We start from the raw sequence: 41,040 nt of genomic DNA, 5'->3' as shown, positions 1-41,040 counted from the left end.
GAGCAGCGGATTCCAAATCCGCGTGTTGGGAGTTCGAATCTCTCCACCCCTGCCATATACGAAGCCTCAGCAGAAATGCTGGGGCTTTTTTACGTCTGTTGCTTCTGCAAAGCAATGTTGGGAGCTGTAGCGCCAGCCCGGTCGAATCTCCGGAGTGCCGGCTCACCCCTGCTATATTTAAGGCTCTAGTCGAAAGACTAGAGCCTTTTTGCTTTCTTAAGTTGAAATACTTCATAACCCCCTTTCAGCTTCTTCTATCTCAAATTTCTCTCTGCTCCCAAAAAGTTGCCAATAATCGTAAACTGTTCTCAAATGCCGACTAGTATAAATAATATGCATCACTTACATGGAACGGTTATGAGGTTATCTTTTGTTTTAGTTGCCCTGTTTTATTCATTTTCTTCTTTAGCAACCCCTTGGGAGAAAGAGAAAAGCCCGACGACAAACTCGACCTCATCGATCGGCAGTTACGCTAACGGCTGCTTGGACGGTGCAAAGGTTTTACCGATTAATGGTGTTGGCTATCAGATTATTCGTCCCCAAAGGGAGCGTTACTATGGTCACACAGAGGCTATTCAGTTTGTTGAAAGGCTCGGCGTGACAACAAGTGAGCAATTGAACACGAATCTATTGATTGGTGATATCTCACTTCCTCGTGGTGGACGCTTTTCATCTGGGCACTCAAGCCATCAAACTGGATTAGATATAGACATATGGCTGAGGTTAACGGACAAAAGGCTCTCTGAGAACGAACTCGCCGTTCCTAAGCCAGTCAGTGTCGTCGATCTTACTAACTACAAGCTTCGCCAGTCTAATTGGACTAACGACCATTTCCAAGTGATTCGCCATGCCGCTAAAGATGAAAAAGTGGTGCGCATTTTTGTTCATCCAGTGATTAAGCAGGCTCTTTGCGAGCAGGAAGTTTCTGATGTTAAACAAAGAGGGTGGTTAGGCAAGATCAGACCGTGGTGGGGACATCACTCTCACTTTCATGTTCGCTTAAAGTGCCCTGAAGGTAGTGCCAATTGTATCCCTCAAGCTAAACCTCCTAAAGGTGATGGTTGTGGCGAAGAGCTCGCGAGTTGGGCGCCAAAGACAATCCCTGTTCCTCCTCCTAAAAAGGTAGCCACCAATAAGAAAAAAAAGAAAATTCAAGTCATACCTAGTCAATGTTTAGCCTTGATTTCGAATAAGTAATCGAATTATCAATGGCTTATTAAGGTGGTAATGCCACTCGTTTTGTCGACTCTAAAAACTGGAGAAATGTCACACTTTTGTCTAGAGTTTATAAATGCGACATTAAGAATATCGTTTGATATTGAAAGCATTAATTTGAATAAAACAGCGACAATTTGACTGGGCTAGGTCAGGAGTAAGTGTTTGGGGTGAAAGATGCGGCTTATGTGTAGTATGTGAAATCAGAGTCTGATACCCGTAGATAGATAATTCAAGGATAAGACTATGACTATGATTTGTGCAAAGGAATTTTCAGAATGGTTAAGACATAGGTTCAGCACTGAGAATGCGGGTATTTCTATTTCAAGAGATGATATCAACCAATTAACAGGCAGACAGCGACTAGACCCTAGCTTTGTCAACGATGTACATTATGAATTGATGCAGTATGGAATGGCATTTGTGACAGATACCGGGCGGGAAAACTTTTATCTCGTTCCTGTATCACAGTCGATAAATTGGCGAGAGCGACTCGAATATCAATTTGAAAAAGAGTTATTCTGCAACATTTATCCCATCGAAAAATCCGGATAAGAAAAAGGTTCAACTTAATGATTAAGTTGAACCTTTTCTCTTTTAGGTCAAGCCTTGAATGATAACAAACTTCTCTAGTAGCTCGTCTTCAGTTTCAATATGGTTTGGGTCGGTGATGATGCACTTGGTAATTGGGCATACAGACTGACACGTTGGCTTCTCATAGTGACCTTTACATTCAGTACATAAATCTGGGTCGATTTCGAAGATGCTGTCACCCATAGTGATTGCGCCATTTGGGCATTCAGGGTCACACATATCGCAGTTTATGCACTTGTCAGTGATTAACAGAGCCATAGCTTACTTCTCGGTTTTCTAAGTAAAGTTACTTACCAGATGCGTTGCGTGTATCTTGGCCTTCGCTCAAGTTACGCATCAACAAGCCGTACTCTAAGTCTAGATCAGCTGGTACAGGGATGAATACAAAGTGACCGTTGCCTTTTGCGTCTTCAACGGCTTCAGACTTACGGTTTTCCATCATCTCTAGTGTGAAAACAACGTTACCTTTTGGTGTCATCATTTCCAAGCTGTCGCCTACTAGGAACTTGTTTTTCACTTCTACTTCCGCTAGATCGCCACGGCGTTTACCTGTGAATTCGCCAACAAATTGTTGAGTATCAGAGATAGAGTAACCGTACTCGTAGTTTTGGTAAGTGTCGTGAGTGTGGCGACGTAGGAAGCCTTCAGTGTAGCCGCGGTGCGCTAGGCTCTCTAGAGTACCCATTAGGCTTTCATCAAATGGCTTGCCTGCTACGGCGTCATCGATAGCTTTACGGTAAACTTGTGCAGTACGAGCACAGTAGTAGAAAGACTTAGTACGGCCTTCGATTTTCAGTGAGTGAACACCCATCTTCGTTAGACGCTCAACGTGCTGGATTGCACGAAGGTCTTTTGAGTTCATGATGTAAGTACCATGCTCATCTTCAAACGCAGCCATTTTCTCTTCAGGCTTGTGTGACTCTGAAAGTAGAACCACTTCATCTGTTGGTTTACCTAGACCTAGTGTGTTGTCTGGACGTTCGTCTTGAACTTCAACATCCTGAATCTCTACACCAGTAGGGTTTGCTTCAACGATCTGACCGTTTTCGTCTTCTTTTGCCGCTTCAGTTTTGTATTCCCAACGACAAGCGTTAGTGCAAGTACCTTGGTTAGGATCGCGTTTGTTCATGTAACCAGAAAGTAGACAGCGACCAGAGTACGCCATGCAAAGTGCACCGTGAACAAAGATCTCTAGTTCTGTTTCAGGACAGTGTTCGCGGATCTCTTCGATCTCTTCAAGTGATAACTCACGAGATAGGATGACACGCTCAACGCCTTGTGTAGCCCAGAATTTTACAGTTGCCCAGTTTACAGCGTTAGCTTGAACTGAAAGGTGGATAGGCATTTCAGGGAATGCTTCACGAACCATCATGATAAGACCAGGATCAGACATGATAAGAGCGTCTGGGCCCATATCAACAACTGGCTTAAGGTCGCGAATGAAAGTTTTTAATTTAGAGTTGTGTGGCTGAATGTTACATACAACATATAACTTTTTGCCTTGAGCATGAGCTTCATCGATACCGATTTGTAGGTTTTCGTGGTTGAACTCATTGTTACGAACGCGAAGGCTGTAACGTGGCTGGCCCGCGTAAACCGCATCAGCGCCGTAGGCGAATGCGTAACGCATGTTTTTAAGGCTTCCTGCCGGTGATAATAGTTCAGGTACAAATGGTTTTTGTGTAGTCATTGCTTCGTTCTCTAATCTGATCTCAAGTCAGGTTGATACCACCAAGTGATATCAAAGGGGCGCAAATTTTACGCTAAAATGAGTCTGGTTGATAGCCCTAAAGATAGCAATGATATTAAGAAGAGAGTGAAGGGATAAATATACAGCGGGAAATGTAGGGAAAATAAGCTCAGGCACGGAGCACCTGAGCTTTGGAGATACCGATTAAGCGTTCGGTTGAGTTAATCCACCTAGTGATTCGAATAGATTCGGAAGGAACACGCTGAACTCACCACATAGCAATGAGAAATCTGCATCAAAGCGTGCAGCTTGGTCCTCACGGGGAATATCGTCGTTCTCATCTTTAAGTTCATCGCTAAACTTCAGGCGCTTGATACTGCCGTCTTCAGCCAGGATGAATTCAATGCGATCTTGCCAGTTGATAAGCAGCTTGGTTACCACTTTATTTGCTTCGATGTGGTTTTTAATCTCGTCGGCTTCTAGCTCTTGTTTTTTAACTCGAACAATACCACCGTCTTCTTGAATCGACTTAAGCTCAGCTTCATCAAGCATTGTAATGCCTTGAGGCGTATCACCTGATTTAACCCACTCGGTTAGTGTTGTTTCTATCGCTTGCTCAGGAATAGCTGGCACGACTGGTAGGCTACCCATTGTTTTACGCAGCAGAGCTAATACGTCTTCTGCTTTTTTGTAGCTGCTTGCATCAACAACAATGAAACCTTCTTTTGGCATGATCAGCGCGTATGTGAAGTTACTGCGGCTGAATGCGCGAGGAAGGAGATCAATGATGATGTCTTCTTTGAGGCTGTCTTTCTCTTTCTTTTTAAGAGGAGTGCCAGACTCAGCTTCAAGTGTTTCGATTTTTGCATTCAGTGACTCTTTAATCACAGATGCTGGTAGCATTTTCTCTTCTTTCTTTGCACAGACGAGAATGCGGTTCTCTGATACGTGCGTCATCATATCGCCATGTTTACCCATTGCGTGCACCCAACCAAATTTCTGTTTGTCTTGGCTACCACAAGGAGTAAAGCGGAATTCTTCAAGTTGTTTCTCTAGCTGATCTGCGTTGAAATCAATATCACGGTTGAAGCGATAGACTAGGCAATTTTTAAACCACATATATTTTTCTCATACCTTTTTAGAAGTGCCTCATGATATGAGATCTAATTCGATTTGTCCTTAGCTCTGTATCAAAAGTTATAAAGTGAAACGTTTGAGACAGTTATATGAAAATTTGTTTTCAAAGGTCACAAAAGTGTCATAATTAACTCAGATAATGCAATGCGTTGATTAAATACAAAGGCTATTCAATTATGTCGAGAAGGATTCTGGTCGTTGAAGATGAAGCACCTATTCGTGAGATGCTGTGTTTTGTACTTGAACAAAAAGGCTACCAAGCAGTAGAGGCTGAAGATTACGATACAGCGGTAAACAAGCTATGTGAACCTTTCCCAGATCTAGTATTACTAGATTGGATGCTACCTGGTGGTAGCGGGATAAACTTTATCAAGCACATGAAGCGTGAAGAGTTAACTCGCAACATCCCAGTGGTGATGCTAACAGCTCGTGGTGAAGAAGAAGATAAGGTTCGCGGTTTAGAAGTTGGCGCTGACGACTACATTACCAAACCGTTTTCGCCAAAAGAGCTTGTTGCTCGCCTTAAAGCGGTGATTCGTCGTGTAACACCAACGGCATTGGAAGATGTGATTGATGTACAGGGCCTTAAATTAGACCCAGTATCACACCGCGTGACCGCAAGTGAAGGTCCAGTTGATATGGGACCAACAGAATTCAAAATGCTGCATTTCTTTATGACGCACCAAGAGCGTGTATACAGCCGAGAGCAGCTGCTTAACAACGTTTGGGGTACCAATGTTTACGTTGAAGACCGAACGGTTGATGTACATATTCGACGCCTGCGTAAAGCGCTTGAGTCTGCAGGTCACGATAAGCTAATCCAAACGGTTCGTGGCGCTGGCTACCGTTTTTCTACAAAGGCTTAATGTGGCTTCGCTGCCCAGTTTACGGAGTCCTGAATGGTTGAAAAGTTAACCTGGAAAAAGCTGGCTTGGGAGCTGGCTTTTTTTTACGCACCATGGGTTTTAGTCGGATGGATATTCGGTTACCTACCTTGGTTACTGCTGGCTGCTACGGTATTGCAGCTCGGCTGGCATCTACACAACCAAATGCGTTTGTCCGCATGGCTGTGGGATGAGAAGCGTCTAACTCCACCTTCAGGCTCTGGGAACTGGGAATCTCTGTTTAACGGTATTTATCGTATGCAGCAGAGACAGCGTCGCAAACGCAAAGAACTGACTAACCTTATCCGCCGTTTCCGTAACGGTGCAGAATCGCTTCCCGATGCCGTTGTGGTATTCCGCGGTGAAGGCAATATCGTTTGGTGTAACAAGCTAGCTCAGTATTTGCTGGGCTTTCGTTGGCCAGATGATTCAGGTCAACCGATCTCGAATTTGATTCGTTCTCCAGATTTTATTAAGTACCTTAATAAGCAAGATTTCTCTGAGCCATTAGAGATGCCTTCTCCATTGAATGTGGAGCGTATGCTCGAGCTGCGTATTGTGCCGTATACCGAGGGTGAACACCTGATGGTGGTACGTGATGTGACCCAGCTTAAGCAGTTAGAAGGCATGCGCCGTAACTTCTTCGCTAACGTTTCTCATGAATTGCGTACGCCGATGACCGTCCTTCAAGGTTACCTTGAAATGACCGAAGATCCAGACATGATCGTTGGCCCAATGTGGACCAAGGCGCATGGCGTAATGACTGAGCAGCTCAATCGAATGAACAGTTTGGTTAATCAATTACTCACGCTTTCGAAAATTGAAGCGGCGCCAATGCATGAGTTGGATGAAGTGGTCAACGTTCCGGCGATGCTTGAGGTTCTTGAGAAAGAAGCGGCGAGCCTTAGCGGTGAGCGAGAACATAAACTTGAATTTGATATCGATAAGAGTCTGCGAGTTCTTGCCGACGAAGACCAATTGAGAAGTGCGATATCGAATTTGGTTTATAACGCGGTTAAATATACACCCGCAGGTGCAACGGTCAAAGTGCGTTGGTATCAAACCAGCCAAGGCGCGTGCTTAGATGTGTCAGATACTGGTGATGGTATTGAGCCTCAACACTTACATCGACTCACAGAGCGCTTCTATCGTGTAGATAAAGCCCGCTCTCGTGATACCGGTGGTAGTGGTCTTGGATTAGCGATTGTAAAGCATGCGCTTAGCCACCACGATTCACATCTCGAAATTCAAAGTGAAGTGGGCGTCGGCAGTCGTTTCCATTTCACGTTGCCAAACCGATTGACTGTGTCATGAATGACTTAATACACAGGATGCGTTTGCCAATTGGTTCACTGTTAGCGATGGTATTGGCGTGTCCAAGCTTCGCTGAGCAGAGTGTTGAGTCATTGCCTGATTATTCCAAAGTTCCTGGTATCTCTGGAAGCTTGTTATCGGTCGGGTCTGATACTTTGGCTGGGATGACGACATTGTGGGTAGAGGAGTTTAAATCCTACTACCCGAATGTGAACGCTCAGGTCCAAGCATCGGGCTCTTCTACTGCGCCTCCTGCATTGACGGAAGGGACTGCTCACCTTGGCCCTATGAGCCGACCAATGCGTTTACGTGAAGTGGAAGCTTTTGAAAGAGAGCATGGCTATAAGCCAACTGCATTACGAGTCGCTATTGACGCAATCGGGCTGTTTGTCCACCGAGATAACCCTATTGAAGGGCTTAACTTTCGTCAGATTGATGGCATCTTTTCTGAGACATTACGCTGCGGAGCAACAAGGCCCCTCAATAACTGGCAAGATCTCGGAATCGATCAGCCATGGGCGAAACATCGATTCCAATTGTTCGGTCGCAATTCTGTATCGGGGACTTATGGATACTTCAAACAGAATGCACTGTGCGGCGGTGACTTTAAAAATCGTGTGAATGAGCAACCTGGTTCGGCTTCAGTCGTTCAGTCGGTCGCTTCATCCATCAGTGGGATTGGCTACTCGGGCATTGGCTACCGCGTAGCAGGTGTTAAGCTGATTCCTATTGCAGAGCACGGCTCTAATTATGTTGAGCCTACGCGTGAGAATATCTTGAGTGGTGATTACCCTCTATCTCGTTTTCTCTATGTGTATGTGAATAAGCATCCGGATAAACCACTTTCTCCGGTTGAGAGAGAGTTCCTTACTTTTGTATTCTCAAAGCAGGGACAAGAGCTTGTAGAAAAAGATGGCTATTTAGCGATACCGTCTGAGTTCGCAGAGCAAGAGCTCGCAAAAGTTGGGTTATAGCTCAAACTCAATATACAGATAGCCTACTTGCGGTAGGCTATTTCCCTCATTTCAAATCTAAACACCAACCGGCATTTTTCCAGCGCTGCTGTTCTTCTTTTAACTCGTAATCGAGTAGTTGGTTTGTATCTAACCAGTCACTATTTTCGCCAGTCAAACTCCAATGGTCATCCATTTTTATGGTTAGCTTTATATTGGGCACTGGTGCTTGGCTGCGTTGTCGATTGAGTAAGATTGCCAGCCTAAGTATTCGTATCATCAGCGTCACTTGTTGCAACGAAAACAGTGCTAATGTTGGCAAGTCTGGCAGCTTGAGCGCTTTTCTCTGATATCGAACGATGACCGAGATAAGTCGTTGCTGCTCAGTATTAAAACCGGGCATTGTGGTATGTCTAATCAGATAGGCTGAATGGCGATGATACCCTTGAAATGCCACGCTTTGGCCCACTTCATGCAGCAGTGCAGACCAACCAAGTAAGTCAAACAACTCAGCGTCTACAGTGCCCTCCAGTTGTGTTTTTGCTTGCAGTAATAGTGTGTGAGCTGTCTCTTTGACTTTTTCGGCGTGCGTTAAGTCAACATGATAGCGAGAGAGCAATGTTTCTGCGGTACGAGACCTTATATCAAGGCTCTTGAACTTATCTTCCATGTCATACAGAACGCCTTCTCTCAATGCTCCGTCAGACACATACAACTCATCTATATTTAAGCTATCCATGACAGCGGAAAGAATCGTGGCACCTGCAGCAAAAACGGGCTTTCGTTCATCGCTTAAACCCAACAGCTTGATGCTTTCTACAGATGAAAACTCCTTTAGATGGTTTTTAAGATAAGTAAGCCGTTGTGGAGTGATGTACTCATCGATAAAGCCCAACCCTTTGAGTGCCTCTTTTATAGATTTCGCTGTGCCAGATGAGCCAAAAGCGATTTCCCAAGAGGTGGATTGGTAATTCTTAATGACTGGTGTTAATAGTTGAATCGCAGCGGTATAAGCAGTAGCAAAATGCTGTGAAGTTAACTGATTATCACTAAAGAACCGCTGAGTAAAACTGACGCACCCCATCGGCAAGCTATGCATGACATCGGGTGTGAAGCCCTGTCCGGTCACTATCTCAGTGCTTCCACCACCAATATCGATAACGAGCTTTGATTTGGAAGCGGTTTGAGTGTGTTCAACCCCGTTGTAAATCAATCGTGCTTCTTCTTGCCCTGAAATGATCTCGATGGGAAAAGGGAAAATGAGTTTGGCTTGTTCGATAAAGGTGTTTGAGTTCTTTGCTTTTCGTAGGGTATGGGTAGCTACGACTCTGACATCGTCTATCTCAAAATCAGTGAGTCGTTCAGCGAATACTTTTAGACACTCTAGCCCGCGATGAATCGCTTGGTCTGATAGTTGGTGGTGTTCACCCAACCCATCACCCAACCGTACTTTCTGTTTATGTCGGCTGACGAGTTGTAGGTGTTTGCCAAACACTTGAGCAACCACCATATGAAAGCTGTTCGAACCTAAATCGATAGCTGCAATGCATCTGGATTGTTTGTCGTCACTTAGCGGCATGATTTCTTCTCTTGCTTGTGCTTTTTACGAGCTTGCTTCTCTATATGTTTAATATAGTGGTAAGTAGCGAGTTGTGACGTGGAATGCGTAAGTTGAGTTGTGGTTGAAGGCTTGTACTGATTGGTCATCGTATGATCGATCATCCGCGCCTTATGTTTGTCATCAAAATGAAACTCGGTGATATCAATGATAGTTTGCTTGATCTTAGAGTCCAAAATTGGCGTTGCTACTTCAATTCTATGGTCAAAGTTTCGAGTCATCCAATCGGCGGAAGAGATGTAAACCTTGGGTTTTCCGGCATTGTTGAAGATCATCACTCTTGGGTGCTCAAGAAAACGATCGACCACACTGATGATCTCAATATTGTCACTGACGTTTGGTATTCCCGGAACCAGTGAGCACATACCACGAATGATCATTCTTACTTTTACGTTGGCTTGGCTCGCTAGGTAGAGCTTTTCAATGATTTCGCGATCCACTAAGTTATTGAGCTTTAAAGTTATACTCGCAGGCTTACCCTCTGAGGCATTCTGGATCTCTTTATCGATCAGCTGATACAGACGCTTTCTGGTATTTTTAGGTGAGACTATCAGCTGTTTGAACTGCGTTTTTTGATACGGGTTTTCGATGTATTTGAAGACTTGGCGAACTTCATGCGTGAGCTCTGGGTTTGCGGTAAGTAACGAGAAGTCGGTATAGACACGAGCAGTGATTTCATGAAAATTGCCTGTACCGATATGAACATAACTCTCCATAGCCTTACCGTTCTTGCGCTTGATGAGTAGCAATTTTGAATGGATTTTTAGACTAGGGATACCATAAACCACCTTCACTCCTGCTTCTTGGAGTCTCTTTGCCCACTGAATGTTGGCTTGCTCGTCAAAGCGGGCTTGAAGCTCAACCACCACGGTGACTTTCTTGCCATTGTGGGCCGCATCAATGATCGAGTTGAGTAACTTAGAACCTTCAGCAACACGGTAAACGTTGATCTTGATGACCGTTACTTTGGGATCAAACGAAGCCTGCCTGACCAGTTCGGTAATGTGATCGAAAGTATGGTACGGGTAGTGCAATAAGATATCGCGAGCTTTGATCGCTTCAAAATAGTTACTGTAATGAGCAAACGACGCACACTTAATCGGTGAGAGAGGCGCGTTAACGAGATCATCTCGATTGAGGGCTGGGAAATCACAGAAGTGCTTAAAGTTTTGATAACGACCGCCAGAGAGTACGCTGTCATAGTCTGATAGTTTGAGCTTGATTCGCAAGAAATTCAGCATCTCTTGTGGCATCTCGGATTCATAGATCAAGCGTATCGGCAGCGCTGTTAAACGTTGTTCAATGCCAATCGACATCGATTCTAAAAGGCTGCAGTTACTGTCTTCTTGTAGGTCATAGTCTGCATCACGTGTCATTTTGATGGCGAAGCAACGCAGCGAATCGTATTCGAAGAAGCCTTTAAGTAAGTCGTCTAGGCAGAAACGAACTATATTATCTAACAAGATCAGGGTAGTACGTTGTGAGTCTGACGGACTCGGCAATTTTACAAATCGAGGTAAAGCGTCAGATGGAATCTCTAACAGAGCGTATTGAGATGATCCATTGTGTTCAATATCGATAGCTAAATAACTTTGTTCGTCTTTGAGGATATTGAGCAGTTGGCTATCTTCGTTAAGTAGCAAAGGCGTAAGATGCGGGAGTATTTTCTTTCTAAAGTATTTTTTTAGCCAATCACTCTGCTCGGCATTAATTTGCTGTTCATTAACCAAAAAAATACGATTACGTGCCAATTCGAGCAACAACTCTTTGTAAAGTGAATGAAAACGAACATCCAGCTCATTCGCCTTCTGTTGCATCTGAGTCAGCAAGGTTTTTGAAGTGTCAGAGTTGGACTCAGTATCTTGCAATAAGATCTTGCGTTTTACGTCGGAAAATCGGACTTTGTAGAACTCATCGAGATTTTTTGAGTAGATCCCTAGAAAACGAACTCTTTCGATCAAAGGGACAGACTTGTCAGCTGCCTCTTGAAGCACTCTTTCGTTGAACGATAACCAGCTAAGTTCTTTTGCGACATAGTCTTTTTCCATCGTATTGTTGATCCTTGAATGCTGACTATTGGGAGACTAGTTTAATTTATAACGTTAGCGCTCACAAAAGTAATGATCTTTGGATAATAAAAAGGGTGAACAAACTTGTTATTAGTTTCAGTTGTTTAACGTAGCTTGTAATATAATTGTCATCTAAGATACATATTATGTCAGCAGCTAAAAAAAGGTAGATAAACAGATGGCTTCAGCCCAATTTTCATTGAAAGAGCGCGACAAAAAAAGATGGTTGAAAGATCGTCTCGTCCGTTTTTCGGTGACATGCGGCGGTGTCAGTGTTTTAGCTGCCTTGGTTTTGATCTTCGTATATCTAGCAATGGTCATTTTACCGGTATTTTCCGATACTGGTTTAGAGACTGATCAAGCGGTTAAAACCGTTGTGGTAGATAAGCCTATCGCACTATCGGTTGATGAGTACGGTCAACACGCCTTTACTGTCGAAAAGTCTGGTTTGGTTCAGTTTTGGGACCTAGACTCGCAAAATACACACTCTTATTTCGAACGAAGCGTATTAGCAGATCCTATTGCCTTCTCTCGAAATACCCCTGCTGAAAATTGGTTTGCTTTTGCCGATAGCGCAAGCAATATCACTTTCTTCTACCCTGAGTATAGTGCGCCTGTACTCCAAAAGGGCGCTGAAGCTGAACCAAAAATCGAGCAAGTTACTCTGCCTCAACCCTTCTTAGCCGACGAACCAGCAAACGGCGCGTTGATCGATAAGTTCGTATTCTCTAAAAGCGGGCGCGATATTACTGTTGCCGCTCAGTTAACTGACCAACGAGTGCTAGTGAAGTGGTACCAAAGCGACTTGGCTGGTGGCTATGTATTAAAGAATAGTCAATGGTTATCGGATAAGCTTGGCGCGCAGCAGCAGTTATTGATGACACCTGATGGGCAGACTTTATACCTTCGAGCAAAGTCTGACTTAGTGGTGCTAAAGCTCGCTGAAAAAGGGTTTGATGTCCGTGAGGTGATCGACCTGAGTTTGAATGACGCCAAACACGGTGTGAAAAGTATCGATTTGTTGTCTGGTGCTTATTCGTTGTTGGTTACGCATCAGGATGGGCAAGTTTCTCAATGGTTTGATGTACTTAAAGATGAAAAGCGCAGTCTAACCCATATTCGAGATTTCCAGCTCGCTGAAGAAGTACAATTTATCCTGCCAGATACTTACCGAAAAGGTTTCTATAGCTTCTATAAAAACGGCACATTACAGAGCCATTATACGACCAGCGAAAAGTTGTCTCTGTTTGAGCGTGCGTTTGATAAGTCACCTCAATTGGCTGCGATGTCGGCTAATGAGCTACATTTGGCAACATTGATTGATGATAAAATCAGTGTAGCGAAAGTCGACAATGAATATCCTCAGATTTCATTTTCATCGCTGTGGCAAAAAGTCTGGTACGAGAGCTATCCAGAGCCACAGTATGTATGGCAATCAACCTCCGCTAATGATGACTTTGAAGAGAAGTTCAGTTTAGTTCCGATCACCTTTGGTACCATCAAAGCTGCGCTATTTGCCATGATGTTTGCGGTACCTATTGCTGTACTGGGGGCTATTTATACCGCTTACTTTATGTCGCCACGCATGCGACGAGTAGTGAAGCCGTCGATTGAGCTAATGGAAGCTCTGCCTACCGTAATCATTGGTTTCCTCGCGGGTCTATGGTTTGCGCCAATCGTTGAAACTCACTTAACTGCTGTATTCTCTTTGATGGTAATGTTGCCTCTGAGTGCTTTGATTACAGGACTTGTTTGGTTCTGTTTACCTAAAGTTGTGACAAGTCGTTTCTCTAATGGTTGGCATGCACTCATCTTGATACCGGTACTGATTGCAACGGTCGTTATGGTATTCGCCGCGGGAAACAGTATCGAAGCCTTGTTGTTTAACGGTGATATACGCACTTTCCTAGCTGGTTATGGGATTGATTTTGACCAACGTAATGCTCTAGTAGTCGGTTTCGCGATGGGTTTTGCTGTCATCCCGACAATTTTTACGATTGCTGAGGATGCGATTTTCTCTGTGCCGAAGCACTTGTCTGATGGTTCACTCGCGCTTGGTGCTACTGCGTGGCAGACCCTAATTTATGTTGTTTTACTGACAGCCAGCCCCGGTATTTTTTCGGCGGTTATGATGGGATTAGGGCGAGCTGTTGGTGAAACCATGATCGTCCTGATGGCGACAGGCAACACGCCAATCCTTGATTGGAATATTTTAGAAGGGATGAGGACACTATCCGCGACCATTGCTGTCGAACTTCCAGAATCGGAAGTGGGTGGGTCGCATTTCCGTTTGCTGTTCTTAGCTGCGCTATTGCTGTTTATTTTTACCTTCGCTGTGAACTCGCTAGCGGAGTGGGTTCGACAAAGATTGAGAGATAAATATCGTGCTTTATAGTGTTAATGCGTCACCTCAATCTGAATCTAGGCCTGCAAAGCTTTGGGGCTTAGCAAACTGCATGTATCGTTGTTCTATGTATCACTGTCAGGTAACACATGATGAATAGGCTCAAGTCGTTATTGTCATGGGTTAAATCTGGCTCGCCATGGATCTGGCTAACCGGTGGGGCAGTGAGCATCAGTATGCTTTCGGTTCTTGGTTTGATGCTCCTGATCGGCTGGAAAGGGCTGACCTACTTTTGGCCTGCGCCCTTGTATCAGTGGCAAGTCGATTCTAAAGATATGTCTCTGGTTGTTGACCTTGATGAAACCGTCTCTCAACAAGATGTGTTGATCGGTCAGCTGTATGAACGCAAATACATTCCAATAGAGCAAGTTCCTCAGGCGCACGATCTACTATCACCTCAAAACATCGCTACAGGGCTGATACAACGTTTGAGCATCAAGGTGGCGAATAGAGAACTCTATCCTGCTGATTTCGTTTCGATTCTAGATGTGAACTTATTGGAGCCAACCACGCCTCGAGATTGGGCTGTTATAGAGCGTAGCCGCGGTGGTTACTTTTTTGGTAAGCCGGTTGGCTTTAAAACGGCATCGGGAACTTTTTATACCGATATCGACCAAAAGCTTAAAGATGGGTTAGCTTTCGCTGACACCTTGCGCGCTGAAACGTCACGTGTGGTAAACCAAGAGATACGCAATATCAGTTGGCAGTTGGAAAACTTACGCCTAGAAAAGCGCAAGTTAGAACTGAATGAGTCTGTCAGCGATGAGTATCTTAAAACGTATACCGCAACTAGGCTTGAGCTCAATAAGCAGTTAGATGAAGCCGAAATCAAGCTAGAGCACCTCAGAACACAGCTAAATGTTGAGAGTCTGCTTGTTGAAGATATGACGGGTGAGCAGGTTGAAATCTCGCTCAGTCATATTCTGGATTACTGGTACCCAAACAATATGTCTTATCTTGAAAAGGTTGGACATTGGGGCCATCAAGTGTGGAAGTTTTTATCAGAAAACCCACGAGAGTCCAATTCAGAAGGCGGCGTTTTCCCTGCTATCTTTGGTACAGTGTTACTGGTTATTCTGATGTCGATTGTGGTGATGCCTCTTGGGGTAGTGGCGGCGATCTACTTACATGAATACGCGAAAAACAACGCTCTTACACGTTTGATTCGAATCGCGGTTATCAACCTAGCCGGTGTACCTTCAATCGTATATGGCGTTTTTGGTTTAGGCTTTTTTGTTTATACCATTGGTGGCTCGATCGATACCCTGTTTTATGCAGAGCGACTACCTGCCCCTACCTTTGGTACGCCAGGTCTACTTTGGTCTGCACTGACTTTGGCTGTGTTAACGCTCCCAGTTGTGATTGTGACGACCGAAGAGGGGTTAACACGTATCCCAAGTTCGGTAAGGCATGGTTCTTTAGCGCTCGGCGCGACTCAATTTGAGACCTTGTGGCGCATTGTTCTGCCTATGGCAAGCCCTGCGATAATTACCGGCTTGATCTTGGCGATAGCAAGAGCTGCGGGGGAAGTGGCTCCATTAATGCTGGTGGGTGTTGTAAAACTTGCATCAAGCTTGCCTGTTGATAGTCAGTTTCCGTACATACACTTAGATAGAAAGTTCATGCATTTAGGCTTTCATATCTATGATGTTGGATTTCAAACATCGAATATAGAGGCTGCGCGCCCATTGGTGTATGCGACTTCGTTTTTATTGGTTACGGTTATCGTGGGACTGAATTTAACGGCGATTAATATCCGTAATAACTTACGTGAAAAGTACCGAACCTTAGGACAAGATTAAGATGTTCTCAATTAATGAAACCTTGGGTTACCAAGCGCCTTTAGACGTACACAATCTAAAGGAAGAACAAATTGCTATCTCGATCGAAGGGCTCAATCTTTACTATAAAGACAGCCAAGCGCTCGATGATATCTCGATGAAGATACCCAAAGGGCAAGTGACGGCATTTATCGGTCCTTCGGGCTGTGGTAAATCAACCTTACTACGCTGCATCAATCGTATGAACGATCTTGTCGAAGGCTGCAAAGTTTCCGGAAAAGTGAAGCTTCATGGCAAGAATGTCTATCATCCTAAAGTTGATGTTGCGACTCTGCGTCGCCGTGTCGGCATGGTATTTCAGCGTCCAAACCCGTTTCCCAAATCTATCTATGAAAATGTGGTTTACGGACTAAGGCTGCAAGGTGTGAGTAACAGCCGAGATCTGGATGATGCCGTAGAACGATCACTGCGTGCAGCGGCGTTGTGGGATGAAGTAAAAGATCGTTTACATGAAAATGCTTTTGGTTTATCTGGTGGTCAGCAGCAGCGTTTGGTGATTGCTCGCGCTGTCGCGATTGAACCTGAAGTCTTATTGTTGGATGAGCCGACATCGGCATTGGATCCTATTTCAACGTTGACGATTGAAGAACTAATCAACGATCTCAAGACGCAATATACGGTCGTTATCGTCACGCATAACATGCAGCAGGCTGCGCGTGTGAGTGACCATACTGCTTTTATTCATATGGGAAAATTGATCGAGTACTCAGATACGGATTCAATATTTACGTCGCCATTGAAAAATCAAACGGAAGACTACATTACTGGTCGATACGGTTAACGTTACCGTTCTGATCATTGGAGCTAAGTCACTCCAATATAAGTGACTTATCCATTTCTTTTTAAGGAGCTGACATGCAATTTGGTCGCCACATCTCAGGACAATTTAATGTCGAGTTAGAGTCTATCCGTACCCATGTACTGACTATGGGTGGGTTAGTAGAGCAGCAGCTCTCTTTTGCGATGCAGGCACTCCACAAAGATGATTTGGAATTAGCGAAGAAAGTGATTCGTGATGACCATAAAGTGAATGCGATGGAAGTGTCGATTGATGAGGCATGTACTCGCATTATTGCCAAGCGTCAACCAACGGCAAAGGATCTGCGTTTGATAATGGCGATCATCAAAACGATTACCGACCTAGAGCGTATTGGTGATGTTGCTTCGAAGATCGCGCAGGGTGCGATTGATATCCCTTCGACAAAAGAACAAAAATTCCATGTATCGCTAGAGCCTTTATGTCGACAAGCGATCACCATGCTACACCAAGTTTTAGACGCATTTGCTCGCATGGATGTGGATGCGGCAGCCGAGGTACACAAACTTGATGATAAGTTGGATGCTGAATACGAAGCAGTGATTCGTCAATTGATGACTTACATGATGGAAGACCCGAAGAATATTCCAAATATCTTGCAAGTGATGTGGTCAGCGAGAGCCATTGAGCGAGTGGGGGATCGTTGCCAGAATATCTGTGAGTACATTATCTACTTCGTCAAAGGCAAAGATGTACGCCACCTTGGCGATCAAAGCCTAGATGACGCACTAAAGTAAACAGCCTAGCTAGAAGCTCAGAATCGCGCCTAGGTTTAAATTGATAGTGGTGTTGTAAGGCACAAAAGTTTTATTGTGATCAAACAGGTTTAGGTCGGCACCTGCTCTGAGTGCGAGTATTGGTGTCGCTTGATACACGTAGGCACCACCTAAACTTAGGCCGGTCGCTGTCTTCCTTTCCGTAATACCAGAACGTGTCTTTTCACCGTCATAGTCTGCAAGCCCTATTTCAGCTTGAAAGCCTTGTAATTGCCGCGAACCGAACATGTTTTGAATACCAATTCGATACGAGTTTACCGTTTCATCATAACGATCACTTTCATACCAAATATCAGAATAGCTTAAATAAATCGTCCCTAAATCAGCAATTTCAGTGACACCGACTTGAACTCCAAATCCATGATACGCGCCGATTTTTAGTTCGGGTGAAAGATGAAGACCGGTTGAAAAAGCTGAGGTTGAGAATAAAGCTGACGCTAGGAGAAGAGTTCTAAATTTCATAGTACCACCGAGGTAAATTGATGCACTCCTTAGCATTAACTTATCCTTATGAAGATCTAATTAAAAGAATGGCTTAGTGGGGATGAAGGCTCATGATAAGCTAACTTGTGCTATTTATCATTCAACACTCCAATCACACTAACCTTTTATTTGTTGAAGTCCCCACCATCCATAGCAGGGAGAGAGTGCTCTATTTAAAGCTGTACTGAAGGCCAACGCCGCCAGCAACATCTGAAGATGAGTATTTACCTGATGTTTCATAGTGGAAAGTGCCAGAAACACTTAGGCTTTCATTGATTCCGTATGCGCCGCCTAACGCAAGTGCTTCTTTCGATCCTGCAAAGCCAACACCCGCACCAATAGCAAATTCACCGTTGGTAACGAATGGACGAGCATTCGTTACAGCGTGCAAACTTGCACGAATACCATCCATTTGTTCAGCATGATCATTGAACTTCGCATTATATTCTGCGGCCATTGCTTCGAAGTTACTTTGAAGCTCTGCTTGACCTAACTCTAATGCAGATGAGCGTTCGGCTTCTGTCGGGCCTGAGATATCCGGTGTATCACCGTAATCTGGGCTAGGACGCTCTGGACTATTATCTACAGGTGGCTGCCATGGTGTATTTTCAATTGGTTGAGATGGCTCTGGTAATGTTGGCTGTACAGGCAATTGAGGTTGAGTTGGGGTTTGTTCAATCGGCTGTGAAGGCTTTGGTTTTTCAATTGGATTACTTGGTACTTGCTCGATAGGTTGAGAAGGTGCCGGTAGTATTGGTTGAACAGGTAGCTGAGGTTGAGTGGGTACCTGTTCAATTGGGTTTGATGGCTGTTCATTCCAAATTGGGTTTTGAACATCAACATCTGCGATCGCAGGAAGTGAAAATACAGTAGCTAGTGACACTGCAATAATTGATTTTTTCATTGAATACACTCTCAATAAGATTAAATATTGAGCATCCTTACTATGGTTTAATTTATTGACTCCGTGTCGATGGAGTAAATATTAAACAGTGTATTATTTTTAGGCTAAGTAGCTATTTTTATACTTGTGATAAGTCTTGCTTATTAACTTGTTCTATTAAAGCTTGCTTGATCTCTGAAAATAGCCAGAGGGTTATTGGAGCGTTACGGTTTTTGATATGCATGTGAGCATGAATTGGCATTTTGTAATGCTCTCCTTCAACTAACACATCAATCGCTCTTAAGCCTGGGTAATTCTCCACTGGAAATATGTTGGAGTGGGGCATGTACATGTCGGTGTGTAAGATCACATCGATAATGGCCATGATAAGTTCTGAACGAAAACCAACTTTGTGTTCAATAGAGTAGCGCTCAAGTAACTTTGCTGCGTAACTATAATTATCATTCCAACCAGGAGAGATCATTGAAGCTATTTCAAAACCAGCCATGTCCTTTGGCTCTATCAGGGATTTCTTGATTGGGTGGTCTTGCCTAACAAAAACGCGCCCAGTTAGGTCTAGGAGCTTCTTAGTGTAAACTTCTTTTGTTGAATTCGGAATGACATAACTAACACCTAAGTCGATGATGCCTTTTTGAATATCTTCCTGCGTCGATAGGTTCCAACTTAATAGCTCCAGTTGAGCGTTGGGTGCTTGCGCTTTTATCCGTGCATATAGAGAGCCTGAAAGACAAGTAAGTACTACAGGAGAGAGTGCTAGGCGGATCTTAAAATCAATATCGCTAGGTTTAAATTGAATCGATTTATTGAGTGCTGATTCTAATCCATGAAAGTGAGGGGTTATTGTATTGGCAAGGTCTTCACAAAAAGCAGTAGCTTGCAGTCCTCCATGTACTTTCACGAATAGATCATCCGAGAAGTGATGACGCAGTTTCTGTAGAGCTTGACTCACTGCTGGTTGAGAGACAAATAAACGCTCCGCTGCCTTTCTGGTGTTTTTTTCCTGGTAAACAATTAAAAAGGTACGCAATAGGTTTAAATCAAGAGAGCTGAATAGATCCTTAGCCATAACATTCCATGAGTCGCCATATTGAGTTTACTAATATACGTGACTTCTGGGCTTTTACTAGCTATGTTGTGTTGGTGTTTAGTCAGCTCTCGGTGTTTATCTATTTGTTAAGCGAGGCTATCAGATCTTGAATCTTTGCCGTGCTTGTTACTGGGATTAAGTAATCGTCTACATCGTCATGCCCCATTTGAGCTTGAGAGGCTTGTGTCATTAGGCTTGGTCTTGTCGACTTGCCAGACAGATGCAGTGCTTGAACGCCAGTGTGCTTGAGAATTTGTCGGCCATTTTCAGCGGTAACGCCTGCCCCAGCCATAATATCTAAGCGGCCTTGAGTGAGCCTAACCATCTCCTTGAGAATATCTTTTCCTTGCTCCGCGTTACTTGCTAAACCTGAAGTTAAAACACGTTCACAGCCAAGTTCGATAATTTGTTCTAGCGCTTTTTGGTAATCCTTAAGTTGGTCTATAGCACGGTGAAAGGTCACGCCAAGTTTTAGCTGGTGGGCTTTTGAGGTTAGTGCTTTCATAGCAGCCATGTCTATTTCACCTTGAGCGGTAAGCACACCTAATACCACACCATCTAAACCAGCATCGGCAGCGGCTTGGATATCATCAAGCATGCACATCACGTCGTCATTATCGAAGATGAAGTCGCCTTGTCTTGGTCGAATCATTGCGTACACGGGAACCGATGAAATGCGAGCGGCTTGCTTCATCATACCTAAGCTTGGAGTTAATCCACCAAGTGCTAGTGAAGAGCAGAGCTCAATACGATTCGCTCCGCCTGCTAGGGCATTGTGTAGGGATTCTAGGTTATCGATACAAACTTCAATTTCGATATTCATGATATTTTACTCGTTCAAATTGAGAATGAGGAAATCATAGCAAGCTTGAGACGATTCTGAATAGGTAGTGATAGAGGAAAATAGAGGTAAAGTTTCGCTTTGCGGTTACCCCTATTCATAGAAGACATGAGCAAGGAATAAAGCATTGTTGAAGCAATAGATGCAAAAAGCCCGAAGCGTTAACTTCGGGCTTTGAATAATACTTTACTTCTTAACTGATTGGCGGTGCGCTTTGCGCTGTAGCTTATGCTTTATTTCTCTTTATAGAGAGTCATCCAACCATTCACCCGTGTTGAGTCGGGCTTAAGAATGTAATTACTTGCTTAGGTCGTCAGCGTGCTCAGATAGGAATGCTGCAACACCTTTTGGAGATGCGTCCATACCTGATTTACCTTCTTCCCATTGTGCAGGACAAACTTCACCGTTCTTCTCGTGGAAGTTTAGTGCGTCTACCATGCGTAGCATTTCGTCGATGTTACGACCTAGTGGAAGATCGTTAACTACTTGGTGACGTACAAGGCCGTCAGCGTCGATTAGGAAAGAACCACGGAAAGCAACGCCTGCTTCTGGGTGCTCAACATCGTATGCTTTGCAGATTTCGTGCTTAACGTCAGCAACTAGTGGGTATTTAACTTGACCGATACCGCCGTCAGCGATAGCAGTGTTACGCCATGCGTTGTGAGAGAATTGAGAATCGATAGAAACACCGATTACTTCAACGCCTTTAGCTTGGAAATCTTCTAGACGGTTGTCGAAAGCGATTAGCTCTGAAGGACAAACGAAAGTGAAGTCTAGTGGGTAGAAGAAAACAACCGCTTTCTTACCTTTAGTGAATTCTGCGAAGTTGAAGTTATCAACGATCTCACCGTTACCTAGAACAGCTGCTGCAGTAAAGTCAGGGGCTTGACGACCTACTAGTACCATTTTGGAATCTCCTAAAAAATTAGTTGGCCCAACACATCTTTGTTTGGGCTCCGTTTCTACGCGACAAACTATAGTACAATCGGTACTATAGAAAAAAGCGAATTAAATAGATTAAGTCCATCGAAAAAAGCGATAAGCTTATTCTTTGTCCTTTTCTCAGGTCTTAGGACCTTCTTGTAACTTATCCTACTCATATTACAAAGTAATTTCATGAATAAATGGCCAAGTCTTAAGCAACTTCACTATCTTGTTACTCTTCACGAAACACGCCACTTTAGCGACGCCGCTGATCGCTGTTTCGTTAGCCAATCTACTCTGAGTAAAGGTATCCAAAACCTAGAAGAGCTGATCGGTTGCCCTTTGTATGAGAAGAAAGATAAAAAGAGCCCACTCGTTTTCACTCAAGCGGGAGAGCTGGTGGTGAAGCATGGCCGAGAGTTATTGGCGAAAGGGCAAGATTTGGTTGAACTCGGAAACCTATGTAACGGCGATGCGATGCAAGGCCAGCTGCGAGTTGGATGTATCCCTACCATTGCGCCATTTCTTTTGTGCGATTTGGTACAAGAAGCCAACCAGCGCTTTCCTCAGCTAAACTTACTGCTACGTGAAGACACCACAACGAACTTACTCGCAGCACTGCGTCATGGAGAATTAGATGTATTGATTCTGGCTCTACCTGTCGATATCGACAACATGGAGAGCAAAGTGGTTGGGCAAGATCCTTTTAGAATGGTCATCAGCCGTAATCAAGCAGATGGTATTCGTGCCCCAATTAAATATGATGACCTGCCAGACGAGTCTGTATTCTTATTGGAGAACGAGCACTGTTTAACTGAGCACGCGGTGTCAGCCTGTAAGTTAACCGACAAAGAGAAAATAAACCCGTTCACTGCCACAAGCCTCCATACATTGGTGCAAATGGTCGCGAACGGTTTAGGAACCACCTTTATTCCACAAATGGCTATCGACCATGGATTGCTGGAAAATCAAAACCTGGTGGTTATTGATCCGCCAGGTCAACAAGCCTACCGCGATATCGGCCTTGTTTGGCGACCAAGCTCGTCACGCCGTGAAACCTTCCACCAATTAGCCGAGGTGGTATCTGAGTTGCTGTAATTTCATAATAGCGTTTGATTGCCATTTTTGCAGAAACCCATACGATTATGTTCAATCGTATGGGTTTTTGGATTTTGCGAAATAGTATTTTACAGATTTATATAAAAAATATAGTAGAATAAAAAATATACTATAAGTAGTGATTGGTCCAAACACAGATAGAAAAATATCGAACAGACTGCTAGATTTGTCAGCAATAATTATTTTATTATCATTCTCTATAGTTAAAATATTATACTTTTCATTTTTAACCAGTTCGAAATCGAATCCATGAATTGATAAAATATTATCTATATCTAGTTTATAATAATAAGTTTTAGACCCTTTAGTATGAACTTGAACATGATCAAGGTTCACCACTCTTGCTTGCTTTTCAATACCGGATACCCAAAATTGGTAGGTATCTACTGCAAGTCCGTAGACTAAAAAAGATAGGAAAGTATAGCCTAAAGTAAAAGAAGAAAACTTAAGAAGTAGGAATGATTTTTTCATAATCCGCCGCCGCATTTTTCCTGTGAAAGCGCAAACTTTTCTAAAAAACCTACAGAACTTCTCATCTTTAATATTGCCCCGCAATATACGTGACTAGTGCTTGTTTCTTTATACTCTTCAACCTTAAAGTAATAAAAAGTAGATAGTGATATGGCTATGATAAAATAAATACCCATATTATGATTTTTAGTTTGGTACTTATCATCCCTATTTTTTATTATCAGTGCGAGCTGTGCCACGGTAAACACTAAGAGAAAAAACATAAAAAATGAGCTTAGTACAGTAACAAAGTAAACTCTATCTGAATCATACTCCCCCGAAGGGAAGTATATGAATGGGTAACTGCATACGGCAATGATTACTAAGCATTTTATCGAGTGCTCATATTCTGATATTTTTATAGCCATCTTTTATTCTTATTTTCCACACTTTTTATTGAATGAAAACTTTTCTAGTAGTTGTGTTGAACGACCAGTTTTAAGTTCAGACCCGCAATAGGATTACTATGTTGATTTTTCAAATTATCAAGATCAGAGTAATACTCAAAACTAGGATAAGGGATCGCGATAATCGCTATAATTAAAACTAAAATAGACCTTCTACTTGAAATGTCCTTGTTTACGCGTCCCATCAAATAATTGAAATTGAAATAGATAAAATAAGGTAAAAGGAATGCAAAGAAAAAAATTGTAATTGAGAATGACGCTGTCGATAAAAAATATACATCTTCATTGCCTGCCTTGGTGTTAGGCCAGAAATAAATTGAGTAAGATAGGAGTAGAGTAAAAAATAAAAACCAAGCGTTCGTTTTTACTGTATCTTCTTTGTTCATTTTAATTATCAGTCTATGTAAATTGTAACATTATATGTCACTATATTATCTTGGCTTCTTGAATTTTTTAATCTAATTAACTGTCCACGTAAAAAATTCAAGAGATTGCCCAATCATGAATACGACAACAGTGACGCGAGTAATGACAGGCTTTAACCATTGCTAGGATACCTATTGATGAACATAATTTTTATTTAACCCCCAAAATAAATTTTTATGGCGAATAATATAAATCGTATTAATATCATATTTAACTGAATTCATATAGTGTGGCGTTCTGCTGCGTTTTTTCGAATGGGTCCGGGGGAGTGGTATTTTATTTCTATTGACGAAAGTGATCTGGCGATAGAGCCTCATGATGTCATGAGGCTCTTTTTATTGCTGCCTCAATCCACTTCAGCTTCTTCTGGCTCTACTTCTTCTTGCAGTTCAAGCAAGTTAATCGCGATGGTGACGAAGTCACTGTCGGTGATGATGCCAACCAGCTCGCCATGACTGACCACTGGTAAGCAGCCCACTTTATGCTTCTGCATGTAAATAGCAGACTCTTTTAACCCAGCTCGAGGCTCTACTGACATAACGTTTTTGTGCATGATGTCGTTGAGAGGAGTCGATAGGGTAAAAGATTGAGCTGGCGGAATGTTTTGTAGGCTAGATTCTTGGGCTGCGAGAACGTCTCGTTGGGTAACTACGCCCAATAGTTTCCTATCAGCATCGACGACTGGGGTATGGCGGATATCAAGCGCTTCCATGGTGTGCTTAGCATCGGCCAGTGAGTGTGAGCGCAATAAAGTATGAGGGTTGCGAGTCATCATATCTTCAACCTTGATCATACGAACCTCCTTATTATTTATTTGTTGTTATCACTATAGTTTTTTATCCAAAAAATAACTGAGAGCTGGCGCATTTTTGGGTGAGATTTACACAACTATTTCATTTCACTGGAGAGCGGATTAAGTCGCACAATTTTACGCCTCTTTACAATAATCCATTGCTGTAAACCTTGCTATTGCGGCTCGTGTGCCTATACTAGCCCACTGCGAAATTTTTAGTCGCGTCTACTCATTCATCAACCAAACAAGACCAGAAAAATGCAAGTTTCAGATTTTCACTTTGACCTACCAGATGAACTCATTGCTCGCTACCCTCAAGAAGAGCGTACAGCAAGCCGTCTGCTTAAATTAGATGGCAATAACGGCAACCTAACTGATGGTTCGTTCAAGGACGTTTTAGACTTGGTTGAACCAGGCGATCTGGTTGTTTTCAATAACACGCGCGTTATCCCTGCTCGTGTATTTGGTCGTAAAGCATCAGGCGGTAAGCTTGAGGTGTTGGTTGAGCGTATGCTGGATGAGAAAAGCATTCTGGCGCATGTTCGTTGTTCTAAGTCACCAAAACCGGGCACTAAGCTGTTCCTTGGTGAGAATGATGAGTACGAAGCAGAAATGGTCGCGCGTCATGATGCGTTATTTGAAATCCATTTCACATCTGAGCAAAGCGTTCTAGAGATTCTGAACAGTGTTGGTCACATGCCACTGCCTCCTTATATTGATCGTCCAGATGAAGACGCAGATAAAGAGCGTTACCAGACGGTCTATAATGAAAAGCCAGGTGCGGTAGCTGCACCAACTGCGGGTCTTCACTTTGACGATAAGCTAATGGCCGACATGAAAGCGAAAGGTGTTGAGTTCGCTTATGTAACGCTACACGTTGGCGCGGGCACATTCCAGCCAGTAAAAGTAGACAACATCAACGATCACCACATGCATGCAGAGTACGTTGAAGTACCGCAAGAAGTGGTGGATGCGGTTGCGGCAACAAAAGCACGCGGCGGACGTATTATCGCAGTGGGCACGACATCGGTTCGTTCTCTAGAGAGTGCAGCGCAAGATGCTCTGAAAAATGGTACTGAATTAGTCCCATTCTTTGGTGATACAGAAATCTTTATTTTCCCTGGTTACGAATACCAGTTGGTCGATTGCCTTATTACTAACTTCCACCTACCTGAATCGACGCTGATCATGTTGGTGAGTGCGTTTGCAGGTTACGACCATGTGATGGCTGCATACGATCACGCAGTGAAGAGCGAATACCGCTTCTTCAGCTACGGTGACGCGATGTTCATCAACAAGAAAACGAGCTAATTTAAGCTGGTTATAAGCAATATAAATAAGAATTTACGGGTGCTAGCAGTAAGCTAGGAGTCGGGCAGGGTCTCTGTCTAACCTCTCGCAAGGAATACGCGACCGCTCCTCATAGAGTATTAAGGCTAACTTAAGCTCTGAATTAACAGTCAGATTGTTTCTCTGGCATATTGGAGGCTTCGTGAAATTAAAATACGAACTTAAAAAAACAAACGCTGGTGCGCGTCGTGGTCAACTTCAGTTTGAGCGCGGTACCGTTGAAACACCAGCATTCATGCCTGTAGGTACTTACGGTACTGTAAAAGGTATGACTCCTGAAGAAGTAAAAGACACAGGTGCTGAAATCCTACTAGGTAACACGTTCCACCTATGGCTACGCCCTGGTCAAGAAATCATGAAGATGCACGGTGACTTGCACGATTTCATGAACTGGCAAGGTCCTATCCTGACCGATTCAGGCGGCTTCCAAGTATTCAGCTTAGGTGCGATGCGTAAAATCACTGAAGAGGGTGTACATTTCCGTAATCCTGTAAACGGTGACAAGATCTTCATGGACGCTGAGAAGTCGATGGAAATCCAAAAAGACCTAGGTTCAGACATCGTAATGATCTTCGATGAGTGTACGCCTTACCCTGCGACACACAAAGAAGCGAAAGACTCAATGGAGATGTCTCTTCGTTGGGCTGAGCGTTCTCGTAACCACTTCGACAAACTTGAAAACCCGAACTCACTATTCGGTATCGTTCAAGGTGGTGTGTACGAAGACCTACGTGATGTATCGGTTAAAGGCCTAACGGAAATTGGTTTTGACGGTTACGCAGTTGGCGGCCTAGCAGTAGGCGAACCAAAAGAAGACATGCACCGCATTCTTGAGCACACATGTCCTCAACTACCTGAAGATAAGCCACGTTACCTAATGGGCGTAGGCAAACCTGAAGACCTAGTTGAAGGTGTTCGTCGTGGTATCGACATGTTTGACTGTGTAATGCCAACGCGAAATGCACGTAACGGCCACCTGTTTGTGACTGAAGGTGTGATCAAGATCCGTAATGCGAAGCATAAAACCGATACAACACCACTAGATTCAGAGTGTGACTGTTACACTTGTAAGAACTACAGCAAGTCGTACTTACACCATTTGGATCGTTGTAACGAAATCCTAGGTGCTCGACTGAACACGATTCATAACCTGCGTTTCTACCAACGAGTAATGTCTGACATTCGTCAGTCTATCGATGAAGACCGCTTTGAAGAGTTTGTTGCAGAGTTCTACGCAAGAATGGGGCGCGAAGTGCCGCCACTAGGTAAAGAATCTTAGTATTTCTTTTTTGCGAGCCCTGTCTCTCTTCGGAGGGATGGGGCTTGAAAATAAAGGGATACGACCCAATTAGACAAACAATTACGAAAATATAAATAGAGGATGTTTTAAATGTTTATTTCTCAAGCTCACGCAGCAGCAGAAGGTGCACCAGCAGGCGGCGGTTTCGAAATGCTTATCATGCTAGGTATGTTCGCTGTGATCTTCTACTTCATGATCTACCGTCCACAAGCTAAGCGCGTTAAAGAGCACAAGAACCTAATGGCTTCTATGGGCAAAGGCGACGAAGTTCTAACTAGCGGTGGTCTGATCGGTAAAATCACTAAGATTGCAGAAGACAGCGACTACGTTGCTATCGAACTGAACGCAAACAACGAAGTAGTTATCAAGAAAGACTTCGTTACAGCAGTGCTACCAAAAGGTACTCTGAAATCTCTATAAACAGCTAGAGGATCCTCGCTGTGCTAAACCGTTATCCGTTATGGAAGTACCTGATGGTGGTGTTTACCATTGCCATCGCTGCGTTGTACGCACTTCCGAATATATACGGTGAAGATCCGGCAGTTCAAGTTACAGGGGCGCGTGGCGCCTCTGTAGATATGTCTACGCTGGATGCTGTCACCAATGCTCTTGAAGCAGAAAACCTTTCAACTAAATCCGTTGCTCTAGAAAACGGTTCCATTCTTGTTCGCTTTAACGACACAGACTCTCAAATTAGTGCCCGTGATGTTATCACTGAAGCATTAGACGAAGACGTTATCGTTGCATTAAACCTAGCGGCTTCAACACCGGATTGGCTTGAATCTATTGGTGCTGCACCAATGAAGCTTGGTCTTGACCTACGTGGTGGTGTTCACTTCTTAATGGAAGTGGATATGGACGCTGCAATGGAAAAGCTAGTTGGCCAACAAGAAGAAGCGTTCCGTAGTGAACTTCGTGAAGAGAAGATCCGTTACCGTGCTATTCGTCCATCGGGCAAAGATGCGGTAGAGGTGATCTTACGTAATGAAGAGCAGCTTGCTGAAGCGAAATCGCTACTGCAATCTAAGCACCAAGATATGACATTCGTAGAGTCTGACTCGAATGGTCGTTTTTCTTTGATTGCTAACTTCACTGAAGCTCGTCTTCAAGAAATCCGTAACTACGCGGTAGAGCAAAATATTACCATTCTACGTAATCGTGTGAACGAACTTGGTGTTGCTGAGCCTTTGGTTCAACGCCAAGGCGCTAGCCGTATCGTAGTAGAATTGCCAGGTGTTCAAGACACGGCTCGTGCTAAAGAAATCCTTGGTGCGACAGCAACGCTTGAATTCCGTGAAGTTGATAGCAGTGCTGACTTAGCCGCTGCAGCTTCTGGTCGTGCCCCAGCCGGTAGCGAAATTAAGCAAGACCGTGATGGTCGCCCTGTGGTACTTAAGAAGCGCGTTATCCTAGGTGGTTCTAGCATTACAGATGCAAGCTCAAGTGTTGATGAATATGGTCGTCCTCAAGTTAACATCTCGCTAGACAGCGAAGGTGGTAGCAAGATGTCTGCGTTCTCTCGTCAAAATATCGGTAAGCTAATGGCGACGGTATTTGCAGAGTACAAAGACAGCGGTCGTAAGACACCTGAAGGCAAAGTGATTCTTACTAAGCATGAAGAAGTGATCAACCAAGCGACGATTCAATCAGCGCTTGGCCGTAACTTCCGAATTACTGGTATCGACTCTACAGCTGAAGCTCATAACTTGGCACTTCTACTTCGTGCAGGTGCTCTGATTGCGCCTATCTCGATTGTTGAAGAACGTACGATTGGTCCATCTATGGGACAACAAAACATCGATATGGGTATCATGGCGATGGTTTGGGGTATGGCTGCAGTAATGCTATTTACGCTGCTTTACTACCGTAGTTTTGGTCTTATCGCGAACGTTGCGCTAATGGCGAACTTGGTATTGATTATTGGTGTGATGTCGATGATCCCAGGTGCAACCATGACGCTACCAGGTATTGCCGGTATCGTATTAACGGTCGGTATGGCGGTCGATGCGAACGTACTGATCTTTGAGCGTATACGTGAAGAACTTCGAGAGGGACGCAGTCCACAGCAAGCAATTCACCAAGGTTACGCGAACGCATTCAGCACAATCGCCGATGCGAACATCACAACTCTATTAACTGCAATCATTCTATTTGCGGTTGGTACTGGTGCGATCAAAGGCTTCGCGGTAACGCTGTCTATCGGTATCCTGACTTCTATGTTTACAGCTATTGTCGGCACACGTTGTATCGTGAACCTGATGTATGGCGGCAAACGCGTTAAGAAACTGTCGATCTAAGGCTAGGAATTAATATGTTTCAGATTCTAAAAGCAGACAAAATGATCGACTTTATGCGTTGGTCAAAGGTTGCCTTTGTTCTTTCTATCTTGATGATTGGTACGGCTATCTTCACCCTAACAACGACATCGTTGAACTGGGGTCTAGACTTTACAGGCGGTACTCTGATTGAAGTTGGCTTTGAACAACCAGCACACCTTCCTGATATCCGTAGTGCACTTGAAGCTGAAGGCTTTGGTGATGCAACGGTACAGAACTTCGGTTCAGCTCGTGATGTAATGGTTCGTCTACGTCCTCGTGACGGCGTTGCAGGCGAGACGCTTGGTAACCAAATCCTTTCAGCTATCGAGAAAGGCACAGGTGAACAAGTTGAAATGCGTCGTATCGAGTTCGTTGGTCCTAACGTAGGTGATGAGCTAACAGAAGCGGGTGGCCTTGCTATCCTAGTTTCTCTTATCTGTATTTTGATCTACGTATCAGTGCGATTCGAGTGGCGTTTGGCGGCAGGTGCGGTACTTGCACTGGCGCACGACGTTATCATCACGCTGGGAGTATTCTCTCTGGTGCAAATTGAGGTTGACCTTACCATCGTAGCAGCCTTGCTAACGGTAGTCGGTTACTCCCTCAACGATACCATTGTTGTATTCGACCGTATTCGTGAGAACTTCCGTAAGATGCGTAAAGGCGAAGCACCTGAAGTGCTGAACAGCTCAATCACACAAACATTGAGCCGTACATTGATCACTTCTGGTACAACCTTGTTCGTAGTTATCGCACTGTTTGTTCAGGGCGGCGCTATGATTCACGGTTTCGCAACCGCACTTCTACTGGGTATTACGGTTGGTACTTACTCTTCTATCTACGTTGCATCTGCACTAGCGATGAAGTTGGGTATTACGCGTGAACACCTAATGCCACCACAAGTGGAAAAAGAAGGTGAAGAGTTTGACGAAATGCCTTAGGCCTTGGCCTAACAAGTTTCGCTAAACCAAAAAAACCGCTAGGCAACTAGCGGTTTTTTTATGCCTGCATTTTGCAGGAAAACTCAATACAAATTTTATGGTCGAAGTGAGTTGTACTTAATACCATAAGCGCTGTTCAGCTCGCATCTCGCATCCCTGAACCACAGATACAAAAAAGCCCCGCGTGTGCGAGGCTTTGAATTTTTTAGCGCTCTATTAAATAGAGACTATAAGCATCAGGCCTGAATTACTTCAGCATACCTTCGTTTGCGTTCTCACGAACGTGCTTAAGAATAGACTTAACACCACGTGCGCTTGAAGCTACAACGTTACCAGACTTCATGTAGTCAGTACCGCCAGCGAAGTCAGTTAGGATTGCACCAGCTTCACGTGCGATTAGATCGCCAGCTGCTAGGTCCCAAGGTTTTAGGTCTAGTTCTAGGTAACCGTCAACACGGCCAGCCGCTAGGTAACATAGGTCAAGTGCTGGAGAACCAGTACGACGGAAATCAGAACAGTCGATGAATAGACCAGAGATGATCTTCATGAAAGACTCAGAGTGTTGCTTAGCTTTGAATGGGAAACCAGTTGCTAGAACAGTACCTTGAAGGTCTTTAAGCTGAGTAACACGCATACGAGCGTTGTTTAGTTGAGCACCAGCGCCACGTTGAGCTGTGAATAGCTCGTTTAGCATTGGGTCGTAAACACAAGCAACTTCTGTACGACCGTTCATGCGAACAGCGATAGATACAGAGAAGTGAGGGAAACCTTTTACAAAGTTGTTGGTGCCATCTAGTGGGTCAACGATCCATTGTACGTCAGAGTCTTTACCTTCGATTAGGCCTTTCTCTTCAGAAATAATGCTGTGCTCTGGGTAAGATGCTTTGATTGTCTCAATGATCATGTACTCAGCTTCTTGAGCAATGTTAGTAACGTAATCGTTGTTACCTTTTAGAGACGTTTCGATCTTATCAGTTGTTTCTAGAGATTTAGCAATATGGTTGCCAGCTTTACGCGCAGCGCGTATCGCAATGTTTAGCATTGGATGCATATGGTTTTTCCCACAAGATGTTAAAGAACAATTTAAAGCGGCGGCGAGTATACCAAAGTTTTACCAAAAGGGAAGTGGTTATTTTTTGAACTCTTAGATTCACATTACGCGAAGGGTCTGACCATTTTACTTTGCTATGTGTTAATATCTCGCGATTATTTTTAAAGTGGTGTCATATAGCATGTTAGACAATGTAAAAGTCGTTCTGGTTGGTACGTCTCATTCGGGAAATATCGGATCAGCAGCTCGCGCAATGAAAGTGATGGGTTTAAGTCAGTTAGTTCTTGTAGACCCTCAGTGTGAAGTTGACGAGCAGACCTTAGCACTGGCTGCTGGTGCTGGTGACATCGCTGAAAATGCGGTTATTGTTTCTACATTAGACGAAGCCGTAAAAGACTGCGGTTTGGTTGTTGGTTCAAGTGCTCGTTCACGTACCCTTGAATGGCCAATGCTTGAGCCTCGTGAGTGTGGTGAAAAGTTTGCCGTTGAAGGTCAAAAGCACCCTGTAGCATTAGTCTTCGGTCGTGAGCGCACAGGCCTAACGAATGAAGAACTACAAAAGTGTCATTACCACGTATGTATTCCTGCAAACCCGGAATACAGCTCGCTAAACCTGGCGATGGCTGTACAGACGCTGAGCTACGAAGTTCGTGTTGCTCATCTAGATATGGTGGCTAGCCAATACAAGCCTCAGCCACAAGATGAGTACCCTCGTCACGAAGAACTAGAAATGTTCTACGAACACCTTGAAAAAGTCATCATCGATACCCAATTTATCTCTAAGGATAAGCCTGGTCAGGTGATGAATAAGTTACGTCGCCTGTTTAGTCGTGCGCGTCCAGAACTTCAAGAGATCAACACGCTTCGTGGTATTTTGACCTCTATCGAGAAGAGCAAAAATAGCCAGTAAAAACCATGCTCGCCGCAAGGATGAATACCTGACTAAAATAGTCAGGTAAAATACTTGACCAATTTAGTCAGGTATGGGAAGATTCCAACCACATAAACAATGTGGATACGGTGTGATATGAAACTTACATCTAAAGGAAGATATGCGGTAACGGCTATGCTAGATGTAGCACTGCATTCGCAAAAAAGCCCAGTTCCTCTGGCTGACATCTCAGAGCGACAAGGCATCTCGTTATCTTACTTAGAGCAACTTTTTTCTAAGTTACGTAAAGCTGGCTTAGTTGCTAGTGTTCGTGGCCCAGGTGGTGGTTACCGTCTTGGCGCTGAAGCGGGTGACATCGCTGTCGGAACTGTGATTGCAGCAGTTGACGAATCAGTAGATGCAACTAAGTGTCACGGTCGAGCAGATTGCCAAGGTGGTAGTCGCTGTTTAACTCACACCCTTTGGCGTGATTTAAGCTCCCGAATCAGCAGCTTCTTAAACGACATTACGCTCGGTGAGCTGATGAAAGATAACGAAGTTTTAGAGATTTCTGATCGCCAAGATATTGATCTTGCGGTTAACAATAGTTTTGCACATAAAAATACGAGCACTACAACGATTAGTGCAGCACCTCAGGGTGTTAATGCCCGCTCATAGCGGTCAGTTTTTACATTGGAGTAGAAAATGAAACTGCCTATTTACTTTGACTATTCAGCTACATGTCCAGTCGATCCACGAGTTGCTGAGAAAATGGTTCAGTGCATGACGATGGACGGTAACTTCGGTAACCCTGCATCTCGTTCACACCGTTACGGCTGGCAGGCAGAAGAAGCAGTAGATAATGCTCGTGAGCAAATTGCTGACCTACTAAATGCAGACCCACGTGAAATTGTTTTTACTTCTGGTGCTACAGAGTCAGATAACCTTGCTATTAAAGGTGCAGCGCACTTTTACGAGAAGAAAGGTAAGCACGTAATCACGTGCAAAACAGAACACAAAGCGGTTCTTGATCCATGTCGTCAACTAGAACGTGAAGGCTTCGAGGTAACTTACCTAGAGCCAGAAGCAAACGGCATCATCGATCTAGACAAGCTACAAGCTGCAATGCGTGAAGACACAGTTCTTGTTTCTATCATGCACGTAAACAACGAAATCGGCGTTATCCAAGATATCAATGCAATCGGCGAACTATGTCGTTCTCGCAAGATCATCTTCCACGTTGATGCAGCTCAGTCTGCGGGTAAAATCCCACTAGACGTAAAAGAGACTAAAGTTGACCTAATCTCACTTTCAGCTCACAAGATGTATGGTCCTAAAGGTATCGGTGCACTTTACGTTCGTCGTAAGCCTCGTATTCGTCTTGAAGCGCAAATGCACGGTGGCGGTCATGAGCGTGGTTTCCGCTCTGGTACGCTTGCTACTCACCAAATCGTGGGTATGGGCGAAGCGTGTGCTGTTGCTAAGCAAGACATGCAGAAAGATTACGATCACGCACTAGCACTTCGTGAGCGCCTACTGAAAGGTGTTCAGGATCTAGAAGCGGTAACAGTAAACGGTGACTTAGACCAACGTGTACCACACAACCTAAACGTGAGCTTTGCTTTCGTTGAAGGTGAGTCTCTGCTTATGTCTCTAAAAGACCTAGCAGTATCATCGGGTTCTGCATGTACATCAGCAAGTCTAGAGCCATCGTACGTTCTACGTGCTCTTGGTCTAAACGATGAACTGGCACACAGCTCAGTACGTTTCTCATTCGGCCGTTTCACAACGGAAGAAGAAATCGACTACGCGATTGCACAAATCCGTGTAGCGGTAAACAAATTACGCGACATGTCTCCTCTATGGGATATGTATAAAGAAGGGATTGATTTGAACACTGTTGAGTGGGCACATCACTAATCTCACGGAAATAGAGGATTCGAGGTAACTATTATGGCATATAGCGAAAAAGTAATTGATCACTACGAAAACCCACGTAACGTAGGTTCGTTTGATAAAGAAGACCCAAGTGTAGGTAGCGGCATGGTTGGCGCACCAGCTTGTGGTGACGTAATGAAACTGCAAATCAAGGTAACACCAGAAGGTATTATCGAAGACGCGAAATTCAAGACTTACGGTTGCGGTAGCGCAATCGCTTCTAGCTCACTAGTCACTGAGTGGGTTAAAGGTAAAAGCATTGATGAAGCGGCTGCTATCAAAAACTCTGAAATCGCAGAAGAGCTTGAGTTGCCACCAGTGAAAGTTCACTGTTCAATTCTTGCTGAAGATGCAATCAAAGCAGCAGTTGCGGATTACAAAAAGAAGCGTTAATCGTTTCTAAAAGTAATCACCAATAATAAGCAATATTTGGGAGCACCCTTTGTGCTCCCCCTGAGTTCTCAATTTTATATAAAACACAAGGTTGTAGTATGGCCATCACCATGACAGAGACGGCGGCAAGCCGAGTTCAAGCTTTCCTAGATAACCGAGGTAAAGGTATCGGGTTACGCTTAGCGGTTAAAACCACTGGCTGTTCGGGTATGGCGTATGTACTAGAATTCGTTGACGAGCTTAACGAAGAAGACCAAGTGTTCGAGCATTCAGGTGTGAAGGTCATCATTGATCCAAAAAGCTTAGTTTACCTAGACGGTACGGAGCTTGATTACGTAAAAGAAGGCCTAAACGAAGGTTTTGAATTCAACAACCCTAACGCGAAAGGCGAATGTGGTTGTGGTGAGAGCTTCAACGTATAAACGCTTCAATCGTAGAACGTTTATAGTGAGCGAAGAATAAAATTAGGCTCTGATTCAGAGCCTAAACTTAGGACCACCGTTACATGAATCATTTCGAATTATTTGGGCTACCACTTCAGTTCCAGCTGGATGGTAGCCTTCTTTCTTCTCAGTTTAGAGATCTGCAACGCCAATTCCATCCTGATAAATTTGCTACAGCTTCTGAGCGAGATCGCTTGCTAGCCGTACAAAAAGCAGCACAAATTAACGATGCGTATCAGGTGCTGAAGAATCCAATCAGCCGCGCTGAATACCTGTTAGTACAACATGGTGAGGATATTCGCGGCGAGCAGCAAACCATGCAAGACCCAATGTTCCTTATGGAGCAAATGGAACTGCGTGAAGAGCTTGAAGACATCGCCGACAGTTCTGACCCGGAAGATGCATTGTTTGCATTTGAAGGAAAGGTTAGCAAAATGTATAAACAACAATTAAGCGCTATCCAACAAGAACTCGACAGCCAGGCTTGGTTAGAAGCAGCAGACCGAGTAAGAAAGCTAAAGTTTATTGCAAAATTAAAGAATGAAATCGAGCTAGTTGAAGATCGTTTGATCGGCTAGTTGGTACAACAAGGACACATCCATGGCACTACTTCAGATTGCAGAACCAGGGCAAAGCGCCGCTCCTCACCAGCATAAGCTTGCTGTGGGTATTGATTTAGGTACAACAAATTCATTGGTTGCGTCAGTGCGCAGTGGTGAAGCGAGCACGCTCGTTGATCAAGATGGTCGTAGCATTCTGCCTTCCGTTGTTCACTATCAGTCAGACTCACATACGACTGGTGATGAAGCTCGTGCAAATGCACAGACTGATCCTAAAAATACCATTATCTCAGTTAAGCGATTGATTGGTCGCTCACTGGCTGATATTCAGCAACGATACCCATCTCTGCCATATCAGTTTGAAGAAAGTGATAATGGTCTGCCTGTGATCCGTACAGAGCAAGGCAACAAGAACCCGATTCAAGTGTCTGCAGATATTCTGAAAGCACTCGGTCAACGTGCTGAATCTACATTAGGCGGTGAGCTATCTGGTGCGGTGATTACTGTTCCTGCGTATTTCGATGATGCACAACGTGCTGGTACTAAAGACGCGGCGCAGCTGGCTGGTCTTCATGTATTACGTCTTCTAAATGAACCAACGGCGGCAGCGATTGCTTACGGTCTGGATTCAGGCAAAGAAGGGGTGATCGCGGTTTACGACTTAGGCGGCGGTACGTTTGATATCTCTATTTTACGCTTGTCTAAAGGTGTCTTTGAAGTTCTAGCTACTGGCGGTGACTCTGCACTAGGCGGTGATGATTTTGACCACCTTGTCGCTGATCATTTCAAAGAGCAAATGGGATTATCAGAGCTAACTGCTGAGCAAAACCGTGCGCTTCTAGATGCAGCAACAGAAGCTAAAATTGGCTTGTCTGAATCAGAAAGTGTTGATGTTGAAGTATTAGGTTGGTCTGGTTCATTAACTCGTGAAGAGTTTGAAGAGATCATCAAGCCTCTAGTTAAGAAAACGCTACTTTCATGTCGTCGTGCTCTAAAAGATGCAGAAGTTGATGCGGATGAAGTGCTAGAAGTAGTCATGGTTGGTGGTTCAACTCGTACATTACTAGTACGTGAAATGGTGGGTGACTTCTTTGGTCGTACGCCATTAACCAGCATTAACCCTGATGAAGTGGTTGCGATTGGTGCGTCAATTCAAGCGGATATTCTAGTAGGTAACAAACCTGATTCAGAAATGTTGCTACTAGACGTAATCCCACTTTCACTAGGTATCGAAACCATGGGTGGCCTAGTAGAAAAGATCATTCCGCGTAACACCACGATCCCAGTAGCTCGCGCACAAGAATTTACTACGTTCAAAGACGGTCAAACTGCAATGACAGTACACACCGTTCAAGGCGAACGTGAAATGGTTGACGATTGTCGCTCACTGGCTCGTTTTGCTCTGAAGGGCATTCCACCTATGGCTGCTGGTGCAGCGCATATTCGTGTGACTTACCAAGTGGATGCTGATGGCCTGTTGTCTGTAACAGCTATGGAAAAGAGCACTGGTGTTCAAGCTGAAATCCAAGTGAAGCCTTCTTACGGCCTGAGCGATGATGAAGTTGCTAATATGCTGAAAGACTCTATGACGTTTGCGAAAGAAGACATGCAAGCGCGTGCTCTTGCGGAACAACGCGTAGAAGCGGATCGTGTTATTGAAGGCCTGATCGCTGCAATGCAAGCTGACGGTGACGAGCTGCTTAACGAGCAAGAGAAACAACAGCTGCTACAAGCCATTGAAACGCTGATTGAAGTGCGCAACGGCGACAGTGCTGATGCCATTGAACAAGAAATTAAGAATACCGACAAAGCGAGCCAAGACTTTGCTTCACGTCGTATGGATAAATCAATTCGTGCTGCACTGTCAGGTCAGTCAGTCGATAATATTTAATAGTTAGAGAATAGATAAACATGCCAAAGATTATTGTTTTACCTCACGAAGATCTATGTCCAGAAGGCGCTGTTTTAGAAGCAAAAACTGGTGAAACGGTTCTTGATGTAGCGTTGAAGGCCGGTATTGGTATTGAGCACGCATGTGAAAAATCGTGTGCATGTACAACATGTCACGTTGTGATCCGTGAAGGTTTCGATTCTTTAGAAGAGAGTGATGACCTAGAAGACGATATGCTTGATAAAGCATGGGGCTTAGAAATGGAATCTCGCCTAGGTTGCCAAGCGAAAGTCGCTGATGAAGACCTTGTTGTTGAGATTCCAAAGTACACCTTGAACCTAGCATCTGAAGATCACTAAGAATTACTCTACAGTCATGGTGGTTTTCGCCATGACTGAGATAACGATTTAGCAAAACTGGCCTAGAATATAGATCATAAAAGTGACTAAGTGTCTCTGATAAATATAAGGAAGTGTTATGAGCTTGAAGTGGATTGATTCTCGCGATATCGCAATTGAGTTATGTGATTTGTACCCTGATACTGATCCTAAAACGGTACGTTTTACCGACCTACATCAGTGGGTATTAGACCTTGAAGAGTTTGATGACGAGCCTAATCACTCGAACGAAAAGATCTTAGAGGCTATTATTTTGTGCTGGATGGATGAGATGGATTAATCATCACATCGATGATTTGGCTATGGAGTGAAATCAACCCCATATAAAACGCAGCCAAGTTAACAATTCTTACTAAAAAAAGCGGACCTTATGGTCCGTTTTTTTATCAAAGTGACATTTTACTTCTACATAATGCTAACATCAGTGCGTTAATAAAAAATAATCAGGATCACTCAAGTAAGGTGGTTCTCAGACAAGGAGAAATCATGTCTACACAGATGTCAGTATTTTTAAGTCAAGAAGCTGCCCAGCCTCAGTGGGGAGCAAAAGCTATTTTATCGTTCTCGGAAGTAGGAGCGACAATTCACATTGGTGAAGGCCACGATCTTGGTGCTGTTCAACGCGCAGGTCGCACACTTGACGGACAAGGTATTTCATTCGTTTCGCTAAGTGGTGAAGGTTGGGACCTAGAAAGCGTATGGGCTTTCAATCAAGGTTACCGTGGACCAAAGAAAAAGAATGCATTGGAGTGGGATGCACTGCCAGAAGCTGACCAAGCTGAGCTAGAAGCGCGTATCCGTGCGACAGATTGGACGCGTGACATTATCAATAAAACGGCTGAAGAAGTTGCACCTCGCCAATTGGCGACAATGGCAGCTGAATACATTAAGTCAGTCGCACCTGAAGGCACAGTTAAAGCGAAAATCGTTAAAGACAAAGACCTACTAACAGAAGGTTGGGAAGGCATCTACGCGGTAGGCCGCGGCTCTGAGCGTACTTCAGCAATGCTTCAACTGGACTTCAACCCAACAGGCGACGAAAACGCGCCTGTATTTGCCTGTCTAGTTGGTAAAGGTATTACTTTCGACTCAGGCGGTTACAGCATTAAGCCAGGTCAGTTCATGACTGCAATGAAAGCAGACATGGGTGGCGCAGCGACTATCACTGGTGGTTTAGGTCTTGCGATTGAGCGTGGCCTTAACAAGCGCATCAAGCTTATCCTATGTTGTGCAGAGAACATGATCTCTGGCCGTGCATTGAAGCTTGGCGATATCATCACGTACAAGAACGGTAAGACGGTTGAGATCATGAACACCGACGCAGAAGGTCGTTTAGTTCTAGCTGATGGCCTGATGTACGCAAGTGAGCAAAATCCTGAGCTTATCATCGACTGTGCAACGCTAACGGGCGCTGCTAAAAACGCACTGGGTAACGACTACCACGCACTAATGAGCTTCGATGACGAGCTGGCTCACCAAGCACTAACGGCGGCTAACCAAGAGAAAGAAGGCCTGTGGCCACTGCCTCTTGCGGACTTCCACCGTGGTATGCTGCCTTCAAACTTTGCTGACCTTTCGAACATCAGCACGGGTGATTACACTCCTGGTGCAAGCACGGCTGCTGCGTTCCTGTCTTACTTCGTAGATGACTACAAAAAAGGCTGGATGCACATGGATTGCGCGGGTACTTACCGTAAATCTCCAAGTGATAAGTGGGCGGCAGGTGCAACAGGCATGGGTGTTCGCACACTGGCTCGCATTCTTATCGACCAAGCAAAATAATAATAACGATGAGCGGTGTTTCGGTACCGCTCATTGATTAACTTAGATCGAATGATCTTAGTAATTTCAGTATTTAATAACAAAAAAATGAAGTGAAGGAATCCCTATGGCTCTAGAAAGAACGTTCTCAATTGTTAAGCCGGATGCAGTTAAACGTAACCTTGTTGGTGAAATCTACCACCGCATCGAAAAAGCAGGCCTAGAAATCATCGCTGCTAAGATGGTTCGTCTGACTGAAGAGCAAGCGAGCGGCTTCTACGCGGAACACGAAGGCAAAGAATTCTTTGGTCCACTAAAAGAGTTCATGACTTCTGGTCCTATCATGGTTCAAGTACTTGAAGGCGAAAACGCAATTGCTCGTTACCGTGAACTTATGGGCAAAACAAACCCAGAAGAAGCGGCATGCGGCACGATCCGCGCTGATTACGCAATCAGCATGCGTTACAACTCAGTACACGGTAGCGACAGCCCAGAGTCTGCAGCTCGTGAAATCGAGTTCTTCTTCCCTGAATCTGAGATTTGCCCACGTCCAGCTCAATAAGCGACACAGCAAATGATTCTAAAGGCTTCACTTCGGTGAGGCCTTTTTTGTATGTGGATTTTACGTTAGAGATAGTTTACCTAGTCGTCATTCCCGATAGTGACGCAGGAGCGCAGTTGGGAATCTCAATTGTGGTTGGAGATTCCAGATACCTCGTCCCTCAGTTCTGGAATGATGAGGTTAAAGGAACTGGTGACCAGACGACTATGAATGGAAAGTGACTGAGTAAGTTTTCACGTCATTCACGATAGCGACGAAGGAGCGTAGTCGGGAATCTCTATTCGTTGTTGGAGATTCCAGATACTTCGTTCCTCAGTTCTGGAATGACGAGGTTTGAGGAACTGGTGACCAGAAGACTATGAATGGAAAGTTACTGAGCAAGTTTTTACGTCATTCCCGAAAGCGACGAAGGAGCGTAGTCGGGAATCTCTATTCGTTGTTGGAGATTCCAGATACT

Annotated in this window: 40 protein-coding genes; 26 read left to right on the top strand and 14 right to left on the bottom strand. The window is 44.2% G+C overall.

Going from position 1 to position 41,040, the window contains the following annotated elements:
- Positions 1-357: 357 nt before the first annotated feature.
- Positions 358-1,197 carry a penicillin-insensitive murein endopeptidase gene (gene mepA, locus JC606_RS12810; protein ID WP_137408907.1) on the top strand — a complete coding sequence of 280 codons (840 nt, stop codon included), beginning with the start codon at positions 358-360 and terminating at the stop codon, positions 1,195-1,197.
- A 264-nt stretch (positions 1,198-1,461) separates the two neighbouring features.
- Positions 1,462-1,770: a hypothetical protein gene (locus tag JC606_RS12805; protein ID WP_008223900.1), complete on the top strand. Its 309-nt coding sequence runs from the start codon at positions 1,462-1,464 to the stop codon at positions 1,768-1,770.
- Positions 1,771-1,812: 42 nt separating this feature from the next.
- Here JC606_RS12805 and JC606_RS12800 read toward each other — a convergent pair whose 3' ends face one another.
- The 3 genes from JC606_RS12800 to rdgC all read right to left on the bottom strand — a co-directional run bounded on the left by JC606_RS12800 (position 1,813) and on the right by rdgC (position 4,618).
- A complete protein-coding gene (locus JC606_RS12800; RefSeq protein ID WP_004740368.1) occupies positions 1,813-2,067 on the bottom strand; it encodes a YfhL family 4Fe-4S dicluster ferredoxin in 255 nt (84 codons plus the stop codon).
- Between the two features lie 28 nt (positions 2,068-2,095).
- Entirely contained in the window at positions 2,096-3,499 is a 1,404-nt protein-coding gene (gene trhP / locus JC606_RS12795) for a prephenate-dependent tRNA uridine(34) hydroxylase TrhP (RefSeq protein WP_061033314.1), read from the bottom strand.
- Positions 3,500-3,703: 204 nt separating this feature from the next.
- Entirely contained in the window at positions 3,704-4,618 is a 915-nt protein-coding gene (gene rdgC / locus JC606_RS12790) for a recombination-associated protein RdgC (RefSeq protein WP_137408908.1), read from the bottom strand.
- 194 nt (positions 4,619-4,812) lie between these two features.
- Here rdgC and phoB point away from each other — a divergent pair, with 194 nt between their 5' ends.
- Genes phoB through JC606_RS12775 form a run of 3 tightly spaced genes read left to right on the top strand, consistent with a single transcriptional unit; the run spans position 4,813 to position 7,808 of the window.
- Positions 4,813-5,502 (top strand): phosphate regulon transcriptional regulator PhoB, encoded by a 690-nt coding sequence (gene phoB, locus JC606_RS12785; protein ID WP_004735064.1) that lies wholly within the window; start codon positions 4,813-4,815, stop codon positions 5,500-5,502.
- A gap of 33 nt (positions 5,503-5,535) precedes the next feature.
- On the top strand, positions 5,536-6,834 hold the full coding sequence (gene phoR, locus JC606_RS12780; RefSeq protein ID WP_102424693.1) for a phosphate regulon sensor histidine kinase PhoR: 1,299 nt from the start codon (positions 5,536-5,538) through the stop codon (positions 6,832-6,834).
- Between the two features lie 17 nt (positions 6,835-6,851).
- A complete protein-coding gene (locus JC606_RS12775; RefSeq protein ID WP_008223911.1) occupies positions 6,852-7,808 on the top strand; it encodes a PstS family phosphate ABC transporter substrate-binding protein in 957 nt (318 codons plus the stop codon).
- 46 nt (positions 7,809-7,854) lie between these two features.
- Here JC606_RS12775 and ppx read toward each other — a convergent pair whose 3' ends face one another.
- Complete coding sequence (gene ppx, locus JC606_RS12770; RefSeq protein WP_137408909.1) at positions 7,855-9,366, bottom strand: exopolyphosphatase; 1,512 nt, start codon at positions 9,364-9,366, stop codon at positions 7,855-7,857.
- Positions 9,357-11,453, bottom strand: coding sequence for a polyphosphate kinase 1 (gene ppk1 / locus JC606_RS12765; protein WP_137408910.1), 2,097 nt, complete (start codon positions 11,451-11,453; stop codon positions 9,357-9,359). Before ppk1 ends, ppx begins: the two co-directional genes overlap by 10 nt.
- A gap of 199 nt (positions 11,454-11,652) precedes the next feature.
- Here ppk1 and JC606_RS12760 point away from each other — a divergent pair, with 199 nt between their 5' ends.
- The 4 genes from JC606_RS12760 to phoU all read left to right on the top strand — a co-directional run bounded on the left by JC606_RS12760 (position 11,653) and on the right by phoU (position 17,273).
- Positions 11,653-13,869, top strand: coding sequence for an ABC transporter permease subunit (locus JC606_RS12760; protein ID WP_137408911.1), 2,217 nt, complete (start codon positions 11,653-11,655; stop codon positions 13,867-13,869).
- Positions 13,870-13,970: 101 nt separating this feature from the next.
- The gene (gene pstA, locus JC606_RS12755; RefSeq protein WP_061033308.1) at positions 13,971-15,680 is read left to right on the top strand and encodes a phosphate ABC transporter permease PstA; all 1,710 of its coding nucleotides are present in this window, start codon (positions 13,971-13,973) and stop codon (positions 15,678-15,680) included.
- A 1-nt stretch (position 15,681) separates the two neighbouring features.
- Positions 15,682-16,500: a phosphate ABC transporter ATP-binding protein PstB gene (gene pstB / locus JC606_RS12750; RefSeq protein WP_105024384.1), complete on the top strand. Its 819-nt coding sequence runs from the start codon at positions 15,682-15,684 to the stop codon at positions 16,498-16,500.
- Positions 16,501-16,574: 74 nt separating this feature from the next.
- Entirely contained in the window at positions 16,575-17,273 is a 699-nt protein-coding gene (phoU, locus tag JC606_RS12745; RefSeq protein WP_004740358.1) for a phosphate signaling complex protein PhoU, read from the top strand.
- 9 nt (positions 17,274-17,282) lie between these two features.
- On the opposite strand, the gene JC606_RS12740 is transcribed toward phoU, so the two are convergent.
- The 5 genes from JC606_RS12740 to JC606_RS12720 all read right to left on the bottom strand — a co-directional run bounded on the left by JC606_RS12740 (position 17,283) and on the right by JC606_RS12720 (position 21,533).
- Complete coding sequence (locus JC606_RS12740) at positions 17,283-17,774, bottom strand: hypothetical protein (protein ID WP_137408913.1); 492 nt, start codon at positions 17,772-17,774, stop codon at positions 17,283-17,285.
- Between the two features lie 190 nt (positions 17,775-17,964).
- On the bottom strand, positions 17,965-18,699 hold the full coding sequence (locus JC606_RS12735) for a YadA C-terminal domain-containing protein (protein ID WP_137408914.1): 735 nt from the start codon (positions 18,697-18,699) through the stop codon (positions 17,965-17,967).
- 118 nt (positions 18,700-18,817) lie between these two features.
- Positions 18,818-19,765, bottom strand: a complete 948-nt coding sequence (locus tag JC606_RS12730) for a LysR family transcriptional regulator (RefSeq protein WP_198778691.1) — start codon at positions 19,763-19,765, stop codon at positions 18,818-18,820.
- Between the two features lie 100 nt (positions 19,766-19,865).
- Entirely contained in the window at positions 19,866-20,609 is a 744-nt protein-coding gene (locus JC606_RS12725) for a copper homeostasis protein CutC (protein WP_137408916.1), read from the bottom strand.
- A 315-nt stretch (positions 20,610-20,924) separates the two neighbouring features.
- Complete coding sequence (locus JC606_RS12720) at positions 20,925-21,533, bottom strand: peroxiredoxin C (RefSeq protein WP_004740353.1); 609 nt, start codon at positions 21,531-21,533, stop codon at positions 20,925-20,927.
- Between the two features lie 210 nt (positions 21,534-21,743).
- On the opposite strand from JC606_RS12720, the gene JC606_RS12715 reads away from it, so the two are divergent.
- A complete protein-coding gene (locus tag JC606_RS12715; protein WP_198778690.1) occupies positions 21,744-22,649 on the top strand; it encodes a hydrogen peroxide-inducible genes activator in 906 nt (301 codons plus the stop codon).
- A 51-nt stretch (positions 22,650-22,700) separates the two neighbouring features.
- Here the strand turns inward: JC606_RS12715 and JC606_RS12710 are convergent, their stop codons facing one another.
- The 3 genes from JC606_RS12710 to JC606_RS12700 form a co-directional block, all read right to left on the bottom strand.
- Positions 22,701-23,141, bottom strand: a complete 441-nt coding sequence (locus JC606_RS12710; RefSeq protein ID WP_198778689.1) for a hypothetical protein — start codon at positions 23,139-23,141, stop codon at positions 22,701-22,703.
- The gene (locus JC606_RS12705) at positions 23,138-23,542 is read right to left on the bottom strand and encodes a hypothetical protein (RefSeq protein ID WP_198778692.1); all 405 of its coding nucleotides are present in this window, start codon (positions 23,540-23,542) and stop codon (positions 23,138-23,140) included. Before JC606_RS12705 ends, JC606_RS12710 begins: the two co-directional genes overlap by 4 nt.
- Before the next feature lie 817 nt (positions 23,543-24,359).
- On the bottom strand, positions 24,360-24,806 hold the full coding sequence (locus JC606_RS12700; protein ID WP_198778688.1) for a CBS domain-containing protein: 447 nt from the start codon (positions 24,804-24,806) through the stop codon (positions 24,360-24,362).
- Positions 24,807-25,064: 258 nt separating this feature from the next.
- Here JC606_RS12700 and queA point away from each other — a divergent pair, with 258 nt between their 5' ends.
- The 5 genes from queA (at position 25,065) to secF (ending at position 30,715) form a co-directional block, all read left to right on the top strand.
- Positions 25,065-26,117, top strand: a complete 1,053-nt coding sequence (queA, locus tag JC606_RS12695; protein WP_198778687.1) for a tRNA preQ1(34) S-adenosylmethionine ribosyltransferase-isomerase QueA — start codon at positions 25,065-25,067, stop codon at positions 26,115-26,117.
- 181 nt (positions 26,118-26,298) lie between these two features.
- Complete coding sequence (gene tgt / locus JC606_RS12690; RefSeq protein ID WP_004740348.1) at positions 26,299-27,435, top strand: tRNA guanosine(34) transglycosylase Tgt; 1,137 nt, start codon at positions 26,299-26,301, stop codon at positions 27,433-27,435.
- 111 nt (positions 27,436-27,546) lie between these two features.
- A complete protein-coding gene (gene yajC / locus JC606_RS12685) occupies positions 27,547-27,876 on the top strand; it encodes a preprotein translocase subunit YajC (RefSeq protein ID WP_008224112.1) in 330 nt (109 codons plus the stop codon).
- A 20-nt stretch (positions 27,877-27,896) separates the two neighbouring features.
- Positions 27,897-29,753, top strand: a complete 1,857-nt coding sequence (gene secD / locus JC606_RS12680; protein WP_198778686.1) for a protein translocase subunit SecD — start codon at positions 27,897-27,899, stop codon at positions 29,751-29,753.
- 14 nt (positions 29,754-29,767) lie between these two features.
- Positions 29,768-30,715 carry a protein translocase subunit SecF gene (gene secF, locus JC606_RS12675; RefSeq protein WP_198778685.1) on the top strand — a complete coding sequence of 316 codons (948 nt, stop codon included), beginning with the start codon at positions 29,768-29,770 and terminating at the stop codon, positions 30,713-30,715.
- 247 nt (positions 30,716-30,962) lie between these two features.
- Here secF and suhB read toward each other — a convergent pair whose 3' ends face one another.
- Positions 30,963-31,766, bottom strand: a complete 804-nt coding sequence (suhB, locus tag JC606_RS12670; protein WP_008222742.1) for an inositol-1-monophosphatase — start codon at positions 31,764-31,766, stop codon at positions 30,963-30,965.
- A gap of 181 nt (positions 31,767-31,947) precedes the next feature.
- Between suhB and trmJ the strand changes: the two genes are divergently transcribed.
- From trmJ to ndk, 11 genes are all read left to right on the top strand, one after another.
- On the top strand, positions 31,948-32,676 hold the full coding sequence (trmJ, locus tag JC606_RS12665) for a tRNA (cytosine(32)/uridine(32)-2'-O)-methyltransferase TrmJ (RefSeq protein ID WP_061033301.1): 729 nt from the start codon (positions 31,948-31,950) through the stop codon (positions 32,674-32,676).
- Positions 32,677-32,793: 117 nt separating this feature from the next.
- Complete coding sequence (iscR, locus tag JC606_RS12660; protein ID WP_137408157.1) at positions 32,794-33,315, top strand: Fe-S cluster assembly transcriptional regulator IscR; 522 nt, start codon at positions 32,794-32,796, stop codon at positions 33,313-33,315.
- 27 nt (positions 33,316-33,342) lie between these two features.
- The gene (locus JC606_RS12655) at positions 33,343-34,557 is read left to right on the top strand and encodes an IscS subfamily cysteine desulfurase (RefSeq protein ID WP_008222744.1); all 1,215 of its coding nucleotides are present in this window, start codon (positions 33,343-33,345) and stop codon (positions 34,555-34,557) included.
- A 33-nt stretch (positions 34,558-34,590) separates the two neighbouring features.
- Positions 34,591-34,968 carry a Fe-S cluster assembly scaffold IscU gene (iscU, locus tag JC606_RS12650; protein WP_004740340.1) on the top strand — a complete coding sequence of 126 codons (378 nt, stop codon included), beginning with the start codon at positions 34,591-34,593 and terminating at the stop codon, positions 34,966-34,968.
- Between the two features lie 98 nt (positions 34,969-35,066).
- Positions 35,067-35,390 carry an iron-sulfur cluster assembly protein IscA gene (iscA, locus tag JC606_RS12645; protein WP_061033300.1) on the top strand — a complete coding sequence of 108 codons (324 nt, stop codon included), beginning with the start codon at positions 35,067-35,069 and terminating at the stop codon, positions 35,388-35,390.
- Positions 35,391-35,473: 83 nt separating this feature from the next.
- Positions 35,474-35,989, top strand: coding sequence for a co-chaperone HscB (gene hscB / locus JC606_RS12640; RefSeq protein WP_008222752.1), 516 nt, complete (start codon positions 35,474-35,476; stop codon positions 35,987-35,989).
- A 22-nt stretch (positions 35,990-36,011) separates the two neighbouring features.
- Positions 36,012-37,862, top strand: coding sequence for a Fe-S protein assembly chaperone HscA (hscA, locus tag JC606_RS12635; RefSeq protein WP_061033299.1), 1,851 nt, complete (start codon positions 36,012-36,014; stop codon positions 37,860-37,862).
- Positions 37,863-37,882: 20 nt separating this feature from the next.
- The gene (gene fdx, locus JC606_RS12630) at positions 37,883-38,221 is read left to right on the top strand and encodes an ISC system 2Fe-2S type ferredoxin (protein ID WP_004740336.1); all 339 of its coding nucleotides are present in this window, start codon (positions 37,883-37,885) and stop codon (positions 38,219-38,221) included.
- A 118-nt stretch (positions 38,222-38,339) separates the two neighbouring features.
- A complete protein-coding gene (gene iscX, locus JC606_RS12625; RefSeq protein WP_004740335.1) occupies positions 38,340-38,540 on the top strand; it encodes a Fe-S cluster assembly protein IscX in 201 nt (66 codons plus the stop codon).
- Positions 38,541-38,746: 206 nt separating this feature from the next.
- Complete coding sequence (gene pepB / locus JC606_RS12620; protein ID WP_137408159.1) at positions 38,747-40,042, top strand: aminopeptidase PepB; 1,296 nt, start codon at positions 38,747-38,749, stop codon at positions 40,040-40,042.
- Positions 40,043-40,148: 106 nt separating this feature from the next.
- Positions 40,149-40,583, top strand: coding sequence for a nucleoside-diphosphate kinase (gene ndk / locus JC606_RS12615; RefSeq protein WP_008222758.1), 435 nt, complete (start codon positions 40,149-40,151; stop codon positions 40,581-40,583).
- Positions 40,584-41,040 lie beyond the last annotated feature (457 nt).

Origin of the sequence: Vibrio sp. IB15, from assembly GCF_016406055.1 — a bacterium.
In the GTDB taxonomy this organism is placed as follows: domain Bacteria; phylum Pseudomonadota; class Gammaproteobacteria; order Enterobacterales; family Vibrionaceae; genus Vibrio; species Vibrio chagasii.
This window is presented reverse-complemented; position numbering and strand designations above follow the sequence as displayed.

What these genes read in the sequence shown, in the direction of transcription:
- mepA (WP_137408907.1), top strand. Translation starts at nt 358, where the DNA reads ATGAGGTTATCTTTTGTTTTAGTTGCCCTGTTTTATTCATTTTCTTCT.
- JC606_RS12805 (WP_008223900.1), top strand. Translation starts at nt 1,462, where the DNA reads ATGACTATGATTTGTGCAAAGGAATTTTCAGAATGGTTAAGACATAGG.
- JC606_RS12800 (WP_004740368.1), bottom strand. Translation starts at nt 2,067, where the DNA reads ATGGCTCTGTTAATCACTGACAAGTGCATAAACTGCGATATGTGTGAC.
- trhP (WP_061033314.1), bottom strand. Translation starts at nt 3,499, where the DNA reads ATGACTACACAAAAACCATTTGTACCTGAACTATTATCACCGGCAGGA.
- rdgC (WP_137408908.1), bottom strand. Translation starts at nt 4,618, where the DNA reads ATGTGGTTTAAAAATTGCCTAGTCTATCGCTTCAACCGTGATATTGAT.
- phoB (WP_004735064.1), top strand. Translation starts at nt 4,813, where the DNA reads ATGTCGAGAAGGATTCTGGTCGTTGAAGATGAAGCACCTATTCGTGAG.
- phoR (WP_102424693.1), top strand. Translation starts at nt 5,536, where the DNA reads ATGGTTGAAAAGTTAACCTGGAAAAAGCTGGCTTGGGAGCTGGCTTTT.
- JC606_RS12775 (WP_008223911.1), top strand. Translation starts at nt 6,852, where the DNA reads ATGCGTTTGCCAATTGGTTCACTGTTAGCGATGGTATTGGCGTGTCCA.
- ppx (WP_137408909.1), bottom strand. Translation starts at nt 9,366, where the DNA reads ATGCCGCTAAGTGACGACAAACAATCCAGATGCATTGCAGCTATCGAT.
- ppk1 (WP_137408910.1), bottom strand. Translation starts at nt 11,453, where the DNA reads ATGGAAAAAGACTATGTCGCAAAAGAACTTAGCTGGTTATCGTTCAAC.
- JC606_RS12760 (WP_137408911.1), top strand. Translation starts at nt 11,653, where the DNA reads ATGGCTTCAGCCCAATTTTCATTGAAAGAGCGCGACAAAAAAAGATGG.
- pstA (WP_061033308.1), top strand. Translation starts at nt 13,971, where the DNA reads ATGAATAGGCTCAAGTCGTTATTGTCATGGGTTAAATCTGGCTCGCCA.
- pstB (WP_105024384.1), top strand. Translation starts at nt 15,682, where the DNA reads ATGTTCTCAATTAATGAAACCTTGGGTTACCAAGCGCCTTTAGACGTA.
- phoU (WP_004740358.1), top strand. Translation starts at nt 16,575, where the DNA reads ATGCAATTTGGTCGCCACATCTCAGGACAATTTAATGTCGAGTTAGAG.
- JC606_RS12740 (WP_137408913.1), bottom strand. Translation starts at nt 17,774, where the DNA reads ATGAAATTTAGAACTCTTCTCCTAGCGTCAGCTTTATTCTCAACCTCA.
- JC606_RS12735 (WP_137408914.1), bottom strand. Translation starts at nt 18,699, where the DNA reads ATGAAAAAATCAATTATTGCAGTGTCACTAGCTACTGTATTTTCACTT.
- JC606_RS12730 (WP_198778691.1), bottom strand. Translation starts at nt 19,765, where the DNA reads ATGGCTAAGGATCTATTCAGCTCTCTTGATTTAAACCTATTGCGTACC.
- JC606_RS12725 (WP_137408916.1), bottom strand. Translation starts at nt 20,609, where the DNA reads ATGAATATCGAAATTGAAGTTTGTATCGATAACCTAGAATCCCTACAC.
- JC606_RS12720 (WP_004740353.1), bottom strand. Translation starts at nt 21,533, where the DNA reads ATGGTACTAGTAGGTCGTCAAGCCCCTGACTTTACTGCAGCAGCTGTT.
- JC606_RS12715 (WP_198778690.1), top strand. Translation starts at nt 21,744, where the DNA reads ATGAATAAATGGCCAAGTCTTAAGCAACTTCACTATCTTGTTACTCTT.
- JC606_RS12710 (WP_198778689.1), bottom strand. Translation starts at nt 23,141, where the DNA reads ATGAAAAAATCATTCCTACTTCTTAAGTTTTCTTCTTTTACTTTAGGC.
- JC606_RS12700 (WP_198778688.1), bottom strand. Translation starts at nt 24,806, where the DNA reads ATGATCAAGGTTGAAGATATGATGACTCGCAACCCTCATACTTTATTG.
- queA (WP_198778687.1), top strand. Translation starts at nt 25,065, where the DNA reads ATGCAAGTTTCAGATTTTCACTTTGACCTACCAGATGAACTCATTGCT.
- yajC (WP_008224112.1), top strand. Translation starts at nt 27,547, where the DNA reads ATGTTTATTTCTCAAGCTCACGCAGCAGCAGAAGGTGCACCAGCAGGC.
- secF (WP_198778685.1), top strand. Translation starts at nt 29,768, where the DNA reads ATGTTTCAGATTCTAAAAGCAGACAAAATGATCGACTTTATGCGTTGG.
- suhB (WP_008222742.1), bottom strand. Translation starts at nt 31,766, where the DNA reads ATGCATCCAATGCTAAACATTGCGATACGCGCTGCGCGTAAAGCTGGC.
- trmJ (WP_061033301.1), top strand. Translation starts at nt 31,948, where the DNA reads ATGTTAGACAATGTAAAAGTCGTTCTGGTTGGTACGTCTCATTCGGGA.
- iscR (WP_137408157.1), top strand. Translation starts at nt 32,794, where the DNA reads ATGAAACTTACATCTAAAGGAAGATATGCGGTAACGGCTATGCTAGAT.
- JC606_RS12655 (WP_008222744.1), top strand. Translation starts at nt 33,343, where the DNA reads ATGAAACTGCCTATTTACTTTGACTATTCAGCTACATGTCCAGTCGAT.
- iscU (WP_004740340.1), top strand. Translation starts at nt 34,591, where the DNA reads ATGGCATATAGCGAAAAAGTAATTGATCACTACGAAAACCCACGTAAC.
- iscA (WP_061033300.1), top strand. Translation starts at nt 35,067, where the DNA reads ATGGCCATCACCATGACAGAGACGGCGGCAAGCCGAGTTCAAGCTTTC.
- hscB (WP_008222752.1), top strand. Translation starts at nt 35,474, where the DNA reads ATGAATCATTTCGAATTATTTGGGCTACCACTTCAGTTCCAGCTGGAT.
- hscA (WP_061033299.1), top strand. Translation starts at nt 36,012, where the DNA reads ATGGCACTACTTCAGATTGCAGAACCAGGGCAAAGCGCCGCTCCTCAC.
- fdx (WP_004740336.1), top strand. Translation starts at nt 37,883, where the DNA reads ATGCCAAAGATTATTGTTTTACCTCACGAAGATCTATGTCCAGAAGGC.
- iscX (WP_004740335.1), top strand. Translation starts at nt 38,340, where the DNA reads ATGAGCTTGAAGTGGATTGATTCTCGCGATATCGCAATTGAGTTATGT.
- pepB (WP_137408159.1), top strand. Translation starts at nt 38,747, where the DNA reads ATGTCTACACAGATGTCAGTATTTTTAAGTCAAGAAGCTGCCCAGCCT.
- ndk (WP_008222758.1), top strand. Translation starts at nt 40,149, where the DNA reads ATGGCTCTAGAAAGAACGTTCTCAATTGTTAAGCCGGATGCAGTTAAA.